The sequence below is a fragment of the Actinoplanes sp. NPDC089786 genome (assembly GCF_040684855.1).
GTDB lineage: Bacteria > Actinomycetota > Actinomycetes > Mycobacteriales > Micromonosporaceae > Actinoplanes.
The window spans coordinates 98087-154240 of sequence record NZ_JBFBGU010000018.1; the positions used below are offsets into that span (position 1 = coordinate 98087).

Here is a 56154-nt window from a genome sequence, read left to right on the forward strand (position 1 = left end):
CGGCGGGTCGGCCCGAACGAGCCGAACGTGCTGGCCGGGCTGAGCGCCGCCCGCCGGGTCGCGCGCCTGGAGGCGACGGCGGTGATGGCGTACAACGACCAGCTGGCGATCGGCATCGTCAAGGGGCTGCGCAAGCTCGCGGTACGGGTGCCCGAGGAGGTGAGCGTGGTCGGGTTCGACGACATCACGTACGCCGAACTGGTCGAACCGCAGCTCACCACCGTCGCCTCACCGCTGTACCGGATGGGCCTGACCGGCGTGCAGAACTGCATCGCGGTCGCGCTGGGCGCCGTGCCCAAGGGGCCGCCGCTGGTGCTGCCGATGCGCCTGGTCGTGCGGCAGTCGACGAGTCACCGCGGGCGGGCCGCCGGCGCACCGGCCCGCGGCGTCCCCAGGCCGTCGAAGCCGGCCGTGCTCAGGTGACGCGCCCGGCCAGGAACGATCGCGCCCATTCGTACGAGATCCGGTGCGATTCCGCCTTCGACTCGACGCTGGGCTCGTCCACCTCGATCATGAAGTCGCCGTCGTAGCCGGCCGGGATCGCGTCCAGGACGGCCGTGAAGTCGACGGTGCCCAGGCCGGGCTCGGCCCACAGCCGTTTGGTCGCCGCCAGCTCCGGATAGCTGAGGTCGGGCAGGCCGGCCGGCGGGAAGACGTCCTTGATGTGGATGCCGCCGAGCCGGTCGGCGTAGCGCCGGATGAACGCCGCCGGGTCGACGCCGGCCCAGGCCAGGTGGCCGGTGTCGGGGCCGGCGCCGATCAGGTCGGGCCCGAGGTCGTCGAGCAGCTTGGTGATCTCGTCACCGGTCTCGAAGACCCCGCCCACGTGCGAATGATGCAACGGCCAGATGCCTTCGGTACGCAGCACGCGGCAGACCGCCCCCACGTTCTCGATCGCTCGGTCCAGCCGGCCCGCGTCGAAGCCCGTCCCCACGGCCGGGCGGGCGATGCGCTCGGGCCGGGCCATCGACGACACCATCGTGCGGTCCAGCCCGAGCGCGGCCTGCTGCGCCCCGAAGCGCTTGGCCTTCTCGAGCTCCACGGCCATGTCCACGGTCTCGTCGAACGGGGAGTTGAACAGGCTCAGCGCGGGGGAGAGGCCGTAACCGGCGATCCACTCCCGGTATTCGCCGACGGTCATGCCGTCCGGCACGTCGGCCTTGGTCGCGGTGAAGCCGATGGCCTGGAAGTCCCGGAACGCCTCCTCGAAGACCTCCCGGGTCTTGCCCGCCTTCGACCAGTACGGGATGGGGTTGGCGGCGATGCGGCTCACTGTCGTCCTCCGTCCAGGGCCACCGGTTTCCCTGTGCGCGCGGATTCGTACACCCCGGTGATCACGCCGATCGAGCGGCGGTTGGTGACCAGGTCGACCCGGAGTTCCTCGGTGCCGTCCAGGGCGGCGAGGAAGTTCTCGTACTGCGACCTGTGCGCATCGGACAGCATTCCCGGGTCGCTGCCGGCGGTGGGGACTTCGCGTGCTGTGTTCGTACCCATCAGACGTTCTTGGGGGTTTTCGCCCTCGGCCGTGACCTGGAAGAACACCAGCTGGTCGTTGTCGATGACGGCCGAGCCGCGGTCGCCGTGCACCTGGAGCCGCGCGCTCAGGCCCGGGTAGGCCGCGGTGGTGGCGTGGAGCATCCCGAGCGCGCCGCTCTCGAAGCGCACCACCGCCGCGGCCACGTCTTCCACCTCGATCCGCTGATGGGCCAGGGTGCCGGTGTACGCGAACACCTCGACCGGGTTGCCCAGCGCCGCGACCAGCAGATCCACCGTGTGCACACCCTGGTTCATCAGCGCGCCGCCGCCGTCCAGCGCCCACGTGCCACGCCAGTCCCCGGAGTCGTAGTAGCTCTGCCCGCGCCACCAGTCGATCGACGCGATGCCCGACGTGATCCGGCCGAGCTCGCCGCGCGCGATGGCGCCGAGGACCTGCTCGGTGGACGGGTCGAAGCGGTGCTGCGAGATGACCGTGACCAGCTTGCCGGCCTTCTGCTGGGCCGCGATGATCTCGTCGGTCCGGGCCACGGTGACCTCGGCCGGCTTCTCCACGATCACGTGCTTGCCGGCCTCGAGCGCCTCGATCGCCAGCTCACCGTGCTTGCCGGTCGGGGTGCAGACCACCACGACGTCGATGTCTTCGGTGTCGATCGCCTGGCCGAGCTCTTGAAAAGCACGCCCGCCGTGCTTCGCGGCGAGTTCCGCCGCCTTCTCCGGGATGACGTCGACCACGGCCACCAGCTCGATCCGGTCGGCGAGCTGGGAGATCACCTTGCCGTGGTGCTTGCCGATGACGCCGGCGCCGACCACCGCGACCTTACGCATACTCGATCCCCTCAGCGGTGAGCAGGCCGGTGAAGGCCAGCCAGGCCCTACGGAAGTTGTCCGGTCCGGAGAAGCCGCCGGTGGCGTGCCCCTCGGCCAGGTGCGGTTCGAGCGAGAAGAACCCGTCGAACCCGTCGTGGCGCAGCGCCTGCATGGTCCGCGCCACCTCGCCGTCGCCCTCGCCGGCCGGCACCACCGTGCCGTCGGCGGCCAGGGCGTCCTTGATCTGCACGTACTCCAGGTGGGGCCGCAGCACCGCGTAGCCCTCGGTGTACGGCTTCACGCCGACCTGCACGAAGTTCGCCGGATCCCAGGCCAGGCGCAGGTGCGGCGAACCGACCGAGCGGACGATGTCGAGGCACCGGCGCGGGATGTCGCCGTAGATCTCCTTCTCGTTCTCGTGCAGCAGGATCAGGTCGGCCTCCTCGGCCACCCGGGCCAGCGCCCGCATCCGCTCGATCACCTCGGCCCGCTTCTGGTCGGGGTCGGTGCCGGGCGTCTGGAAGAACGAGAAGATCCTGATGTACGGCGCGCCGAGGAAGTGGGCGACCTCGGCGGCGTGGCGCATCCGCTCCAGGTGGGGCGGGAAGTCGTCGTCGATGTGGATCTTCCCGATCGGCGAGCCGATGCTGGAGACCCCGAGGTCGTGCCGGGCCAGAATCGTCTTCATCAGCTGAAGCTGCTCGTCGTCCAGGTCGAGGATGTTGACGCCCCAGGCGCTGCGCACCTCGATGTATCTCAGGCCCAACTCCTTCGCCACCTCGCACTGCTCGTCGAGGTCGGGTGAGATCTCGTCGGCGAAGCCGGACAAAGTCCACATCGGACGTTACCTCCTGTAGAGCTGATCAATGAGCCGGAGGCTCTTCGTGCCCTCGGCCGGATCGATCCAGAACGGGCCTGGGTCGTGCAACGTGCGGTAGAAGTCGGCGATCAGCAGCTCGTGCGACGCGCCCCAGTAACTCTTCGAGCCCGGGCCGGCGCGCCGTTCCGCGACGTGCTCCACGCGGCCGTCGCGATGGGTGATCGTCAGGCCGTCCCGGATCAGCAGCGTCGCGTCGCCGGTGACGATCTCGATGGTGACCGGGGAGTCGACGGCGTTGGTGGTGGTCGCGAAGAGCACGCTCGTCCCGCCGCCGGCGTGGGTCAGCCGCGCGTTCGCGGTGTCCTCGACGTCGATGGCGTCGACCTCGCCGTAGTGGCCGACGTGACCGCTGACCCCGGTGACGTCGCCGAGCAGCCACTCCAGCAGGTCCAGCGTGTGGATGGCCTGGTTGATCAGGACGCCGCCGCCGGCCCGTTTCTTCTGGCCGCGCCACGGCGCGCTCGCGTAGTAACCGCTGTCGCGATGCCATAGCAAAGTTGCTGTAGCACTGAGGTTCGGCGCTTTTGCTGTAGCATCCGGCGTTCTTTTTGCAGCGCCCGGCGTGATCACCTTGCGGGCCGCCTGGACGGCGGCGTTGTAACGGTTCTGGAGGCAGACACCGACCTTGAGGCCCGGCGCCCGCGCGGCCGCGGCGATCACCCGCTCGGCCGCCTCGACCGTGTCGGCCACCGGCTTCTCCAGCAGCACGTTGACGCCGCGGTCGAGGCAGTCGGCGACGATGTCGGCATGGGTGTCGTGCGGGGTGCAGACGTGCGCGACGTCCGGGCGTACCTCATCGAGAAGTTTGTGGTAGTCATGGGTCGCGGCGCCCACCAGCTCGACCTCGGGCAGGGCGTCGATCGCCGCGAGATGCACCTTCGAGATCGTGCCGAGACCGATCACCACCGCCCGTGGCACTACTTGACCCCGCCCGCGGTCAGCCCGCCGACCAGATAACGCTGGAACAGCAGGTAGAGGATCACGACCGGAGCCGCACAGATCAGCGCCGCCGCCATCATCTGCGAGTAGACCGGCAGCGCCCCGCCCTCCTGGGCCGAGCCGAAGATCTGCAGCGCGACCGCCGCCGTGTGCGTCTCGGGGCGGGTGAGCACCGAGGCGAACAGCACGTCGTTCCAGCCGAGCAGGAACGCGAAGATGCCGGAGACGACGATCGCGGGCAGGCTCAGCGGGATCACGATCCGCCAGAGCACCACCAGGGTGGACGCGCCGTCGGTCCGCGCCGCCTCCTCCAGTTCGCGGGGCAGGCCGCGCAGGTAGGTGACCATCACCCAGGTGGAGAACGGCAGGGCGAAGGTCAGGTACGCCACGAACAGGCCCCAGCGGGTGCCGATCACGGTCAGGCCCAGGTAGTTGCCGGCCGACGAGAACAGCACGAACACCGGGAGCAGCATCAGCGTGCCCGGGATCGACTGGAGCCCGACCAGGCCCCGCAGGATCGTCAGCCGGCCGAGGAACGAGTACCGGACCAGCACGTACGCGGTGCTCGTGCCCAGCAGCGCGGACGCGACCGCGGTGGCCGCGCAGACGATCAGGCTGTTGACGATGCCGGTGGACAGGTCGGCCGTGGTCCAGATCTTGGAGTAGCTCTCGCCGGTGAACGAGCTCGGCCAGAACTCGCCGCTCGCCACCCCGACGTCCGAGTTGAGCGAGGCCAGCACGATGTACGCCAGCGGCACGAGCACCATCGCGCAGAGCAGCACGGTGATCGTGACCAGCAGCGGGCGGGGGAGCAGACGCTGCGCCTCGGCCTGGGCGGTCATTTGTCCACATCCAATCTCACTGCCCGCAGGTAGGCGTAGAGCGGGATCGCGATCAGGATCAACGAGATCACGGCCATCGCGGCGCTGAGGCCGAACCGCAGACCCTGGAAGCTGGTCACGTAGACGAGCATCGGCATCACGTTGACGTCGTCCGGGGCGGGCGCCCCGAACAGCACGAACGGCAGCGTGAAGTTGTTGATGTGGTTCAGGGTGGCCAGCAGGCAGGCGAGCAGGACCGGGCCCCGCAGGTAGGGCAGGATCACCCGGGTCAGCTTGGCCCACCAGTTCGCCCCGTCCACCGCCGAGGCCTCGTGCACCTCGTTGTCGACCGACTGGAGGGCGGCCAGCGCCATCAGGTAGATGAACGGCCACGCGGCCCAGATCTCCACCAGCACCAGCGTCCAGTACGAGTTCGGGCCGCTCAGCCACAGCGTGCTGCCGAGGCCCAGCGTCTCGTTGACGATGCCGTCCGGTTGCAGCATGGTCCGCCAGACCGAGGCCACCACGAACGACGGCAGCACGTACGGGATCAGGAAGACCGCCCGGACCAGGGCCCGGCCCCGGTACGCGTTCTGCGTGACCAGGGCGGCCGCGATCCCGATGGGCACCGTCACCGCCGTCGACAGTACCGCGAAGGACACGCTGAGCCAGATCGACTTCGGCAGGCCGGCCTCGAACGACTCGACGTAGTTGCCGATCCCGATGAACGGGGCCTCCACCCACCGGCGCAGCGTGTACTGGTCGAGGTCGATGAGGGAGATCCACAGGGCCAGCAGCAGCGGGATCAGGATGATCAGCGTCATCAGGAGCCCGCCGGGGGTGAGGAGCCACAGCGGACGCTGCCGCTCGCTCACCTTCTTCCCCGGCTTCGCGTCCTTGCTCCCCGGCTTGTTCCCCGGCGGCGCGGCGGTCACGGCGCTCATGGCTACTTGGCCCGGTCCAGGGACGACTGGGCCTTCTTCTGCGCGTCAGCGATGCGGCCGTCCAGGGTCGCCGCGGACACCGGGCCCTTGGCCAGGTCGGGCAGGGTCTGCACGGCCACGTTGGTCAGCGCGAGCTGGATGTCGGCCCAGGCGCCGGTGAACGGGGTCGCCACCGACTTCTGCGCCGCGTCGGTCAGCGGGGCCAGCTTCTGGTCCGACTTCAGGGTGTCCAGCGCCGCCGCGTTCGCGGGCAGGTTGCCGAACTTCTTGTAGTAGTCGAGCTGCTGCTCCTGATCGGTGACCAGCTTGACGTACTCGAAGGCCAGGTCCTTGTTCTTCGAGTAGTCGGCCACCAGCAGGTTGTCGCCGGAGAGGATGCTCGCCGCCTCGACGCCGTTGGCCGGTCGGCTGGTGGCGCCCGGCGGGACGGTCGGCAGCAGCGTGAACGCCCACTTGCCCTTGACCGCGCCCTGGTCCAGCGAGTTGATCGCGGTCGCCGTGGTCAGCGCGAAGTAGCCGGTCTTGCCCTTGGAGAACGCGGCGACGGCCTGCGGGTTGGTCCAGCCGATGGCGGCCGGGTCGACGACCTTGTCGGTGGTCAGCCAGCCGAAGTACGTCTCGTACGCCTTCTTCACCGTCGGGTCCTGCAGCTTGGCCGTCTTGCCGTCGACCAGCGGGTTGCCGGCCTGGGTGGACATGCCCCAGACGAACTTCCACGGGTCGAAGTTGTCCTTGTACGCGATCGCCAGGCCGTACTGGTCGCCCTTGGTGAGCTGCTTGGCCTGGGCGGTGAGCTCGTCCCACGTGGTCGCCGGCTTGTCGATGCCGGCCGCCTTGAGAAGCTCGGTGTTGTACGCCATCACGAACGGCCGGCTCACCCACGGGATGCCGACCTGGTTCTGGTCGTCCGGGCCGGAGATGCCGAGCGTCGCCGGCACGAACTTCTCCTTGCCGCCGATCTTCTTCCACTCCTCGTCGCCCAGCTTCACGAACGCGCCGGTCGAGTAGGCGGTCGGGGTGAACGTGGTGCCGACCGCGTACACGTCGGGCCCGGAGCCGGCGACCACCGAGGTCTGGATCTTGGTCAGCTCGTCGTTCGCGGAGGCGAACGTCTCGAACTTCACCTCGGCGCCGGTCTGCGCCTTGAACTTGTCGCTGATCGACTTCTGCCAGGCCGCGAACTCCTCCGGGTACTGGGTGTTGGCGCCGATCAGCACGTTCAGCGTCTTGCCCGCGCCGTCCCCGCCGCCGCCCTCGTCGCCGCCGCCGCAGGCCGTCATCGCGGCGACCAGCACGGTGGCGCCGGCCAGCGCTATCGCTCTTCCGTAACGCATCGCTATGTTCTCCGTTTCGCTTCTTCGCCGCGGTCCGCCTGCCGGTCCAACAACCCCGCAGTGACCGACATCACTGTTACGAGCTGGTTTCCGGAATGGCAATTGGTTGCCATCAGTTGCCATCGCGCCCGTGGCAACAACTGGCAACCGCTTGCTGTGCGTTTACGGACGGCCCGAGGCTCGGGCCATGCCCGCTCTCGCACCGCATCCCGACCGGCTGCTGCCGTCCGACCCGGCCGTCCGGCAGATCGCCCGCCGGCTCTACGAGGCGGTGGCGGCGCTGCCGATCGTGTCGCCGCACGGGCACGTCGACCCGCGGATGCTGCGCGACGACACGCCGTTCCCCGACCCGGCGACGCTGTTCATCAAGCCCGACCACTACGTGACGCGGCTGCTGCACGCCGGCGGGGTGCCGCTCGACTCGCTGCTCGGGGACGCCGACCCGCGCTCGGTGTGGCGGCTGTTCTGCGCCCACTGGCACCTGCTGCGGGGCACGCCGGTGCGCTACTGGTTCGAGAGCGAGCTGCACTCGATCTTCGGGATCACCTCACGGCCGTCGGCCGACAACGCCGATGAGTTGTACGACCAGATCGACGCGTTGCTGCGCACGCCCAGCCACCGGCCGCAGGCGTTGCTGTCCCGCTTCCAGATCGACTTCATGGCCACCACCGACGACCCGGCCGACGACCTGGCCGCGCACGCCGCGTTAAGAGATCTGCCGACGCGCGTGGCGCCGACCTTCCGCCCCGACCGCTACCTGGAGGTCGGGCGCCCCGGGTGGCCGTCGATCGTCAAGGAACTCGGCGGAGACGTCGGTTCCTACGCCGGCTACATCGCCGCGCTGGAGGAGCGCCGCCGCTACTTCGTGTCGGCGGGCGCGGTGTCGGCCGACCACGGCCACGTCGACGCCGGCGCGGCGCCGCTGTCACTCGACGACGCGAACCGGATCTATCGGTCGGCCCTGAAATCCGACGTGTCACCCGCCGAGGCGACCGCCTTCCGCCGCCACATGATCGTCGAGATGGCCCGGATGTCCTGCGACGACGGCCTGGGGATGACCCTGCACCCCGGCGTCTTCCGCAACCACCACACGGCCACCTTCGACCGGCACGGCCCCGACACCGGCCACGACATTCCGGTGGCGGTGGAGTTCACCGAGTCGTTGCGGCCGCTGCTCGACCGGTTCGGCACCCACCCCGGCTTCCACCTGGTGCTGTTCACCGTCGACCCGGACGTCTTCACCCGCGAGATCGCCCCGCTGGCCGGTTTCTATCCGGCCGTGTTCGCCGGCGCCCCGTGGTGGTATCTCGACAACCCGACCGAGATCCGCCGATACCAGCGCGCGGTCACCGAGACGGCCGGTTTCAGCAAGCTCTCCGGTTTCATCGACGACACCCGGGCCTTCTGCTCCATTCCCGCCCGGCACGACATGTCGCGCCGCCTCGACGCCGGCTTCCTGGCCGAACTGGTCGCCACCCACCGCCTCGACCCCGAGGAGGCCGAGGAAACCATCGTCGACCTGGTCGTCCACCAGCCCCGCCGCGTCTTCAAGATCAAGCCTTAGCTTCAGGATCGAGCCTTGGCTTCCGGATCGAGCCTTGGCTTCAGGATCAAGCCTTGGCGAAGTCGACCTCGTCGACATCAACCACACCGGCCGACTTGCCCGGCGCGGTCTGGTGCTTCCAGTAGAGGTTGGTGTGCCGGATGACCGCCTCGGGCTCCGGCGCGCCCCACGACGACCGATCGCCGGACGTGTGCGCGTCGCCGACCAGGTAGGTGTCGTAGCCCCGGGCGAACGCACCGTGCAGAGTGGACCGCACGCACGCATCGGTCTCGGCCCCCGACAGGTAGAGCGCGCCCACGCCCAGCCCCGCGAGCACCTCTTCGAGATTCGTCCCCTCGAACGAATCCCCGTGGTGCTTCTCCACCACCGTCTCACCCTCGCCGGGCGCCAGTTCCGGGACGATCAGCCAGTCGTCGCTGCCGCGCACCAGCCCGTCATCCGAGTGTTGCACCCAGACAACCGGAACCCCCGCGCCGCGCGCCCGCTCAACCAGCCTGGCCACCGCGCCCACGACCCGGTCCCGCTCGAACGCCTCGGCCACCACACCGTTCTGAACATCGATCACCAGGAGCGCCGCGCGCTCACGCCCCACCAAAGTCGTCATGGCTCCAAGCTAATCCGCGGGTACGACAGTTCGGGCGCCCTTGAAGCCTCATCAACCTCCAGCGTTGCCTGCCGCTGCCGCCTGCCGCCTGCCGCCGCCGCCCGCCGCCTGCCGCTGGTCCGCGAACCTCGTCGGCCTCCAGTGCTGCCTGCCGCCTGCCGCCGACTTGGTGCCTGCCGCCCGCCGCGCGTCCCGGCAACGTCGTCATGGCGGCGCCCTGAACGTCAGCCGGCTGCCCGCTTCACCAGCTCGCCGATCCGGGCCTCAACCTCCGGCGTCAGCGTCGTCACGGCGAACGCCGTGGGCCACATGTCGCCGTCGTCCAGCTCGGCCGGGTCGTTGAAGCCGAGGGTCGCGTACCGGGTGTCGAACTTCTTGGCCGGCTGAAGGAAGCACACGACCTTGCCGCCCTTGGCGTAGGCGGGCATGCCGTAGTAGGTCTTCGGCGCCAGCCCCGGCGCGCTCTCCTGGACGATCCGATGGATCCCCTCGGCAAGGACCCGGTCGGCGTCGGGCAGCTCCGCGATCTTCGCCAGCAGGTCCGCTTCCGGGTCAGCCTTCTTGCCCCGGGGCAGCCGCTCGGTCTTCAGCTCTTGAGCACGCTCCTTCATCGCCTTGCGTTCGTCCTCGCTGAACCCGTCGTAGCTCTTCTCGTTCGTCTGCCTGGCGGTCATCGTCCGCTCCTTCTCGCTGGTCTCACCCCATGCTAGGAACGGCCCGGCCTGCGAACTTCTCGAATCGTGACCACTACGCCGCCGCCCTGCGCCGCCGCCCTGCCCCGCACCGCATGCCCGCATCACCCAACTCGCGTCCACGCGCCTGCGGCGGCCCGGCGTCGGTCAGGCGTCTGCCGTCCAGTCGTCGGTGTGCCTGTGGCGGAGCAGGTCGGGGCGTCGAACTCGTCGTAGTGGCCGCCCCGCTCCACGCCGAGGGCGGCCAGCACCCGGGAGATCGGGCTTCCGTCCGCCGGGAAGCGTTCGTCCTCGGCGACGCTGAGCGGCCCGATCACCATCGAGCCGCCCGACCACAGGGCGGCCCACTGGGTGCCCGTACCGCCGAAGAACTCGGCCTCGAGGTAGCCGATCGGCCCGTCCGCCGAACGCCGGGCCAGCTCGGCCTTCACCGCGTCGGGCAGCCGGTCGAGGTCGGGTCGCCGGCTCGGTAGCCCGCCGGCGTAGGCCTCGGCCAGGCTCGCCGCGACCTCCCGGGTGATCGGGATCAGGGCCAGGTCGAACGCCAGCGGCACCACGACGGCGGGTGAATGGCCGGCGGCGAGGGAACGCAGCGCCGGTTCGCGGCCGACCACGGCCTCCAGGACGTAGCTCATGAGTGCGGGGACTCCACGATCACGTAGGGCTCGGGCGCGTCCTGGGGCGGGTCACCGCGGAACCGCTCGACCAGGGGCAGGTAGGGGACTGGGCCGGTGACCGCCGGGATCGGCTCGTCGCACGGGCGGAGAGGCTCGGCCGGAACCACCCCGCCGTCCTCGCCGATCGCGCCGAACCGGTAGCCACGCTCGCGGACGCCCCGGATGATCTCGGGCAGCGCGGTCACCACCGACCGGCCCGACGGCGTGTCGACGTTGCCGTCGTGCAGCAGCAGGATCACGCCGGGCGCCACCCCGGCGAGAAGCGCGTCACGCACCTGCTCGGGTGTGGTGGCCGCATCGGGATCGGCGGCGTTCACGTCGACCCGGACGATCGTGCGATAGCCGAGGCCCGCCAGCACGTTCCGCCCCGCATCGTCGATGTTCAGGAACGGCGGCCGCATACCCGGGAACGGCATCGGCGCCCCGGCCGCCCGCATCGCCGCCTCGGTCTGCCGCATCTCCTCGCGCACCGCGTCGGGCGTCAGCCTGGTGAGGTCGGAATGGTAGTAGGTGTGGTTGAAGACCTGGTGGCCCTCGCGCACCTGGAAGCCGACGAGGTGAGGGTTGGCCGCGACCCGCATCCCGACGTCGAAGAACGCGGCCGGCACGGCCAGCCGCCGCAGGATCGCCAGCGTCTCGGGCCGATAGATCGACGGCCCGTCGTCGAAGGTCAGGGCCACCCACCCGGCGTGCGTCCCGGCATGGCCCGGCTCGCCCGCCCATCCAGCGTGCGTTCCGGCATGGCCGGGCTCGCCCACCCACCCCGCGTGCGTCCCGGCGTCGCCGAGGTCGCCCGGCCGGCCGGAGGCGGGACCGGTCACGGCTGCGGCTCGAGGAGGCCGAGGCGCCGGGCGACGGCGGCGGCCTCGACGCGGTTGGCCACGTTGAGCTTGGCGATGATGCGGGAGACGTGGACGCTCGCGGTCTTGGGGGAGATGTAGAGCTGCTCGGCGATGCGGCCGTTGCTGTGTCCCTCGGCCACCAGCGTCAGCACCTCGCGCTCGCGGGCGGTCAGGATCTCGGTGGCCGGTTGCGCGGCCGCCGACGGTCGCAGGCCGAGCCGGTGGGCCAGCGTCTCGGCCCGGGACAGCAGCGGCGCCGCACCCAGGGGGCCGCCGATCTCGGCCACCTCTTCGATGGCGATTCCCGCCTCGGCGCGCTCACCGGCGCCGGCCAGCGCCTCGGCGTAGCCCAGCAGCGCCGCTGCCAGGGGGTAACGCTGACCGTCTTCCCGCCACGCCGCGACCGCCTCACGCCACGCCGCCGGGTCGTGGTTCAGCGTGGCGGTCACCTGGGCCGCATACGCCCGGTCGACCGCATATCTGACCTGTGGCCAGCGTGCCTGCGCCCGAACCAGCTCGGTGAGCTGCGGGTCGCCGAGCCGGTCGGCGGCGGCCGCGGCCGCGGCGATGGCCGGCCAGCCGTACCGCGCGTCGTCGGTGATCGTGGGCTCGGCCAGGGCGGCCTTGGCGGCCATGCGGATCATGGCGTTGTCGCCGAACTCCAGGGCGCACAGGATGCGTAGTTCCAGGAGGTAGAGCCGCGTCTCCACGTGAAGGTAGGGCTTGCTCAGGAAGCCGAACGCCCGGGACAGCAGCGCCTCGGCGCCCTCGTTGCCGCGGGCCAGCCGCAGCCAGGCGCGCAGCCGCACCACCGGCAGCACGAGCGTGCCGGGTGGGTCGAGCCGGGTGGCCTCGGCGAGCCGGCGCTCGGCCTCGTCCCACTCGCCCAGCGCGATCTCCGCCTCGGCGTAGTTCGCCAGCAGGTAGACGCCCGTCGTCCGGCTGATGCCGACCTTGTCGGCGTTGGGCACGCCCTCCCACGCCGCGTCGGCGGACTCCGCGTAGCGCCCGACCTCGAACAGCGCGTCCGAGATGTTGACCAGCGCGTAGGCCAGGTTCTGTCGATCGCCGGTGCGGCGGGCGGTCTCGGCGGCCGTCCGGATCACCGGCAGCGCCTCCTCGAGCGGCACCGAGCCCGCGCACAACCGCCCGAACGTGACCGTCGCCGCGACCTCGGCGGCCACGTCGCCCAGCTCGACCGCCTCGGCCATCGCCTCCTTGGCGATGTCGGCCGCCAGCTCGGCGTCGGCCCGGTTGAGCGTGTGGGCGACGTCGGCCAGCAGCTTCACGCTCTCGGCGGTTCGGGGCTGCTTCCGCACGATCTCGTAGGCCTCTTGCGACTCGGCCGCGCCGTCGCTCTTGCCCGCGTTCTGCAGCAGCTTGGAGCGCCGCACCAGCAGCCGCGCGGCCCGCAGCGGCTCGGCCTGGTAGTCGATGCCGTGCAGCGCGTGCTTGGTCAGGCTCAGCGCCCGCATCGACTCGCCGGCGTCGATGGCGACCAGGGCCGCCTCTTCCAGCAGGTCGACGTGGCAGGTGTTGAGCAGCGTCTCGGCGTCGGGCACCTGTTCCCACAGCTCGAGCACCCGGTCGAGCAGACGGGCCTGCTCGCCGTAGGCATAACGCCGCCCCGCCTCGATCGCGGCCGCCCGCGCCGCCACCAGGGCCCGTGGGTGGTCGTGGGCGGCGTGCCAGTGATGGGCGATCTCGGCGGGCGCCCGGCCGATCGACACCAGCCCCGGCTCGCCCTCGATCACCTCGGCGTAGCGCGCGTGGAGCCGCGCGTGTTCGCCGGGCAGCAGGTCGTCGTGCACCGCCTCGCGCACCAGGGCGTGGCGGAACTCGTACTCACCGCTGGCGTCGACGACGATCAGCTGGGCGGCGACCACCGTCCGCAGCGCCGACTCCAGCTCGGGCTCGGGCACGCCGGCCACCCGGGTCAGCAGGCCGTGGCCGAACCTGGTGCCGCCGACCGCGGCCACCCGCAGCACCCGCTGGGCCGGCTCGGAGAGCTGGTCGACCCGGGACAGCAGCAGGTCGCGCAGGTTGTCGGAGATGTCGCAGCACTCGTCGCCGGACGCGGCGATCTGCTCGATGAAGAACGGGTTGCCCTGGGCGCGCTCATGGAGGGTGTCGACCACGCCCGGTGCGGGCTCGGCGCCGAGCAGGTGGGCCAGCATCTCGGCGGTGCCCTCGCGGTCGAGCCGGTCGAGCTCGAGCCGCTGCACGCCACGCACCCGGTCGAGCTCGGCCAGGAACGGCCGCAGCGGATGCCCCCGATGCATCTCATCCGTGCGGAACGTGCCGACCAGCAGGACGCCCGGCAGGCGCGCGGCGCGCAGCAGGAAACCGATCAGGTCGCGGGTGGACCGGTCGGCCCAATGCAGGTCTTCCAGCACCAGCACCAGCGGCTGCCGTTCGGCCAACCGGCCGAAGAGCCCCGCCACCGCCTCGAACCCGTGCCCGCGGCGGGCGTCGCCACCCGACTCGGGCGGGCCGAGCTCGGGCAGCAGGCGCACGAAATCACCCTCGCGCCCCTCGAACACCCCGGCGCCGTCACGCTGGACCAGCTCGCGCAGCGCCCCCACGAACGGCGCGTAGGGCAGGCCCTCTTCGCCCAGCTCGAGGCAGTGACCCGTCAGCACCTGGGCGCCGTCGGCGGTCGCGGCCCGGGTGAACTCTTCGATGAGCCGGGTCTTGCCCACCCCGGCCTCGCCGCCGACCAGAACGGCCGACGGCTCGGCGCTGCGGGTTCGTTTGAGGGCGTCTCGGACCAGCGCCAGATCGGCCTCACGGCCGACCAGGACGTCGGTGCTCCGCACGCTCGCCGTCATGAGGTCGAGCATGCCATGGGGGTACGACCGAATTTCGGCGCCGACGATGCCCATCGGAGGACCAGCCCAGCTCATTACTGCGCCGGCGCCCGCACCGCGGTGGCCCATCGGGAGGCACGGCCGAAGCGGCGATGCCGTCCGGCCGGCGACACCCCACGCGCCATACGGTGGGCGTCGGCCTCGCGGCGTAGTTCGTCGGCACGCTGGTGGTGCAGGTCGAGGATCGTCTGCGCGTCGGTGTAGGGAAACATCCGCTTGCTCCTTGCGTACTCGTCGGCATCTCTTGGTCTTGATGACGACTTTCCGCGTGAAGGCAGGCGTGGCGCATGGGGAACGACCCCTATGTTGGGGCGGGCAGGTACCTTACGTTTGGCTGCTGAGGTGCCTGGGCGGCGTAAGGCCCTTACTGCGCACCATTACACTTCCGGGTATGGCAACTCCCGAGGAGAAGGTGTCGTTCGGCACCCGGCTCAAGCAGATCGGCCAGGTCTTCGCCTTCACCGCGAAACAGGACAAGTGGTTCGTGCCGCTCCTGATCGCGGCGGTCCTGATCCCGATCGCGCTGACCGTGCTGTTCTTCCTGCTCGGGTTCGGCTGGGTGGTCATCCCGCTCGGCGTCATGATCACGCTGCTCGCCGCCCTGATCGTGCTCAACCTGCGCTCGAACGCGGCCATGATGAACGTCGCCGAGGGCCAGCCGGGCTCGGCCGCGCAGATCGTGGAGAACATGCGCGGCGACTGGCGGGTGCGCGCCGCGGCCAGCTCGACCACCCAGTTCGACATGGTGCACGTGGTCATCGGCCGGCCGGGCGTGATCCTGCTCGGCGAGGGCCAGCCGCAGCGCGTACGCACCCTGCTCGGCCAGGAGAAGCGCCGCCTCTCCAAGGTCATCGGCAAGGCGCCGATGTACGACTACATCGTCGGCTCGGGCGAGGGCGAGGTCTCCGTACGCAAGCTCCGCACGACCTTCCTCCGCCTGCCCCGCAACCTCACCGGCAAGGACGTGAACGCCCTGGACAAGCGTCTCGCCGCGCTGATGTCCCGGCCGCAGATGCCCAAGGGCGCGATCCCCAAGAACATGCGCCCGTCGAAGGGCCAGTTCCGCCAGCAGCGCCCGCGCTGACCTAGGTTCGGGGACGAAGGATCACGACGGAGCCCGCCAGCCGGTCATGCCAGCCGCGGCGGGACTGATCCATGATCACGGCCGGGACGAGCAGGGCCAGGAGTACGGCCCGGAGCAGCCCCTTGGCCAGGCCGATCGCGCCGCCGTCCTCGATCGAGACACACCGGATGCCGGCCAGCGCCATGCCCGGGGTCTGTCCGAAGAGGCCGATGAAGAACGTGTTGAGCAGCACCAGCGCGACGACCGGCGGCCAGGCGACCCCGCGCGGATCGCCGACCAGGCTGCCGACCAGAAGGCACAGCGCCCAGTCGATCATCAGCGCGGCGAACCGCCGGCCGAAGCCCGCGAGCAGGGTGGACCCGGGGTCGAAGGCGGGCGGACTGGAATTCGTTCGAGCGGCCACGGGAGACCACGCTACCGGGGTAACCTCCGGTAGGTCGCGGCAGATCACCGGCTCCGTAACACGGCGGAAACAATAGGGATACGCCTGGGCAACGGCGTACCCATAGCGTCGCGACCAGCCTAGCGACGTGGCGGTCATCCCGCCCGGTTCGATTTTCCTGCCAGGAGGACGTGTGTTCGCCAATCCCGAGGAACTCCTGCGATACCTCAAGGACGAGGACGTCAAGTTCGTCGACGTACGCTTCTGTGACCTGCCGGGTGTCATGCAGCACTTCAACATCCCGGTGGAGTCGTTCGACGAGAGCGTCGTCACCGATGGCCTCGCCTTCGACGGATCCTCGATCCGCGGGTTCCAGGCCATCCACGAGTCCGACATGATGCTCCTGCCGGACGTCGCCACCGCGTTCATCGACCCGTTCCGCATCCAGAAGACGCTGGCGCTGAACTTCTTCATCCACGACCCGTTCACCCGCGAGGCCTACTCGCGTGACCCGCGGAACGTGGCGAAGAAGGCCGAGACCTACCTGGCCTCCAGCGGCATCGCCGACCAGGCCTACTTCGGCGCCGAGGCGGAGTTCTACATCTTCGACTCGATCCGCCACTCGACCAGCGCCAACGAGTCGTTCTACTACATCGACTCGGTCGAGGGCGCCTGGAACTCCGGCAAGGAGGAGGAGGGCGGCAACCGCGGCTACAAGACCGCGTACAAGGGCGGCTACTTCCCGGTCGCGCCGCTCGACCACTACTCCGACCTGCGCGACGCCATGGTCCGCCGGCTCATCGACGCCGGCTTCACCGTCGAGCGGTCGCACCACGAGGTCGGCACCGCGGGCCAGGCCGAGATCAACTACAAGTTCTCGACCCTGCTGCACGCCGGCGACCAGATGCAGATGTTCAAGTACATCATCAAGAACACCGCCTGGGAGCACGGCAAGACCGCGACGTTCATGCCCAAGCCGCTGTTCGGTGACAACGGTTCCGGCATGCACACCCACCAGAGCCTGTGGCTGAACGGCGAGCCGCTGTTCTACGACGAGACCGGGTACGCCGGCCTGTCCGACACGGCCCGCTGGTACATCGGCGGCCTGCTCCACCACGCGCCCAGCCTGCTGGCCTTCACCAACCCGACGGTCAACTCGTACCGCCGCTTGGTGCCCGGCTACGAGGCCCCGGTCAACCTGGTCTACTCGCAGCGCAACCGCTCGGCCTGCACCCGCATCCCGGTGACCGGGAGCAACCCCAAGGCCAAGCGCGTCGAGTTCCGTGTGCCCGACCCGTCGAGCAACCCGTACCTGTCCTTCGCGGCCCAGATGATGGCCGGCCTGGACGGCATCAAGAACAAGATCGAGCCGCCGGCGCCGATCGACAAGGACCTGTACGACCTGCCGCCGGAGGAGTGGGGCAACGTCAAGCAGGTGCCGGGTTCGCTCGACGCGGTGCTCAACTCGCTCGAGGGCGACCACGAGTTCCTCACAGCGGGCGGCGTCTTCACCGACGACCTGATCGAGACCTGGATCGACTGGAAGCGGGCCAACGAGATCGACCCGGTCCGCCTCCGCCCGACCCCGCACGAGTTCGAGATGTACTACAACGTCTGACCCAGTACGGTCATCGAACGGCGGTCGCGCTCCGGCGCGGCCGCCGTTCCCGTCTGTGGAGGACCCCGTGGCGTACATCGAGGATCTGACCCCGTACACCTATGGCGACGATGACATCGTCCGGGTCGGCGACGAGTACGTGATCTACCGCCCACGCGTACGCACCGCCCGAGCCCTTCATCACCGCCGTCGAGTCCTACGACCCTGCCTGGGCAACCGACCCGAACCACGGATGGATCCCGGCCGACGCCGAGCGCGACTAGTCACCGGGCTAGGGTGACCTGATTCGTGTCTCCGTTGTCATTCCGACCACCGGCCGCATCTCGCTGCGCGCCACCCTCGACGCGCTCGGCCGGCAGGAGCAGGCCCCGCCCTTCGAGGTGATCGTGGCGGTCGACGGTGGTCCCGTTCCCGACGTGGCCGGGATCGAGGTGGTTCGGCTGCCTGAGCGGCGTGGTGTCAGCGCCGCCCGGAACGCGGCCGTCGAGCGGGCTCAGGGCGATCTGATCGGCTTCCTCGACGACGACGTCCTGCCCGGCCCTCGGTGGCTGGCCGTCCTCACGGAGCGGCTGGGCGCCGTCGACGCGGTCGCCGGGCGGATCCTGGAAGACGTCGAGCCCGGGGCCCTGTCGCGGCTCCGGCGGCTGGCGTTCGACAACCGGGACCGGGTCAACGGCGCGACGGTCGACTACCTCAACGGCGGGAACTTCGGGGTCAGGGCGCGGCTGCTGCGGCAGGTCGGCGGGTTCGACGTGCGCTTCGTCAAGTCTCAGGACCGGGAGCTGGCGCGGCGGCTGATCGGGGCCGGCGGGACCATCGGGTACGCGGCCGGCATGGTCGTCCGGCACCGCGGGGCGTACGACCTGGCCGGCCTCCTGCGTGGGCGCTACCGGGCGGGGAAGGCGGCGGCCACCATGGCGGCCGCGGGTGACCTGACCTCGGTCGGGCCGCGGTCCGCTCGGGAGACGTACGGCGCGAATCTGGCCGTTCTGGCGCTGCGCCACGGGCCGCTGATCGGGGCGTACGCCGCGCTCTCCATGGCCGCCCACCGGATGGGCCGCCGCGCCGGCTACGGATCGTAGCGGTTGTAGACGCCGCTCATCGCGCCGTTCGGGTCGAGGCGGTGCAGGATCGCGTCGGTGATCTCCGTGAGCTGGGCGATCTGCTGCGGGGTCAGAGCGTCAATGACATGGGTACGTACGGTCGCCGCATGCCCCGGCGCCGTGGCCTCCACCTTGGCCCAGCCGGCGTCGGTCAGCCGCGCGTTGGTGGCCCGCTTGTCCTGCGGGCACGGGAAGCGCTCGACCAGGCCGCGCTCCTCGAGCCGCTGCACCACATGGGACAGCCGGGGGAGCGTGGCGTTGGTCTGCCGGGCCAGTTCGGTCATGCGCAGCGTCCGGCCGGGGGCCTCGGACAGCATCGCCACCACGAAGTAGTCGAAGTGGGTCAGCTCGGCGTCACGGCGCAGCTGCCGCTCCAGCACACCGGGCAGCAGCTCCATGACGGCGGCCAGGCGTACCCAGGCGGCCTGCTGTTTGTCGTCCAGCCAAGGCGAGTCCATGGTCACATTCTCCTACGCAAAGATTGTCGCGACAACTTTTTGGGTCTAGAGTCTTGGTTGTAGCGACAACCAAGACCTCAGGGAGCGCATCATGAGCCACGTCAGCATCCTCGGCACCGGCAACATGGGCCCGGCCATCGCCTCGCTCGTGACCAAGGGCGGCAACACCGTCGAGCTCTTCAACTCCTCCGACACGGACAAGCAGATCACCGGTGACATCGTGATCCTCGCGGTGCCCTACCCGTCAGTCGCCAAGGTCGCGGCCGAGCGGGGCGACCAGCTCGCCGGCAAGGTGGTCGTCGACATCACCAACCCGCTGAACTTCGAGACCTTCGACTCGCTGACCGTACCCGCGGACAGCTCCGCCACCGCCGAGATCGCCGCGAAGCTCCCGCAGTCCCGCGTGCTGAAGGCGTTCAACACGAACTTCGCCGCCACCCTGAACAGCGGCACGGTCGGCACCGAGCCCACCACGGTCCTGATCGCCGGCGACGACGCCGAGGCCAAGGCGCTGCTGGCCGGCATCGTGTCCGCGGGCGGCCTCAAGGCGGCCGACGCGGGGTCGCTCAAGCGCGCCCGCGAGCTCGAGGCGCTCGCCTTCCTGCAGATGACCCTGGCCGCCGGCGAGAAGATCAGCTGGACCGGCGGCTTCGCCGTCATCGCCTGACGAGCCGCGCGGATTTGAGAAAGGCGCGAGCCGCGCCGGCCTGAGGAAGGCGCGAGCCGCGCAGGCCTGGGGAAGACGCGAGCCGCGCAGGCCTGGGGAAGACGCGAGCCGCGCAGGCCTGGGGAAGACGCAGGCCCCGCCCGGGCCTGTGGACAGAGACTCGAAACTGTCACACCCGACCGCTACTTTGACGCCCACCCAGTGCAGGGGTGGGGGAGGTGGCGGTGGCCGCGCGCCAAATCAAGATCAAGAGGCGAGAGCGCGTTGAAAGGCCGCGACCCCGAACGCGGGGTCGCGGCCTTTCGCGTGGGGCGCGAAGAAAGAGAACGCCTGCGGCGTGAGGACAAGAAACGCGTGCGGCGCGAGGGAAAGAGAATGTGTGGGGCGCGAGCGACAAGAAACGCCGGGGAGCGCGAAGAAAGTGAACGTGCGACGCGGGAAAGAACGAGAAACTCAGCCGCGAGCGGCCAGAGCCTGCTGATAAAGCCGCCCAGCCCGATAAGACGACCGAACCAGCGGCCCACTCATCACCCCGGCGAACCCGATCGCCTCAGCCTCGGCCTGAAGCTCGACGAACTCTTCCGGCTTCACCCACCGCTCGACCGGGTGATGCCGTGGCGTGGGCCGCAGGTATTGGGTGATGGTGATGATCTCGCAGCCCGCGTCGTACAGCTCGCGCAGCGCCTGCGACACCTCGGAACGCTCCTCGCCCATGCCGAGGATCAGGTTGCTCTTGGTGACCAGGCCGGCGGCGCGGGCCTTGGTCAGCACCGACAGCGAGCGCTCGTAACGGAAACCGGGCCGGATGCGCTTGAAGATGCGCGGGACGGTCTCGACGTTGTGGGCCAGCACCTCGGGCGCCGCGCCGAAGACCTCGGCGAGCTGGGTCTCGTCGGCGTTGAAGTCGGGGATCAGCAGCTCGACGCCGCAGCCCTGCTGGAGCTTGTGGATCTGGCGGACGGTTTCGGCGTAGAGCCAGGCGCCGCCGTCGGGCAGGTCGTCGCGGGCGACGCCGGTGACCGTGGCGTAGCGCAGGCCCATGGTGGCGACGGACTCGCCGACCCGGCGCGGCTCGTCGGCGTCGAACTCGGCCGGCTTTCCGGTGTCGATCTGGCAGAAGTCGCAGCGCCGCGTGCACTGGTCGCCGCCGATGAGGAAGGTGGCCTCGCGGTCTTCCCAGCACTCGTAGATATTGGGGCAGCCGGCTTCCTGACAAACCGTGTGCAACCCTTCACGCTGCACCAATCCGCGCAACTGCGTGTACTCCGGGCCCATCTTCGCCTTGACCTTGATCCACGGAGGCTTCCGTTCGATCGGAGTCTCGGCGTTGCGCGCCTCGATGCGCAGCATGCGGCGGCCCTCGGGAGCAATAGTCACAATGCCGAGGTTACGCCGGATCAAGCGGACGTTGGCCTCTGGGCGACGTGGCTCACGTGGCTGGCGGTGTGAGTGCCCTCACGTGACACGTGTAAACCCGCTTTGCCACGGAGTCGCCCCCTGTTAACGTCCGGTCCATCGGCTGTGACGGAGCCAAGTAGCGCCCGACCACGCCGGCCGAGAGAGCCACCGTGAGCTGTGAAGGTGGCCCGGCGCCGGGCGCGAAGACACTCCTGAGCCGCGGTACGACAAGAGGCGCCGCGAGGCGCGAAGGTGTGGTGGCACCGCGAGGTTTCCCGCTCGCCCACACCTCCCTGGGGCCGCGTTGCAGCAACCAAGGAGGTCACCACGCCATGCAACGCATCATCTCCACCGAACTGGCCCGGCACCCCGGTGAGATCGTCATGATCGCCGGCTGGGTGCATCGTCGCCGCCTGCTCAAGCAGGTCGCTTTCCTGATCGTCCGGGACGCCGCCGGCTTCAGCCAGGTGGTGGTCACCGACCCGGCCACGCGCGCTCAGATCGAGACGATCTCCGAGGAGAGCGTGGTCGAGGTGACGGCTCGGGTCAGCGTCAACGCGGCGGCGCCGGCGGGGGTCGAGCTCACTTCTCCTTCGGTACGGGTACGGAGCGCTGTGTCCGTACCCCTGCCTCTGGAACTGCATCGACCCGCGCTCACCGCGACCCTGCCGACGCAGCTCGACCACGCGGCTCTCGCCCTGCGGCACCCGACCCGGGCGACGGCTCTGCGCATGGCCGCCGCCGCGACCGAGGGGTTCCGGTCGGCGCTGGCCGCGCAGCGGTTCGTCGAGATCCACACGCCGAAGATCGTGGCGTCGGCGACCGAGTCGGGCGCGAACGTGTTCGCCCTCGACTACTTCGGGCGGCCCGGCTATCTGGCCCAGTCGCCGCAGTTCTACAAGCAGATGATGGTCGGGGTGTTCGAGCGGGTCTTCGAGGTGGGGCCGGTGTTCCGGGCCGAGCCGCACGACACCGGCCGGCATCTGGCCCAGTACACGTCGCTCGACGCCGAGCTGGGGTTCATCACCGACCACCGGGACGTGATGACCGTGCTGACCTCGGCGTTGGCCGGGATGGCGGCGGCCGTCGAGCCGTGGGCCGCCCTGACGGTCGAGAGCGAGCTGCCGGCCGTGCACTTCACCGAGGCGCTGCGGATCGCCGGCGCCCCGGACGACGAGCCCGACCTGGCGCCGGCCCGCGAGCGGGCGCTCGGCGCGTGGGCGAAGCGGGAGCACGGCTCGGACTTCGTGTTCGTGACCGGCTACCCGATGGCGAAGCGGCCGTTCTACACCCATCCCGACCCGGCCGACGCCCGCTGGTCGAACGGTTTCGACCTGCTGTTCCGCGGGATGGAGCTGGTCACCGGCGGGCAGCGGCTCCATCGCTACGACGACTACGTGACCGCGCTGAAGGGCGACCTGGAACCGTACGCCGGCTATCTGGACGCCTTCCGCTACGGCATGCCGCCGCACGGCGGGTTCGCGATCGGCCTGGAGCGCTTCGTCGCGCGGCTGCTGGAGGTCCGCAACGTGCGCGAGGTGACCGCGTTTCCCCGCGACCTGCACCGGCTGACCCCGTAGGAACGGCTGGAGCTGACGCCGTAGGAACGACTAGAGGATGAGCAGGAGGGTGGTCGCGATGACCACGACCAGCGGGACCACCGTCATGCTCAGGAAGATCGCCCACGCGATGCCGTGGGCGAAGTTCAGGTAGACGCCGCCGCCCGGCCGCGGCAGGAAGACCCGTGGGTCGTCCGGTTGCTTCTCGAAGGCCATGCCCTAGGAAAGCAGAGTCGGCAGGTGACGCTCGACCACGGGCCGCACCTCGGCCACGGTGACATCGCGGCCCAGCTCCCAGCTGAGCGAGGTCACGCCGGCGTCGCGGATGCCGCAAGGAACGAAACGGTCGTAGTTCGACAGGTCGCAGTCGCAGTTGATCGCGAAGCCGTGTTGGGTGACGCCGCGGGCGACGCGGATGCCGATCGCGGCGATCTTGCGGTCGGGGCCGCGGTCGTCGGCGAGCACCCAGACGCCGCTGCGCCCTTTGATGTCGACCCGGGTGGCGGCCACCCCGAACTCGGCGCACACGTCAATGAGCATCTGTTCGGTGCGGCGGACGTAGGCCACCACGTCGATCGGGTCGGGCAGCTTGAGGATCGGGTAGCCGACCAACTGGCCCGGGCCGTGCCAGGTGATCTTGCCGCCGCGGTCGACCTCGACCACGGGAGTGCCGTCGATCGGCCGGTCGGCGGGCTCGGTGCGTTTGCCGGCGGTGAGGACGCTGGGGTGCTCCAGCAGCAGGATCGTGTCGGGCTGGTTGCCCTCGGCGACCTCGGCGTGGATGCGGCGTTGCTCGTCCCACGCCTCGCGGTAGTCGACGAGGCCGGGCCGCAGGATGCTGAGCGTCGGGCTGGTCACGGAAGAAAGCCTAGCCCCAGTCGTCAGCCCGGTGGTGTGACCGGGTCCACGCCCGGCCGGATCCGCCAGAACAGGACGTCGTCCACCCGCTGCGGCTCGCCGAACAGGTCACGCGCGGTGAGTTCGACCGCCGCCCGGAACTCGGGACCGTCCGCGCCGGTCACCCGGTCGGCCAGGAACACGCCCTGGATGTTCCAGTAGGCCAGGTCCTCCCGGGCCCGGATCCGGTCGGCCTCGGTGATCTGCGGAACCTCGCCGTACCGGCCGGCCCGCGCGAGCAGCCAGTCCGTCCAGTGCCAGCGCGCGCCGATCTGCCCGGTGCCGTCGTGCCCGCCGGGGCCGAGGAAGTAGCCGTCCGGGATGCGGAACTGCTTTCCACCCCGAGCCATCGTGTACGCCTGCCAGCGCTGCGCGTCGGCCGACAGGTTGCTCGCGAACGGCAGCGAGCTGAGCGACGCGCCGTCGTCCACGTAGCGCTTCCAGGTGCCGTCGGCGATGAACTGCGGCTCGGGCGCCCGGTCCATGGTCAGCAGGGGAATCGGCATGATCGGGACCAGGGCCACCGCGTACGCCGCCCCGAAGGCCGTCTGCGCCGTCGACGAGAGCGTCTTGTCCTTCAGCAGCAGGTCGCCGAGCAACGCCAGCACCATGCCGAACACCCCGACCAGCACCAGCGCGAACCGGGCGGGCAGGGCCGAGTCGAAGAGCGGCAGGTGGGCCAGGGCCGCGTACGGCAGCGGGATCGGCGTCTCGATCTCGAAGATCTGCAGCCGCGGCCCCCACGACAGCAGCACGAACGTGATCGCGACGATGATCAGCGCCCGCAGCGTGGCTCGACGCCCCGGGTCGGCCCGCTTCCACAGCGTGACCAGTCCCGAGATGATCAGGACGATCAGCGGCAGCCCGAAGAACGACGTCTCCTCGGTCGAGTTCGGCGCGAGCCAGGCGCTGTCCAGCCCGGCCCACCCGGCGAAACTGCGTTCGGCGTAGCTCAGGTAGGACGCCACGTCCTCGACGTAGTGCCGCTGGTTGAACCCGGTGCCCGAGAAGCTCTGCGGACCCGCGAAATGCATGTAGAGGGGGTACGCGAGGAGCACTCCGGCCACGCCCGCGGTGACGCCGAGCCCCTTGAGGACCGTCGGCAGCGCCGCGCGCGCCTCCCCCCGGGTGGCCGGCGCCAGCGCCCACGCCGCCAGGAAGACCCCGCTGGCCAGCGCCGTGAAGAACAGCCCCTCGGCCGCGATCGAGAACCCGCAGGCGACCAGCAGGCCGAGCACCAGCCCGTTGCGCAGCCATCGATCGGGCTGGCGCAGCTTGAGCACCCACCACAGGACGAGCGGCGCGACCCAGCCGGCCGACCAGTTCAGGTGGCCGTTGGCATGCGACACGAAGCCGGGCGCGAACCCGCAGAACAGGCCGGCCACCGCGGCCACACCCCGGCGGGTGGTCGCGTAGCGGTTGAAGAACAGGTACCAGGCGAACGCCGCCCCGGCCAGGTTGCCGGTCAGGATGGCCGCGAAGCTGACCTGCGGGCCGAGGAAGTGGCTGATCGGCGCCATGGCCACGATGAAGACCGTGATCGAGGTGTTCGCGGCCAGGTTCACGCCGTCCGGCACGTTCATCATGTCGGTGAAGAACGGGTCGGCGCCGTGGCTCAGCAGGTACCAGCCGTACCCCAGCAGCCATTCGAAGAACGCCTGGTCGCCGGCATTGCGCAGGAGCACCTTGCCGTACGGGTCGGCCCACAGGCCCTGCGTCACGTAGGCGGCGAGGGTGATCGACACCACGGCCATGAGCAGATGGCCGGGCCAGCGGCGGCGCACGGTGGTCGCGGCGGCGGGCTCGGCGGGCGGGTCGGAGGACTCGGCGGGCGCGGTGGCGGTCACGGACATCGGCTACAAGCTAACAGTCCCGGACCTCCGCTTATGTCGCCGCGCTCGGCGCCTGCCCGACGGCCACCCGCAGGGCCGACTCGATGGTCGGGTGAACCCACTGGAAGCCGGCCTTGCCGAGCACCCCGGGCATCACCCGTTTGCTGCCCAGCGCCTCCTCGGCGAAGCCGCCCAGCGCGACCTGGAGCGCGAGCCCGGGCACCCACAGCGCCGCCGGCCGATGTAGCACGCGGCCCATCACCTCGGTGAACTCGGCGTTGGTGACCGGCTCGGGCCCGACGATGTTGACCGGCCCGGTGACGTCGTCGCGTTCCAGCAGGAACTCGACGGCACGCAGCCAGTCGTCCAGCGCGATCCAGGGCATGTACTGCTTGCCGCTGCCCAGCCGGCCGCCCAGCCCGGCCCGGAAGATCGGCATCATCGGCTTGAGCAGCCCACCGTCCTGATGCAGCGGGAGCCCGCTGCGGAGCAGGGTGACGCGGGTGCCGGCGTCCTCGGCGGGCCGGGCGGCCGCTTCCCACACCCGGACGACGTCGGCGAGGAAACCGCGACCGGCCGGCGACTCCTCGGTCACGCGACGGTCACCGGTCTCGCCGTACCAGCCCTCGGCCGAGCCCTGGAGCAGCGTGCGCGGCCGGTCGGCCTCGGGGAGCCGGCTGATCGCCCGCGCGATGGTCCCGGTGGTCTCGACCCGGCTGGACCGGATGGTGCTCTTGTACGCCGCCGTCCAGCGCTTGTCGCCGACACCGGCGCCGGCCAGGTTGATCACCGCGTCGGCCCCGGCCACCAGGGTGGGGTCGAGCTGGCCCTGGGACGGCTGCCAGGTCGCCTCGTCGGCGGCCTCGGCGGGCCGCCGGACCAGCCGGGTCACGTCGTGGCCGGCCTCGCGCAGCCGCCGCGCGAGCGGGACGCCGAGAAAGCCGGACGCGCCGGCCATGAGGATCCGCATGTCCCCATCATGCCCGGATTCGAACAGGTTCAAAACTGAAAGGGCCCCGCGCGATCGCGGGGCCCATCTCAGCGGAGACGATCTAGGACAGTTCAGCTTCGAACTGGCCGCCTTCCAAGCGCTGCTTCATGGTGGTCAGGAAGCGGGCGGCGTCGGCGCCGTCCACGATCCGGTGGTCGTAGCTCAGGGCCAGGAAGATCATCGACCGCGGCACGATCAGCTCGCCCAGGTTCGGGTCGTCGACGACAACGGCCCGCTTCACCACCGCGCCGGTGCCGAGGATGCCGACCTGCGGCTGGTTGATGATCGGGGTGTCGAACAGCGCGCCCCGGCTGCCGGTGTTGGTCAGCGTGAACGTGCCGCCGGACAGCTCGTCCGGGCTGATCTTGTTGTTGCGGGTGCGGTCGGCCACGTCGGCGATCCGCTTCGACAGCCCGGCCAGGTTGAGGTCGCCGGCGTCCCGGATGACCGGGACGATCAGGCCCTTGGGGGTGTCGACCGCGATGCCCAGGTGTTCGCCGTCGTGATAGGTGACCGTGCCGGCCTCCTGGTCGATCGACGAGTTGACCACCGGGTGCTCCTGGAGCGCCTCGACCGCGGCCAGCGCCAGGAACGGCATGAAGGTCAGCTTCACGCCGTGCTTGGCCTGGAAGTCGGCCTTGGCCTTCTGACGGAGCTGGGCGACCTTGGTGATGTCGACCTCGACGACCGTGGTGAGCTGCGCCGAGATCTGCAGCGACTCGACCATGCGCCGGGCGATCGTGGCGCGGGTGCGGGTCAGCTTCTCGGTGCGGCCTCGCAGCGGGCTCGGCGCCGCCTTGGGCGCGGCGGCCGCGGCCGACGACGTCGCGGCGGGCGCGGCGGCCGGAGCCGGCTTGGCCGCGGCGGCGGCCGCCTTCTCGGCCGCCTCGATCACGTCCTGCTTGCGGATCCGGCCACCCACGCCGGTGCCGCTCAGCTTGGCCAGGTCGACGCCCTTCTCGGCGGCGAGCTTGCGGACCAGCGGCGTGACGTACCCGGCGTCGCCGGACCCGCCGTTGGCCGACGCCTGTGCGGGGGCCGGGGCCGACGGCTGCTGCACCGGCTTGCCCTGCTCGACCTTGCCTTGCTCGACCTCGGGAGACGGGTCGGCGTAGGACTCGCCGGAGGACGCCACCTGCGGCGCCGGCTTCGACTCGACCTTGGGCGCCTCGGCCTGCTGCGGAGCCGGCGCCTGCTTGGGCTCCTCGCGCTGCTTGGGCTCCTCGCGCTTCGGCTCTTCCTTCGCCGGCTCGGGCTGCGACGGCGCCGGAGCGGAGTCGCCGCCGCCCGACGACTCGGAGCCGATGATCACCAGGTCGGCGCCGACGTCGGCGGTCTCGTCCTCCTGGACCTTGATCTCCATGACGGTGCCGGCCACCGGCGACGGGATCTCGGTGTCGACCTTGTCGGTGGAGACCTCGAGCAGCGGCTCGTCGACCTCGACGCTGTCGCCGACCTGCTTCAGCCAGCGGGTGACGGTGCCCTCGGTGACGCTCTCACCGAGCGCCGGCATCTTCACCGCGGTGCCCTCGCCACCACCGGCCGGTGCGGCGGTCTGCGGTGCGGGCGCCTCGGCCTCGACCGGCTTCTCGGTCGACGGCTCGTTCGGCGCGGCCGGCTCGGGCTCGGCGTCGGCCTGCTCGTCGGCCTGCTCCTGGGCGGGCGCGGGCTCGGACGAGCCGGACTCCTCGCCGTCGCCGGAGATCACGGCCAGCTCGCTGCCGACGTCGGCGGTCTCGTCCTCGCCGACCACGATGCGGGTGAGCACGCCGGCGGCGGGGGAGGGGATCTCGGTGTCGACCTTGTCGGTGGAGACCTCGAGCAGCGGCTCGTCGGCCTCGACCCGCTCGCCCTCCTGCTTCAGCCAGCGCGTGACGGTGCCCTCGGTGACACTTTCACCCAGCCGCGGCATGGTGACCGATACCGGCATGTTCTCGAACTCCTAACCAGGTGCGTGCGGATGGATGAAATCAGGCGTGTGCGTGCAGGGGCTTGCCGGCGAGCGCGAGGTGGGCCTCGCCGAGCGCCTCGTTCTGCGTCGGGTGAGCGTGGACGAGCTGGGCGACCTCTTCCGGGAATGCCTCCCAGTTGTAGATCAGCTGGGCCTCGCCGACCTGCTCGCCCATCCGCGCGCCGATCATGTGTACGCCGACGACCGGCCCGTCCTCGACCCGGACGAGCTTGACGAAGCCCGCGGTCTTGAGGATCTGGCTCTTGCCGTTGCCACCCAGGTTGTAGTTGTACGTCTTCACCTTGTCGGCGCCGTACTTCTCCTTGGCCTGGGTCTCGGTGATGCCGACGGAGGCGATCTCGGGGTCGCAGTAGGTGACCCGCGGGATGCCCTTCTCGTCGATGGCCGGCGGGTTGAGGCCGGCGATCTCCTCGGCCACGAAGATGCCCTGTGCGAAGCCGCGGTGGGCGAGCTGGAGGCCGGGGACGATGTCGCCGACCGCGTAGATGTTGCCGACGCCGGTGTGCAGGCGCTCGTTGGTGATCACGAAGCCGCGGTCGAGGGTGACGCCCTGTTCCTCGTACCCCAGGTCCTTGGTCGTCGGGCCGCGGCCGACCGCGACCAGCAGCACCTCGGCCTCGACCGTCTCGCCGCCCTGGATCGTCGCGCGGACGCCGTTCTCGGTGTGCTCGACCTTCTCGAACGGCTTGCCGACCTTGAAGTTGATCTTCCGCTTGCGGAACGCGCGCTCGAGCGTCTTGGAGATCTCCTCGTCCTCCGCGGCCACCAGCCGGGGAAGCGCCTCGAGGATGGTCACGTCGGCGCCGAAGGACTTCCACACGCTGGCGAACTCGACGCCGATCACGCCGCCGCCCAGCACGATCGCGGAGCTCGGCACCCGGTCGAGCTTGAGCGCGTGCTCGCTGGCGATGACCCGCTTGCCGTCGACCTCGAGGCCGGGCAGCGAGCGCGAGTAGGAGCCGCTGGCCAGGATCACGTTGCGGCCGGTGTAGCGCTTGCCGTCGACCTCGACGGTGTCCTTGGCGACCAGCTTGCCGGCGCCCTGCACCACGGTGATCTTCTTGTTGGCCGTGAGCAGCCCGGTGAGGCCCTTGAAGAGCCGGGCGACCACGCCGTCCTTGTACGAGTTGACGCCGGCCATGTCGATGCCGACCAGGTCGGCCTTGACGCCGAACTGCTCGCTCTCGCGGGTCTGGTCGGCGATCTCGGCGGCGTGCAGCAGCGCCTTGGTCGGGATGCAGCCGCGGTGCAGGCACGTGCCGCCCAGCTCGGCCTTGTCGATCAGCGCCACCGACAGATCAAGCTCGGCGGCGCGGAGCGCGGCGGCGTATCCACCGCTGCCCGCCCCGAGGATCACGATGTCGAATGTTCCGCCGTTCGGCTGGCTCACGGTCAACTCCCTTTGCATCGTTCCGCCGCGGGTCACACAAGCGAAACGGTCACAGTCGTCCTGGCCATCTTGTCACTTGTGGAACCGGTCGATGCACTCAGGGACCCGACGACATGCCCCGGCCAAGTACGCTTGCGCGAAATAAACGTGAGGAGGGCTCGGTGGCCTGGTTCCGCCGGCGCAGGGAGTCGGGTCGTACGGCCGATCGTGGTGCTGATCGTGCCGGTCTGGAGCACCTTGCGGAGTTTGTCCGTTCCCGCCGGGGTGTCGAGGGCTTCATCGAGCCGCGCACCACGGTGACCGAGACCACGTTGTTGCTCGTGGCACACGACGGCGAGTGGACCCGTCGCCGCGTCGAGTCGCCCGAGTCGGCCCGTCGCTTCGCCCACCAGCTCGCCATGCCGATCTACGACGTGAAGCTGATGGGCTACCCCCAGCGCATGCGCGACTACAACGCGCGCAAGAAGACCCGACCGGAGGGCTGATCAGCCGTTGGCGGCGACATCTTCCACCAGGGCGAGCAGCGTGCGTACGGGTACGCCGGTCCCGCCCTTGGTCAGGTAACCGGTCGGCTCGCCCGAGTGGAAGGCCGGTCCCGCCACGTCGATGTGCGCCCAGTCGACCCCGTCGGCCACGAACTCGCGCAGGAACACGCCGCCCTGGAGCATGTGCCCGGCCCGGTCCATCGCGTTGTTCGTCTGGCTGATGTCGGCGATCTCCGACTCCATGCCCTTGCGCACCTCGTCCGGCAGCGGCATCGGCCAGGCCGGCTCGCCCACCGACTCGCCCGCCGCCTTGACCCGCTCGCAGGTCGCCGGGTCGCCCATCACGCCGGCGATCCGCTTGCCCAGCGAGATCACCTGCCCGCCGGTGAGCGTGGACGTCTCGAACAGGTAGTCGGCGCCGTCCTGGCAGGCCCGGGCGATCGCGTCGGCCAGCACCATGCGGCCCTCGGCGTCGGTGTTCAGCACCTCGACCCGCTTGCCGTTGAACATGGTGATGACGTCACCGGGCCGGTACGCCGTACCCGACGGCATGTTCTCGGCCATGGCCAGGTAACCGCTCACCGCGACATCCGGCTTGAGCGCGGCCACCGCCAGCATCGCCGCGCCGACCGCGGCCGCCCCGGCCATGTCCGACTTCATCTCCCACATCCCGGCCGCGGGCTTGATGCTGATGCCGCCGGTGTCGAAGGTGATGCCCTTGCCGACCAGCGCCACCCGCTTCGGGTCGGTCACCCCGGCCGGGGTGTAGCTGAGCTTGACCAGGCGGGGACCGGCCGACGAGCCCTGGCCGACCGCGACGATCCCGCCGTACCCACCGGCCTGGAGCTGCTCGAGGTCGAGCACCTCGACCTCGAGCCCGGTGCCCTCGGCCGCGGCCACCACCGCGTCGGCGAACGCCGGCGGGCGCAGGTTGTTGGGCGAGGTGTTCACCCAGTCACGGGTCAGGCGGACCGCACCGGCCACCGTCCCGGCCCGCGTCACCTCGGCCCGGGCCGCCTCGTCGGCGGCGTCGGGCACGTGCACCTGGAGCGCGGCGATCGGCTCCCGGCGGCCCGGCTGCGGCTTGGTCTTGTAGCCGGCGAACCGGTACGACCCGAGCAGCGCGCCTTCCAGGATCGCCCGCAGCACACCGGGCGCGTCCGCGTCGTCGGGCAGCGGCAGGGCCAGCGCGACCGTCTCGCTGCCGGCCAGCGCGCGCACGGCGGCGCCCGTACCCCGGCGAAGGGTCTCGGTGGCCGGCGCTGAACCGGTCGGCTCGTCGCCCAGGCCGACCGCCACCACCAGCGGCGCCGTGACCGTGCCCAGGGTGGCCAGCTTGGTCACCTCGCCCGGCGAGCCGGTCGCGCCGAGCAGGGCCAGCGTCGCGGTCAGCTTGCCGTCGAACGCGGCCGCGATGCTCTCGGCACCGGCCGCGGGCAGCAGCGCGCCGCCCTCGTCGGGCTGGCTGTGCAGGCCGATCACGATGGCGTCGACGGCGAGTTCAGCGGGATCGGTGTCGACCAGGCTGAGGCGGGGCAGGGTCACGCGGGCTCTCCGGAAAGTCGGGAGCCGGTGTCGCCTGTGGGCGGCGCCGGCGCTGGCGACGCCCGGCACGGTGCGGCCGGGCGCAAGGGGGTACCAGGCGACAATAACGGGCACTCTGATCACGGGTAAGTTGACTCCATGCTCCAGCGCTCACCACTACACGATCGACACCTCCAGCTCGGCGCGAAACTCGCGGAATTCGGTGGCTGGGAGATGCCGCTGGAGTACGCCGGTGGCGGCGTCATCAAGGAGCACACGGCCGTCCGTACCCAGGCCGGGGTCTTCGATGTGTCCCACCTGGGCAAGGCGCGGGTGGCCGGGCCGGGCGCCGCGGCGTTCGTCAACCGCTGCCTGACCAACGACCTGGGCCGCGTCAAGCCCGGCCAGGCGCAGTACACGATGTGCTGCGACTCCTCCGGCGGCGTGGTCGACGATCTGATCGCCTACCTGTTCGGCGACGACGACGTCTTCCTGATCCCGAACGCGGCGAACACGGCCGAGGTGGTCGCCCGGCTCGCGGCGGCCGCCCCCGAGGGCGTCACGGTCACCGACGAGCACACCGGTTACGCGATCCTGGCCGTGCAGGGGCCCTCGTCCGAGGCCGCGGTGCGCGCGCTCGGCCTGCCCACCGGCCACGAGTACATGTCGTTCAGCGCCGAGAACGAGATCGTGGTGTGCCGCACTGGCTACACCGGCGAGCTGGGCTACGAGCTGGTGGTGCCGTGGGACGACGCCGGCGGGCTGTGGGACCGGCTGGTCGAGGCGGGGGTCCGGCCGTCCGGTCTGGGCGCGCGCGACACCTTGCGTACGGAGATGGGCTATCCGCTGCACGGCCAGGAGCTGACCCTGGACATCAGCCCGGTGCAGGCCCGGGCCGGCTGGGCCGTCGGCTGGAAGAAGCCCGAGTTCTGGGGCCGCGAGGCGCTGATCCGGGAGAAGACCGAGGGTCCGCGGCGGGTCCTGCGCGGACTTCAGCTGACCGGCCGGGGCATCCCGCGGGGCCACATGACCGTGTACGCCGGTGACGGCGCGGTCGGCGAGACCACCAGCGGCACGTTCTCGCCGACGAAGAAGGTGGGCATCGCGCTGGCCCTGATCGACACGTCCGCCGGGCTGGCCGAGGGCGACCTGGTCGAGGTCGACATTCGCGGCCGCCGCGCCGAGGCCACGCTGGTCAAGCCGCCGTTCGTCGACCCTTCGGTGCGATAGCGGCGGCGGGCCGCGTTCTATGCTGGCCGGGTGAGCAGCGAGGCGGCCCGATGAGAACCGGCGCCGCGACCGGCCACGAGGGCTACTTCCACGAGTCCCTGTGCTACGCCTCGGACGAGGAACTGGTGGCCGTGACCGTGCCGTTCCTGATGGAGGGCCGCGCCGCCGGTGAGCCGTCCATGGTGACGCTGAACGAGCGGAGGACCGGCCTGATCCGCTCGGCCCTGCCCGCCGGCTCCGGCGTCGAGTTCCTGGCCGGCGGTGCCGTCTACGCCCGGCCCGCCACGGCCATCCACTCCTACCGGCGGCTGCTGGCCGACCGGGTGCGGGCGGGGGCGCGACAGATCCGGATCGTCGGCGAGGTGCCGATGGCCGCGGCCGGTGCCGGCTGGGACTGGTGGGCCCGCTACGAGTCGGCGATCAACCACGCGTACAACGACTTCCCGTTGTGGAGCATCTGCACCTACGACCGGCGCACCACCCCCGAGCACATGCTGGTGGAGGTCGCCCGCACCCACCCCCGGACCGCCCGGCCGGACGGCACCCACCCGCCGAGCCCGGCCTACCTCGACCCGGTCACCTACCTGAGCGAGCCGCGCCCGGTGACGCCCGACCCGCTCCAGGCGGGCCGGCCGATCGTCGACCTCGCCGCGCCCACCCCGGCGGCGGCCCGGGCCGCGATCCGCGCCGCCAATGCCGGCGTGCTCGACGACAACGACCTGGACGACCTGGTCGTGGCCGTGAGCGAGGCGGTGACCAACGCGATGGTGCACGGCGTCCAGCCGGTCCGGACGCGGGTCTGGACGGGCCAGGGCCGCATGGTGGTCGCCATCAGCGACGCCGGCGCCGGCCCGGCCGACCCGTTCGCCGGGATGATGCCGGCGACCGACCGGGCCACCGGCGGGCGCGGGCTGTGGATCGTCCACCAGTCGTGCAACCACGTCACGGCGGAGTCCTCGCCGGACGGTTACACCCTCCGCCTCACCGCCGGCAAGCTCGGTTAATGTGATCGCCCCGAACTGATCGGTCTCGGTACGATCCCGCGCAGGGTGGGACCTGTAGCGCAGAGGTAGTCGCGCCGCAGTCGCAGTGCGGAGGATTCCGGTTCGAGTCCGGTCTGGTCCCACCCGCTCGTCGTGTGGCCGGTAGCGCAGAGGTTGACGCGCCGCACTGCTCATGCGGAGGACGCCGGTTCGAGTCCGGCCCGGCCACCCTTCCACGGCCCTGCTCAGCTCGGGAGAAGGCGATGAACGGCGACGAGGTCGAGGCGGCGCTGCGGGTGCTCGGTGAGGTCCGGGCGCTCCCGGCCGACGACCCGGTCCGGCTCCGGGTGCAGCGCGCGGTCGACGGATTGGTCAAGGACGCCCAGAAGCGGCGCCGGGCCGACCGCCGGCGGCGGACCGCGGCCGGCGACCGGGCCGTGGTCTCGACCGCGGCCACGGGCGCGCCGGACCGCGCTGAGGGCGTGCCGGTCGTACCCGTCGACGGCGTGGGGACCGACGCCGCCGGCCGGACCCGCCGCGAGCGCCGCTGCTACATCTGCCGCGGGCGGTTCCGGGAGGTCGACGCGTTCTATCACGCGCTCTGCCCGGCCTGCGCCGGCGCGCACCGCGAGCATCGCGACGCCCGCACCGACCTGACCGGCCGCCGCGCCGTGGTGACCGGCGGCCGGGTCAAGATCGGCTACCAGGTGGCCCTGAAGCTGCTGCGCGACGGCGCCGAGGTGACGGTGGTGACCCGGTTCCCGGCCGACGCCACCCGGCGGTTCGAGCGGGAGCCGGACGCCACCGGCTGGTCCTCGTCGCCGCGGATCATCGGCGCCGACCTGCGCGACCCGCGCCAGGTGCTGGATCTGGCCCAGCGGCTGTCCGACGGCGGCCGGACCCTGGACATCCTGGTCAACAACGCGGCGCAGACCGTACGGCGGCCGGACTGGGCCTATCAGCCGCTGGTCGCGGCGGAACTGCTGGCCGGGAAGGCGGTCGAGACGGTGGCCGGCTACCGGCCGGGGGCCGCACCGCCGGAGTGGAGCGCCGCGCTGGAGACGGCCGGCTCCGAGCTCGCGGCGGTCACCGACGCCATCGGCGCGCTGGCCGTCGGCGGCGCCCACAACTCCTGGAGCGCCCGGCTCGGCGAGATCGACCCGGTCGAGCTGCTGGAGGTGCAACTGGTCAACGTGGTGGCGCCGTTCCTGCTCGTCGACCGGCTCCGCCCGGTGCTGACCGCGCCCGGCACCACCCGGCGGTACGTGGTGAACGTGACCGGCCGCGAGGGCTGGCTGGGCGCCGGCGACCCCGGCCCGTACCGGCACCCGCACACCTCGGTCAGCAAGGCCGGCCTGAACATGCTGACCCGGGCCGGCGCGGCCGACCTGGCCCGCGACCTGGTCTACATGTGCGGCGTCGACACCGGCTGGATCACCGACGAGAACCCGGCCGAGCGGAAGGCCCGCCGCGAGGCCACCGGCTGGCGCCCGCCGCTGGACGTCGTCGACGCGGCCGCCCGCATCTACCACCCGATCGTCAGCGGCGAGGCCGGCGCCCCGATGCACGGTGTGCTGCTCAAGAACTACGCCGTCGTCCCCTGGTAGGGAGCTTCACAGGGCCAGCCCGACCAGCGTGACCGTGGTGGCCAGCTCGACGCAGGCGCCGAGGACGTCACCGGTGATGCCGCCGAAGCGGCGTACCGCATGCCTGAGAAGAAGGACCACGACGAGCAGGGCGGCGGCGACGGCGGCCGGGCCCTGCCACGGCCGGCCCGGCACCGCCCACCAGGCCGCGCCGGCGACGGCGATCGCGATGCCCACGGCCAGCGGCGCCGGGACCGTGCCCGCGACCATCGCACCCAGGCCGTCCGGACGGGCCGGTGGGACGCCGCGGCGGCAGGCCAGCGGCAGGGCGGCGCGGCCGGCGGTCCAGGCCACCACGGCGGCCACCGGGGTCAGGGCGGCGGCCTGAACGAGCAGGGTCAGCGCGACCGCGGCCACCCCGAACGGCCCGATGTCCGGCTTTTTCATGATGTCCAGGGCGTCGGCGCCACGGCGGTAGGAGCCGAGCGCGTCCACCGTGTCGGCCAGCCCGTCCAGGTGCAGGCCGCGGGTCAGCAGCACCGCCACGGCCACGGTCACGCCGCCGGCCACCAGCGGGGGAGCGCTGTCCAGCAGCCACAACAGGCCGGCCAGGACCGCGCCCAGCAGCAGGCCGACCAGCGGCGCCACGCTCATCGCCGTCCGCGCCGCCCGGCGATCGACCCGGCCCGCCCGCAGCGGCAGCACGGTCAGCGTGGTCAGTGCCAGGCGGAGGCCGTTCAATCGTCCGGAGCGTCTTCGCCCAGCGCGGGGTGGGCCGGCAACGAGGAGGCCAGGCCGATCGCGGTACGCAGCACCGGCAGCGCGGTCAGCGCGTTCAGCCCCTCGCCAAGGTCGAGCCCGAGCTGGGTCACCGGCGTCAGCCCGAGCACGTCGGCGCCCTGCTTGACCAGCTCGGACGTGCCCGCGTCGGGCAGCAGGCACCAGTGCCGCACCTGACTGCCCAGGTCGCGGGCGACCAGGCCGGCCGCGATGCCCACCGGGCCGTCCAGCAGCACCGGCAGCCGCTGGGCCGCCGCACCGAGCAGCGCGCCGGTCGCCACGGCCACGTCCGCGCCACCGACCTGGGCGAGGATGTCCAGCGCGCCGCGGGACTCCTGCCGGATCCGGTGCAGCGCGTCCCGCACCGCGGCACAGCGCACCATCCAGGCGTTGTCGTCGTAGGTTCCGCCCGGCGCCAGCACCCGCGGCAGCACGGCCACCGGCTCGGCGCCCGTGGTGGCCGACAGCACCGCGGTCGCGGCCGCCTCGGCGCCCGTGCCGTACGCGGCGATGACCAGGGCGTCCCGGCCGTCCGCGCGGGCCGCCCCGGCGAGCTGCCAGCCGTGCCGCAGGGCCGCCTCGACCGCCTCGGCGTCCAGCACCGGGCCGTCCTCCATGGCCCCGGAATCGGCCGCGCGGACCACCGCCACGTCGGCGCCGACCTGCCCGGCCAGCCGGATCAGCGGACCGGCGCCCGCCTCGGCGTCGGCGATCCGGCGCGCGGCGTCGGCCGGGTCGGAGCCCGCGCCCGCGCCGCCGGCATGCGTGCCCGTGAGCAGCAGGACGCGGACCGCGGACCAGGGCTGCGGGGTCACGGTCGACTGGGTGGCGGCGGCGAACTCGATCGCCTCGCCGAGCGAGCCGAGCCCGGCGCCGGTGAGGTCGAGGGTGGCCAGGCGGTCGTGCGCGTCGGGACCGGTGTCCTGGTCGGGCATCGGGAGGTCCATGCCCGGCTCGAAGACGACGTCGTCCGATTCTTCCGGCGAGTCGGACGAAACGAGCAGCGCGGGCTGGGTTTCGGCCGGCACTGGAGCGGGCGCCACGACCTTCTGCGCCGGGCGCGGGTTTACGGCCGCCGCCTTGATCCAGGTGTGCTGACCGGCCACGACCAGAGCCACCCGGTCGACCACCGAGGCGAGCGCCTGGTTCGTCGTACCCAGCGCGTCAGCGAAAGCGCGACCGACCGGCGTGGCCGGAACCAGCGACAGCCCCACCTCGGGGCTCACCAGCACCACCCGCCCCGCGCACGCGCGCAGCGCGTCGGCGAGCGCGGCCACCATCGCCACGTCGTTCTGCGGCTGATTGGCCGGGTCGAGCAGTGTCGCCACCCAGCCGCCCAGGTCGTCGATCAGCAGCGTGTCGTCCGGCTTGGCCTCGGCGAGCACGGCCGCCAGCCGGGCCGGCTCGCCGCCGGTCTCCTCGGTGGACCAGGTCTGCGGGCGGCGCCGCTGATGGGCCTCGATGCGGCCCATCCACTCCGGGTCGTCCTCAGCGCCCACCGCGGTCGCGACGTAGTGCACCGACGCCGCGTCGGCCACCAGCTCCTCGGCGAACGCGGACTTGCCGGAACGGATGCCCCCGAGCACCAGCGCGGTGTTCCACCGATCAACGGACATGACCCGTACCTTAGGCCTTGTCTCAAATTCGATCGCGAGGCGGTGCTTCGCGAGGCGAATTTGAGACTTGGCCCAGCGCTGGCGCACAGAGCGACGCCGTAGGGTGGAGGCGCCGTGCAAGGAATAGAACAAAGGGGGCGGCGCATGCCGTGGAGTTGGCGGTACGAGGGCGTCGACGGGCGACCGGTGGCCGGTCCGGCCGAGACGTTCAGCAGCCAGGCCGACGCCGAGTCCTGGATCGGCCAGGCCTGGCGTGAGCTGGCCGCCGCCGGGGTCACCAAGGTCGTGCTGGTCGAGGACGACCGGGTCGACTACGACATGAGCCTGCTGCCGAGCGAATGACCGGTTTTCAGGCGGCCCGGCAGACGCCGCGGAACGCGTTCGTACCCAGCCCGGTCTTCGTCGGCATCCTCGCCCTGACCGTGGTCAGCGGCTGGATGACCTGGACCGGCTTCGGAAACGTCAAGGTCGACGTCTTCCTGATGGTGATCTGCGGCTGGCTGCTGTCGCTGTGCCTGCACGAGTACGCACACGCGATCGTCGCCTTCTTCTCCGGCGACCACGAGGTGGCCGAGCGCGGATACCTGCGCCTCAACCCGCTGAAGTACACCCACCCGCTGCTGTCCATCGTGCTGCCGATCGTGGCCGTGGTCCTCGGCGGCATCGGCCTGCCCGGCGGCGCGGTCTGGGTGAACCACGACCACATCGGCAGCAAGACCAAGCTGTCCCTGATCAGCGCGGCCGGCCCGCTCACCAACGTGCTGTTCGCGCTGGTGCTGGCGGTGCCGTTCCTGGCCGGGCTGGGCCCGGACATGGAGGGCAACGTGCTGTACGGGGAGAACCCGCACCTGGCCTTCTGGGAAGCTCTGGCACTGCTGGCGGTGCTGCAGATCACCGCCAGCGTGCTCAACTTGATCCCCGTACCGGGCCTGGACGGCGGGAACATCCTGCAGCCGTGGCTGAGCCCGCCCTATCAGCGGGCCTACAACCTCTTCGCCCCGTACGGCTTCATGCTGCTCTTCGTGCTGCTCTGGCAGTCCCGGATCAACGTGTGGTTCTTCACCTTCGTCTACTGGGTCGCCGAAGCCATCGGGATCTCACCGGCGCTGGCCGGCGAGGGGTTCAATCTGATGCGCTTCTGGTCGGACTGGTTCTAGGGACGCTTCGGCGGGCTGACCGTCTTGGCCGGGTCGAACTCGGCGATCGGCTGGATCACCTGGTCGATCGCCTTGAGCAGGTCGTCGTCGAGCTTCACGCCGGACGCCTTGACGTTGTCCTCGAGCTGTTCCGGCCGGGTCGCGCCGACGATCGCCGCCGAGACGTTGGGGTTCTGCAACACCCACGCCACGGCCAGCTGGGCCATCGTCAGGCCGGCCTGCTCGGCGAGCGGCTTGAGGCCCTGCACGGTGGTCAGCACCTCGTCGGACATCAGGCGCGAGATCATGGTCGCGCCGGACTTGTCGTCGGTGGCCCGGGACCCGGCCGGCGGCTGCTTGCCCGGCTCGTACTTGCCGGTGAGCACGCCCTGCGCGATCGGCGAGAAGACCAGCTGGCCGATGCCCAGCTCGATCGACGTCGGCACCACCTCGGCCTCGATCACCCGCCACAGCATCGAGTACTGCGGCTGGTTCGACACCAGCTGGATCTTCAGGTCCTGGGCGAGCTCCCAGCCGGCCCGGATCTCCGACGCCGTCCACTCGGAGACGCCCAGGTACAGGGCCTTGCCCGAGTGCACGATGTCGGCGAACGTCTGCATCGTCTCCTCGAGCGGCGTCGCGTAGTCGTACCGGTGGGCCTGGTAGACGTCGACGTAGTCGGTCTGCAGCCGGCGCAGCGAGCCGTGGATGGACTCGTAGATGTGCTTGCGGGACAGGCCGCGGTCGTTGGGACCCGGGCCGGTCGGCCAGAACACCTTGGTGAGGATCTCCAGGCCCTCGCGGCGCTCACCCTTCAGCGCCCGGCCGAGCACCTCTTCGGCGCGGGTGCCGGCGTAGGTGTCGGCCGTGTCGAACGTCGTGATGCCGAGGTCGAGGGCGGCCCGCACGCACGCGGCGGCGGCCTCCTCCTCGACCTGTGAGCCGTGGGTGATCCAGTTGCCGTAGGCGATCTCGCTGATCAGGAGGCCGGAGCGGCCGAGATGACGATGTTCCATGCCTGCATTTCTAGAGCACCGGCTTGGTGTCCGCCAACAGAAGGTCGATCGCGTCCACCACATCCGCCTCGCTGCGGTGCACGGTTTCGATCAGCGGCTCGCCCTCCCGGTCGAGCGCGCCCCAGCGCCCGTCGCGGTCGGCGATCAGGAACGCCACCGGGTGGATCACCAGCGCCGGATGCACCGGCGCCACCACCAGCTGCCCGCGCCGGTCGATCACGCCCAGCCGGTTGCCGGCGTCGACGATGGCCAGCCCTTCCCGGGTGAACCCGTCCACCTGGCGCCCGCCGGTCAGCACGGTCGCGAACCGCTGGTACCGAGGCTGCACCACCGGCCGTGCGTACCGGTCGACCGCACCCCACCGGCCGGCCTTCACCGCCGCGACCCCGTTCCGGAACCGCAGCGCCTCCTCGAATCCGCCCGGCACGACCAGCCGGTTCTGCGCGTCGATGGCGAACCAGCCGCCCCGCTCCTCCCGGGACACCCAGGCCAGCCCCTCATGGAACGGCTGCACCCGGACATATCCCCCGAGAACCGTCCGCCCGTCGGCGTCGACCAGCTCCCAGGCCCACGAATCCGGCCGCCGCGCCCAGGCCAGCCCCTCCGAGTAGGCCTGCACCTCGGCCCAGGTCTCGCCGGCCCGCAACGGCTCCGGCGTCACCTTGCCCAGAATCTCGTCCGGCGTCCGCTGGAACGGCCCCCACCCGTGCTGCCGGATCTGGTCGGTCACCAGGTCGAGCGCCAGCGCGGTCCGGTCCGGATCGTCACCCCGGCGCCACCGCAGAGCCTCGTCGAACCGGCTCATCGCCTCCAGGTACCGGTCCTGCTCGAACGCCGACCGCCCCGCCAGGTCCGAGATCTCGGCCCGCAGCCGATCCGGCAGCTCCGGGTCGATGGCATCCTCGAACAGCCGGTCCGCCTCGGTGAAGTCGCCCCGCCACCGCAGCACGTTGGCCAGCCGCGCCTGCACGATCGCCTTCCGCCGCAACTCACCGGTCCGCTCGGCGTGCTCCAGCGCCGCCCGCCCGTCGGCCAGCGCGAAGTCGAGATCCCCGAGCACCCGCGACACCACGGCGCGCAGACTCAGCAGCCGGGCCCGGATCGCGTCGCGCTCGGCGTACTCGAGCTTGTCGGTGAGCCGATCACGAACGGCCCGGAGCTGGTCCGGGTGGTCGGCCATCTCGCGCAGGGTGCCGGGCTTGAACCTGAAGGGGTACGCGGACAACACCTGCTCGGGGTCGACCAGCCGGCTCCGTGGGTCAACCGCTGATTGCCCCACGTTCCGGGCGGAGTCAGTGGTCCCGCCGGCCGCACCCGCCCCGATGACAGCCGCCGCCAACCGCTCCGAAGCATCAGCCACCGCCCCCTCAGCCGCCCCCGCCCCACTCTCTTCCCCGGCGTCGCCGTCCTCCGCCTCACCATCCGCGCCGCCGTGACCGTCGGCGCCGCTGTGACCGTCCGCGCCGCCGTCGCCTTCCGTCCCAGTCTCGCCTTCATCGGCAGCACGGCCCTGGGCGACCGCGGCTACCTCCGCCGAATCCTCGCCCTGGCTGGTCCCGCCGGTCTCAGCCGGCGCGGCTGTGCGTTCCTCACTCGGCCTTGCGTCGTCGCCGGCAGTGCTTGCGCGCATCCCTGCCACCGTGGCGTCGCGGCTGGCCGCGGATTCGTCTGCCCGCTCACCACCCGTGCTCGTCTCCACGGCCGCGCCGGAGTCACCGATGGCGCGCGTCTCCGTGTCCGTGCGTGCCTCTGCCGACGCTCCACCCTCGCCGGCGGGCTTCGTCTTCGTGGATGCGCCCGCGTCGCCTGTCGCGCCGGCCTCAACAGGCGCACCGACCGCGCGCGTATCTCCTGGCCTGCGGGTCTCGTCGGCTGTGCGTGACTCGCTGGCCGCTCGTGCCTCGGTCACCGTTCCGGCGTCGCTGTTCGAGCGTGCCACTCCGGAGCCGTAGCTCGTTTCTTCCGTCTCCGCGGATGCGCCGGCGTCGCTCCCCGCGCCCGCCGAGCCCCCCGAATCCGTCACAACGTCAGCCGCGACCTCGTCGGCCGCACCCGAACTCCCCTGATCAGCCTTCCGCCCCGCCGCCCCCGCATCCGGAGCACCCGAATCCAGCAAGTCTCCTGTGGAACCAACGCTGCCATCAGAACCGCGAGCACCGCCGGGCGACCGCCCCGCATCGTCCAGCCCAGAGCCACCGCCCCGCGCGGCCTCATCGCTGGCGACGCGGCTACCCGACCCGCCCCCACCCAGCGCCGCAAGCTTGCCGAGCCCTTGCCCGCGACCAGCGCCTCCCAGCCCAACCGCTTCAGACTTCTTCCAGCCCTCGGCCTTCTTCCAGCCCTCGGCATCGTCAGCAGGCGCAACCCGTCCCGCCCCGCCCCGCCGACCTTCCCCAGCATCTCCGCCGGCACCGGTCGAGACTCCCGCGCCCGAACCCCCACGTCCCGAACCAGCGCCGTCCCCACCCACTGTCGCCGCAGAGACAATGCCGTCCGCGCTGCCTACTCCGGCCGCCCCGCCGAACTCGACCGCATCGTCACGCTGGACCGCACCTTCCCGCCCCGCCGCACCTTCCCGGCCGACCGCACGGTCCTGCCCAGCGCCGGCGTCTGGCCCAGCGCTCGTGTCTCGCTCAGCCGTGGCACCTCTCTCGGCCGTCGCATCCCGCGTGGCCGGTGTGCCCTGCTCAGCAATGGCATCCCGCGTGGCTGGGCTACTTTGCTCGGCTGTGGCGTCCTGCGTGAGCGTGGTGTCCCGCCCAGCCGCGGTGCTTTGCGCGAATCCAGTGCCGTCGGTATTCCGTGGCTCGACGCTCTTCAGGTCGTTCCGCCAAGTCGCCGAGCCGCCGTCAATTCCCTCGCCAGGCTCCGTGTCACTCGAGCCCACTTGATCGAGAGACCCGCCGTCGTGCGCGGAGATCGTGTCGTCTCCGCCCTCCTGCGCGGCGGAGTCCGGCTTCTCTTCAGCCGCCGTGGCTGCCACGTCGTCCCGTTCAGGCGGGAAGGTCTTGTCCGCCAGCGACGCGGGACGCTGCATCCGAGCGTCCGTATTCGGCTCGAACCAAGTAGGCCGCTCCTCATCCTCCGCCGGCTCTTCCTCAACAGGCGCGACAGGAGCAGGCGAAACCGGCTCCGCCTCAGCCGGAGCCTCCGTGGTCTCGGCCCCCAGCCCGCTCATCTTCAGCAGCCAGCCGAGCCCACGCTGCTCGCCATCCTCGTCTCCCGCAGCCTCCCCAGAGGCCGAGCCCCCCGAGACAGGTGCTCCGGAAGCCGGCATCCCCGAGACAGGTGCTCCGGAAGCCGGCGTCCCTGAGGCGGGCACCCCGGATACGGGCGTCCCTGAGGCGGGCACCCCGGACACGGGCTTCCTCGGCGCTGGGACGACCGGGTTCGGTGTGGACCCGGGCGCGGCCGACCCGGCGCCGCTGGTCCTGAGCGCGCCCGAAGTGGGTTGCGCGGGACCGCTGGGCGGCGCGGCGGACGCGTCCGAGGCGGGTCGGGCGGAACTGCCGGGCCACGCGGCGGACGCGCCGGAGGTGCGTTGAGCAGGACCAGCCCAGGTGGCGGGTGCGCCCGAGGTGGGTTGGGCGGGGCTTCCGGGCCACGCCGTAGATCCGCCTGAGGTGGGTTGAAAGGGGCTTCCGGGCCATGCCGTGGGTGCACCTGAGGTGGGGTCGGCTTGGTTGCCTGGTCCGGAGGCGGGTGCGGTCGAACTCGGTTGGGTGGGAGCGCCGGGCCACGCGGTCGGAGGGGCTGATGCGGGCGACGGCGCGGCCGGAGAAGTTGGCCCGGGCGGAGTCGGAGGCTGGAAAGCCAACGGCTCGGAGAGTGGGACTCGGGCCGCTGGGGGAGTCCAGGTGGGTTCGGAGTGGGTGTCGAAGTCGTCGGATACGACCTCGCCCTCGATGACCGGCAGGCCTGTCGCCGGGTCGATCACCTCGCCGGAAACCGCGCCCGCCAGCGTGTCGGACGGGTCTGCGTTCGGCGCGTTCCAACCAGATCGCGGTGCCGGGCCGGCGTAGGCGCTGGCGGTGTCGGCGGTCCTGTCCCATGTGGCGGGTGGGCCCGTGAAGGTGCCGGCGGTGTCGTCCCGCGCGGTGGGTGGTCCCGCGAAGGTGCTGGCGGGGTCCGCGGGTGCTCCCCAGGGGGCGGGCGGGCCCGCGAAGGTGCCGGCTGGGTCGGAGGTCTCGCTCCATGTGGCGGGTGGGCTGGTGAAAGTGCTCGCCGGGTCGGCGGTCCTGTCCCGCGCGGAGGGCGGTCCGGAATACGTGCCCGCCGGTTCCCACCCCGGCGGGGTGGGACGCTGCGCGTTTGGCGGCGCGCTGCGTCCCGGTGTCGCAGGAGACGTTGCGCCGGTGGCGCCGGGCGAGCTTGGGCGGGCGGTGCCGGGCGAGGTCGGGTGGGTGGTGCTGGGCGAGGTCGGGTGGGTGGAGCTGGGCGAGGTCGGGCGGGTGGTGCTGGGCGAGGTCGGGTGGCTGGTGCCAGGCGAGGTTGGTCGGGCAGAGCTGGGCGAGGTCGGGTGGGCGGTGCCAGGCGAGCTTGGGTGGGCGGAGCTGGGCGAGGTTGGTCGGGTGGTGCTGGGCGAGGCCGGGCGGGTAGCACCGGGAGAGGCTGGGCGGGCCGGGCCGGCGAGGGTGCTGGCCGGGTCGGCGGATGACGAGTCCCACGCCGTCCGCGGCACGGGTGCGTTGTGCCGTGAGTCCAGGCTGGACGGCCGCCGGTCGACATCACTCGGTGGCCGGGGTGCGGGCGGCTCCCAACCGGTCGGCTCGCCGGCCGGGGAGACCCGGGGGGCGCGGTCGCCAGGACCATGCGCTGTGGGGGTCGGCCGCGAACCCGGGCCGGCCCACGTGTCGGCGGGGTCGGGTGGACCGGCCCAGGTGTCGGCTGGGCTGGGTGGTCCGGCCCAGGTATCGGCTGGGTTGGGCGGGCCGGCCCACGTGTCGGCCGGGCTGGGTGGTCCGGCCCACATGTCGGCCGGGCTGGGCGGGCCGGCCCAGGTGTCGGCGGGGTCGGTTCCGGACAGGGAAGGGTCGGCAATCCCCGCCCACGCCGGCGGCGCTCCGTGCGCCGGACCGAACCCCGAGTCGGGTTGAGACCGTTGCCGGCCAGGCATCGCCTCGCTCGCCGGGTTCGGCCGTCCGGAACCCCCGCCGCGCGGTGCTTCCGAGCGGCTGGGGGTGGTCGGCTGTCCCAGGCCGGCGTCGCGTGGTGCCTCGGGCCGTCCGTGGGTGGTGTCGCGCAGTGCTTCCGGCCGGCCGGCGGCGGGGTCGCGGCCGGGGATGGGACGTCCTGGGCCGGTGTCGTGCAGTGCTTCCGGACGGCCGGGGGCGGTGTCGCGGCCGGGGACGGGACGTCCTGGGCCGGCGTCGGTCAGTGCTTCCGGGCGGCCGGGCATGGGGTTGCGGGCTGGAGCCTGGCGGCCGGGAACGGGGTTGGCGGGCGGCGCGGGTCGGGTTGGTGGTGCTTCGGGGGGTGCGCCGGCCCAGGTGGTCTCGGGGGTGGTGTCGGCTCGGTTCCAGGCGCCGGCGGGGGACTCCAGGGGGTTCCAGGCGGGTTCGGGGCCCTGCTGCTTCCAGGCGGATCTTGGCGCGTCCCAGGACGGGCGGGTGGGTGCGGGGCGGCGGTCGGGGCCGGCCAGGGTGGAGGCGGGGTCGGCGGAAGGGTCCGTCCATCCGGGTGGGCGGGTTTCGGCAGCGGGTCGTGCGGGGCCGGAGACGTAGGGGCGCGGGCCGTCGTATGACCGCGGCGGCTCGGGGTGGGTCGGCGGCGCGGGCTGGTCGGGGCGCCTCGGGCCGGGTCGGGTGTCGCGCGACTGACCGTGGAACGGCGCCGGCATGTCCTGCACGGGAGGCGGCGCGTCCCGGAAGGCCGGGCGCACGTCCTGTGGCACCGGGCGGGAGTTGTCGGCCGCCCGCGGGGCCGGCCGACCGGCCGGCGGGGCTGAGGAGGGCGCAGGGCCGTGGCCGCCGGGCGGGGCGGAGAAAGGCACGGCGCCATAGCCGGAGGGCGGTGGCGAGGACGGCGTCGGGCCGTAGCCGGGCGCCGGAGCGTGGCCCGGGGGCGGCCCGTAACCGGACGCCGGTGACGGACCGTAGCCGGCGGGAGCCCCGGACGACGGCCGCGCCTGGCCGTAGCCCGTACCCGGACCGTGCCCGCCCGGCGCCCCGGGAGACGACGGCCGGCCCTGGCCGTACCCGTTGGGCGGCCGTTCAGTGCCATACCCCGCGGGCTGCGGTCGCCCGGACCCATAGGGGTCGGCGGGACGAACCCCGGGGCCACCGTCATACGGCTGGCGCTGCGGCGGCACCGGCCCGCCGCGTCGAGGCAGCGGATCGCCGGATCCGTATTCGTTCCACTGAGGACCCGCGGACCCAGGATGTTCCGGGTACGCCGGCTCCTCCGACCCGGCCTCGTAGATCGGCGTGTGCACGGCCCGGCGGCGGCGCCCGGGGTCGCCGGGATAGCGCTGACCCGGCAGCGGCTCCCATTCCCAGGTGATCTCGTAGAGCCAGGCCGGCTCGTCGTCCCAGCCGCCCGCGCCCACGTGGGAGCTCCAGCCGTTCATCGGGCACCTCGGCCCGATGGTTGGCGACGCTCTGTCACGGCGGGCTCCACCTCAAAGGAAAAGCGCGGTGGCGAGCCGTGCCACCGGGGTACAGTCGCCCGGCTCCACTGCGGGGGTTTGGGAAGGAGCGTATCGACGTGGACCGGCTCGACGCCAGGGAGGGCGTGGTCACGTTCGGTGCACTAGCTCGGTCGGGGTTCCGGCGCTGGTCGACCTATCGGCAGGCCACCATAGCCGGTGCGTTCACGAATGTCGTCTTCGGCTTCCTCCGTTGTTACGTCATTCTGGCCGTTGCGGGCGCGACGGTCAGCGGCACCGCGGCCGGATATGACGTCGCGCAGCTGGCCACGTACGTCTGGCTGGGTCAAGGGTTGATCAGTGTGGTGGGGATCTGGGGCTGGACGGAGCTGGCCGACCGGATCCGCACCGGCGAGGTGGCGGCCGACCTGTTGCGCCCGATTCCGCCGGTGGTCAGCTACCTGGCCGCTGATATGGGGCGTTTCGGGCACGCGGTGCTGACTCGGTTCGTGCCGCCGATCGTGGTCGGCGCGATCTTCTTCCCGCTGTACGTCCCGCAGCGCCCGGGCACGATCCCGCTGTTCGTCCTGTCGATGCTGCTGGCCTCGGTGGTCAGCTTCGGGGGCCGGTTCCTGGTGAACGCGACGGCGTACTGGCTGGCCGACGCCCGCGGCCCGATCGCCCTGTGGACGCTGTCGACGGGCGTGCTGGCGGGGCTGTACTTCCCGCTGCGGCTGCTGCCGGACTGGGCGGCGATCCTGCTGTACGTGGCCACCCCGTTCCCGAGCGTGCTCCAGTCGCCGGCCGACGTGCTGGTCGAGCGGGACGGGCCGCTGCTCCAGTCGGGGCTGGTGGCGGTTCAGGCGATGTGGGCCGTGGGCCTGCTGGTCGCCTGCTTCAAGGTCCAGAAGCGGGCCGAGCGCAAGCTGGTGGTCCAGGGTGGGTGACCAGGCCCGGGCGTACGCCCATCTGATCGGCGGCCAGTTCCGGTCGATGGTGTCGTACCGGCTGTCGTTCCTGGTCGAGATGATCTCCCACTCGCTGACCGTGGTGCTGGACATCAGCACGGTCCTGGTGCTGTTCGGCGCCGGCCGGCGGGTGGGCGGTTTCACGCTGGAGGAGGCGCTGCTCGTCGCGGGGCTGTCGTCGGTCGGGTTCGCGCTGGCCGACCTGCTCGTCGGCAACGTCGATCACCTCAAGACGTACGTCCGCAGCGGCCTGATGGACGTGATCCTGGTGCGTCCGCTGGGTTCCCTGTGGCAGCTGTTGTGCATGGATCTGCCGTTCCGCAAGGTGCTGCGGGTGGTCCTGGCGGGCGTGGTGCTGGCCATCGCGGTCCGGCTCAACGACCTCGACTGGACACCGGCCCGGGTGGTTCTGCTGGTGGTCACCCCGCTGGCGGGGCTGGTCTTCTTCGGCGCGATCTTCGTACTGAGCGCCAGCCTGGCGTTCTGGTGGGTGGACTCGGGCGAGATCGGCAGCGCGTTCACCTACGGCGGGCGCGACTTCACGACGTACCCGGTGCCGGTCTATGCGGCCTGGTTCCGGGCCGTCTTCGCGTACGCGCTGGGTTTCGGTTTTGTGGCCTACCAGCCGGCGCTGACCCTCCTGGGCCGCACCGATCCGCTCGGCCTGCCCGCCTGGGCCGGTTACCTCTCACCGCTGGTCGCGCTGGTCGCGGCCGCCGTCGCCGCGCTGGCCTGGCGTGCCGGCATCCGCCACTACCGGAGCACCGGATCATGACTGTCATCGAGATGCGAGACCTTCGAAAAGACTTCGCGGTACGCGTACGGGTGGGCCGGTTCCGCCGTCGAAAACGCACGGTGCCGGCCGTGGACGGCATCGACCTGACCGTCGACCGGGGCGAGATGGTCGGCTACATCGGCCCGAACGGCGCCGGGAAGTCGACCACGCTGAAGATGCTGACCGGCATCCTGACCCCGTCCGCGGGCGCCGTGACGGTGTGTGGGCTGACCCCGGTCCCGCAGCGTACGAGGCTGGCCCGCCGCATCGGCGTGGTCTTCGGCCAGCGCTCCCAGCTGTGGTGGGACCTGCCGCTGCACGAGTCGTTCACGCTGCTCCGGCACATCTACCGGGTGCCGCCGGCCGACCACGCGGCCCGGCTCGCGCGGTGCCGGTCGCTGCTCGACCTGGACCCGTTCCTCGACACCCCGGTGCGCCAGTTGTCGCTCGGCCAGCGGATGCGCGGCGAGATCACCGCGGCCCTGCTGCACGGCCCCGAGGTGCTGTTCCTGGACGAGCCGACGATCGGCCTGGACGTGGTCAGCAAGCAGGCGGTCCGCGGTTTCCTGGCCGAGCTGGGCGCGACCGGCGACGTCACGCTGATGCTGACCACCCACGATCTGGCCGACATCGAACGGTTGTGCCGCCGCCTGGTCGTGATCGACCACGGTCACGGGGTGCACGACGGCACGATCGAGGACCTGCACGCCCGCTACGGCTCCCGCCGCCGCCTGGTGGCCGACCTGGACGCGCCCCTGCCGGCGTCGTTCGCGCTGGCCGGGGCCACCCTGGCGGCCACCGAGGCGGACGGCCACCGGGTGTCGTTCACGCTCGAGTCGGCAACCGCCGCCGAGGCCGTGGCAGCCCTGATGACCGCCGCCCCGGTGCGCGACCTGTCCCTGGTCGAGCCGGACATCGAGGACGTGGTGGCCCGCCTCTACACCGCCCGCTGACCCCGGTTGTCGATCCGCCTTCCCCGCCGGACGTCGTGAGGGTAGATGTACCTCGACGAAAGGCGTGACATGGCCAAGTACATGCTCCTCATCCAGGGCGACCCGCGGCAGTGGGACGCGATGACCCCGGACCAGTGGACGGCGCACGGCGCGGCGCACGGCGCCTTCAGCGCGGAGGCCGGCGCCCGGATCCTCGGCGGCGAGCAGCTCGAGACGGCGACGACGGCGACGACGCTGCGGGCGGATGGCGCGGGCGGCGTGGTGACCACCGACGGTCCGTTCCTGGAGACCAAGGAGGTGCTCGGCGGCTTCTACCTGCTGGAGGCGGCCGATCTGGACGAGGCGATCAAGCTGGCGTCGCTGCTGCCCGAGGTGCGGGCCGGGCACAGCGGCGTGGAGATCCGCCCGGTCGTGGAGCACGGATGACCGAGGACGTGGTCGCGGCGGTCGCCGAGGCGCACCGCCGCGACTGGAGCCGGGTGCTGGCCTGTGCGGCCCAGGTGACCCGCGACCTCGACCTGGCCGAGGAATGCACCCAGGACGCGTACGAGCAGGCCCTGCACACCTGGGCCCGGGACGGCGTGCCGGACCGGCCGGGCGCCTGGCTGACCAGCGTCGCCCGGAACCGGGCGCTCGACCTGCGCCGCCGCGAGGAGCGGTTCCGCCGCCGGATGCCGCTGCTGGTGGCCGAGGACCCGGCGCCCGGCCCGGAGGACGGCCTGGACGACGACCGGCTCCGGCTGATCTTCACCTGCTGCCATCCGGCGCTGTCCGGCGAGGCCAGGATCGCGCTGACCCTGCGCCTCGTGTGTGGCCTGTCGACGGCCGAGGTGGCCCGCGCCTTCCTGGTGTCCGAGCCGACCATGGCCGCCCGGATCACCCGGGCCAAGAAGAAGATCGCCACCGCGCGCATCCCGTACCGGGTGCCCGCCGCGGACGATCTCGCCGAGCGGGTCGGCGCCGTCCTCGACGTGGTGCACCTGATCTTCACGACCGGGCACACCGCGCCGGCCGGACCGCGCCTGATCCGCCGCGACCTCGTGGACAGCGCGATCGACCTGGCCCGCACGCTGCACCTGCTGATGCCGACCGACGCCGCGGTCAGCGGGCTGCTCGCGTTGCTGCTGCTCATCGACGCGCGTTCGGGCAGCCGGGTGTCGGCCGACGGCCGGATGCTGCTGCTGCCGGAACAGGACCGCACCCGGTGGGACGGCGGCCTGATCGCCGAGGGCGTCGCCCTGCTGACCGACGCGCTACGCCGAAGGCCACCTACGCGGTACGCGGTGGAGGCCGCGATCGCCGCCGTGCACGCCGAGGCGGCGACCTGGGCCGACACCGACTGGGCGGAGATCGCCGCCCTGTACGACGTGCTGCGCGGGCTCTGGCCGTCGCCGGTGGTCGAGCTCAACCGCGCCGTGGCGATCGGCCTGCGGGACGGGCCGGCGGCGGGCCTGGACGCGCTCGCGCCGCTGCTCGACGACCCCGCGCTGGCCACGTACGGCTACCTCAGCGCCGCCCGCGCGGATTTTCTGCGCCGCCTCGGGCGCTGGGACGAGGCGATCGACGCGTACGAGGAGGCGCTGGCTCTCACGGACAGCGAGAAAGAGCGTTCGTTCTTGCTCGGCCGACTGGCAGACACGCGAGAGTCGCGTTCACGGCCCTGACCAGCGGCTCGCTCGCGGTGTGCCACGGCGAGCTCACGTCGCGCGTACTCAAGAATGTTTCTAACGATGTTCCATGACGAGCATGGCCCAGGTGCCGGGGGCGACCGCCTCGTAGCGGTGGGGGACGTCGCCGGGGAACGCCACGTAGTCGCCCGGCGCGAGCTCGACCGTGTCGTCGGAGGGGCCGGCGACGAGTTGCCCCGCGCCGACCACGACGTGCTCGACGCCGCCCGGGATGTGCGCCTCGGCCTCGCGCGGGCTGCCCGGTTCGAGCTGGAGCACGTAGATGTCCCGCCGGGTGTGCGGCGATCCGGCCGACAGCAGCGTCGCCATGAAGTCGGCGCGATCGGCGGCCAGCAGCGGCCCCTCGCCCCGTAGCGCGGATCCGGCCGGGGGTGGGTGGGTCAGGCCGGGGTGGGTTCCCGGCGGAGAGCGCCGTGCAGAAAGAGGTCGATCATCAGACGGCGGTCCGTGCTCTCCATCACGGGCGGCCGCCCGAACTGCGACTGCAGGAACACACCCGCGGCCTGGGCAGGGGAGACCCGCAGCTCGGCGCTGTCCGGCTCCAGTAGGTAGGTGATGGCTTCGGCGACGGCGATGCGCGATGCCTCCCGGGCCGAGGAGCGGGCTTCCGGCAGCGGAGCCTCCCGCCCGGATGATCGGCCCGCTTCGAGGACGGCCGCCGGCCCCAGCGGAGAAGCAGCCGGCGCGCTGTCGCGGGGCGGGCGGCGGTGTGGCATGCCCGAGGCGTGGATCGCGCCCATCACCGCGCCCATCCGGCCGAGGTGGGCGTCGAGCGCTTCGGCGGCCTCGAGGAGCCGGTCTTCCAGCGCGGTGTCCAGCGGGATGGAGTGGAGTTCGCGGAGCATGTCCGCCGGGTTGAGCGCCTCGGCGATGCAGGCCCTGATCAGGGCGTCCTTGTCGTCGAAGGCCCGGAAGACGGTGGCCTCGCCGATGCCGGCCGCGCGGGCGACCTGGGCGGTGGTGACGGCGCCGCCGAACTCGGCGACCAGGGGCAGGGCGGCGCGCACGATCATGGCGCGCCGTTCTTCGGGTGTCATTCCCGGGGCACGGCGCCGGGCGGTCTCGTCGGTCATGCCCTGACGATACGGAGTGAGTACTCACTCCGTCCACGGAGTTGACGTGCCAACCCGAACGACGGGGGAGGAACGAATCAGACCTTCTCGCCGAGTTGAACGGCCGGCTTCGGCACGCGCATGCGGCGGAACGTCAGCCCCCGCATGATCCCGTACAGCGACAACGACCCGAGCCGCTGCGTCGTCTTCGGGAACCGCTCGCGCACCAGCGCCCGCACCTTGCGCGCGATCAGGAAGCTGTCGATGATCACCGCGACCGCCAGGATCGCCCACAGCAGGTTGGCCGCGAGCTGCACGGGCTGCGGCATCCGGGTGGACGAGCCGATCAGCACGATGATCGCGCCGGCGAAGAAGTAGGTGCCGACGGTGCGGCGGCTGTCGACGATGTTGCGGACCAGCAGCCGCTCGGGGCCCCGGTCACGGGCCAGCAGGTAACGCTCGTCGCCGGCCCGCATGCCCGCGGAGGCCTCGGCGCGCTCCTCGCGCTGGCGCTCGCGCATCTTCTTGTACGCCTCGCGCCGGTTCTGGGGCGCCGGCTCGGTCACCCGCCGCTGGCTGCTCACCCGCTTGGGCGTGACCTGGCCCAGTTCCTTCTTGGAAGGGGTGTAGTTCTTGGGCCGGGCAGGCTCGACGACCTCCTCGGCCACGTCGGAGGTGGCGGGGGCGTCTGAGGTCTTGCGACGAAACAGCGAGGGCACGTCATGAAGGGTAACGAAGGGCGGCTCACATGCGGAGAGCCGCCCTACGCCAATAAATCTAGATCCGCTCGACGTGCGCGCCGAGGGCCGACAGTTTGTCCTCGAAGTGCTCGTAGCCGCGGTTGATCAGGTCGACCCCGTACACCTTCGACGTGCCCTCGGCGGCCAGCGCCGCGATCAGGTGGGCGAACCCGGCCCGCAGGTCGGGGATGACCAGGTCGGCGGCGTGCAGCTTGGACGGCCCGGCGATGACCGCCGAGTGCTTGAAGTTGCGCCGGCCGAAGCGGCACGGGGTGCCGCCCAGGCAGTCACGGTAGACCTGGACCGTGGCGCCCATCGCGTTCAGCGCGTCGGTGTAGCCGAGCCGCTGCTCGTACACGGTCTCGTGCACGATCGACAGCCCGCGGGCCTGGGTCAGGGCGACCACCAGGGGCTGCTGCCAGTCGGTCATGAAGCCGGGGTGCACGTCGGTCTCCAGGGCGACTGCCTGGAGCTCGCCGCCCGGGTGCCAGAAGCGGATGCCGCCCTCGTGCGGGGTGACGCCGGGCCGGCCGACCCGCTCGTCGGTGATCTCGAACTCGCCGCCGATGGACCGGAAGACGTTCAGGAACGTCATCATGTCGGCCTGGCGGGCGCCGAGCACCTCGACGTCGCCGTGCGTCGCCAGGGCGGCCGAGGCCCAGCTGGCGGCCTCGATCCGGTCGGGGATCGGACGGTGGCTGTAACCGTGCAGCCTCGGCACGCCCTGGATCTCGATGACCCGGTCGGTGTGCACGGTGATGATCGCGCCCATCTTCTGGAGCACGCAGATCAAATCGAGGATCTCGGGCTCGATGGCCGCGTTGCGCAGCTCGGTGACGCCCTCGGCGCGGACGGCGGTGAGCAGCACCTGCTCGGTGGCGCCGACGCTCGGGAACGGCAGCTCCAGCTTGGCGCCGTGCAGCCCGTTGGGCGCGCTGAGGTGCATGCCCTCGGGCGCCTTGTCGACGACCGCGCCGAACTCGCGCAGCGCCTGGATGTGGAAGTCGATGGGGCGCGGCCCGATGTGGCAGCCGCCCAGGTCGGGGATGAACGCGTGGCCGAGCCGGTGCAGCAGCGGGCCGCAGAACAGGATCGGGATGCGGCTGGAGCCGGCGTGCACGTTGATCTCGTCGGTGCTGGCGGTCTCGACGTGCGTCGGGTCCATCACCAGCTCACCGTCGTCGACGCCGTCGCTGACCTTGACACCGTGCAGCTCGAGCAGGCCGCGGACGACCTCCACGTCACGGATGCCCGGTACGTCGAACAGGCGGCTGGGCGACTCGCCCAGCAGGGCGGCCACCATGGCCTTGGAGATCAGGTTCTTGGCACCACGGACCCGGATCTGCCCGTGCAGCGGCGCACCGCCGTGCACAGCCAGGACGTCGTCGGTCACGGAACCTCCAGAGGGGGCGGGGGAAGCCGCCCGGCGGGTATGAGGGGCCCGGAGAGCATAGCCCTGAGTGATGCGGGCGGCAGTCACCACAAGCCGCGAGATGGCACGAATCCCTGATGATTAAGGCAACACAAAGACACACCCGTGCGTACGGACAACAGGGCGTAACCGTGCGTAATGGTCAGGGAAGGGCCAGCATCTGGTCGAGCGCCACCCGCGCGTGATGGGCCGTGTCGGGGTCGACGGCGATCTGGTTGGGGACCCGGCCGGCGACCAGCTCTTCCAGCGCCCACACCAGATGGGGCAGGTCGATGCGGTTCATCGTGGAGCAGTAGCAGACCGCCCGGTCCAGGAACATGATCTGCTTGTCGGGGTGGGCGTTCGCCATCCGGCGGACCAGATTGAGCTCCGTACCCACCGCCCAGGCCGAACCCGCGGGCGCGGCCTCCAGCGCCTTGATGATGTATTCGGTCGAGCCGACCTGATCGGCGGCCCGGACGACCTCGTGCCGGCATTCCGGGTGGACCAGGACATTGACGCCGGGTACGCGCTCGCGCACCTCACGCACGCTGTCGATGGTGAAGCGCCCGTGCACCGAGCAGTGCCCGCGCCACAGGATCATCTTGGCGTCGCGCACCTGATCGGCGGTGAGCCCGCCGTTCGGCTTGTGCGGGTCGTAGAGCACGCAGTCGTCGAGCGTGAGACCCATCTCGAGGACCGCCGTGTTGCGCCCGAGGTGCTGGTCGGGCAGGAAGAAGACCTTGCTGCCCTGCTCGTACGCCCAGGTCAGCGCGCGCTGGGCGTTGGACGACGTGCACACCACGCCCTTGTTGCGGCCGACGAAGCCCTTGATGTCGGCCGAGGAGTTCATGTACGTCACCGGGATGATCTGGTCGGTGAGGCCGAGGTCTTCGAACTGTTCCCAGGCGGTCTCGACCTGCCCGAGCACGGCCATGTCGGCCATCGAGCAGCCGGCCGCCAGGTCGGGCAGCACGACGCGCTGGGCCGGCGAGGTCAGGATGTCGGCGCTCTCGGCCATGAAGTGCACGCCGCAGAACACGATGAACTCGGCGTCGGGCCGGGCGGCGGCCTCGCGGGCCAGCTTGAACGAGTCGCCGGTGACGTCAGCGAACTGGATGACCTCATCGCGCTGGTAGTGGTGGCCGAGCACGAAGACGCGGTCGCCCAGCGCCGCCTTGGCGGCGCGGGCCCGCTCGACCAGACCGGGGTCGCTGGGCGCGGGCAGATCGCCCGGGCAGTCGACCCCGCGCTCGCTGGCGGGGTCGGTGCCGCGGCCGAGCAGGAGCAGGGCGGTGGCCGTGTTGGAAGGCTCAGTCCAGGTAGACGTCACAAGAATCATGGTGGCACAGCGTTGCCGCCGCATAACGGTGGCGTTCACCACCCCGCGGCACTAGCGGCGGCGGCCCTGGAGGCGGGCCAGCAGTCGCCGGGCGCGCGCCTGGTTCTCGGGCTTGGCCGCCTGGCGCCGGCCCTGCTCGACGATCCGCTGCCCCTGCGGGCTGCGGAGGAACTTCTGCAGTCGCTGCATGAGAGTGGCCATGACACCCACAGTGACATGAATTGCTGAGCGTCGCCTGTACGGTCACCCCGTGCGCGTACTCATCTGCCCCGACAAGTTCGCCGGCACGCTCTCCGCCCCCGCCGCGGCGGAGGCCTTGGCCGAGGGCTGGCGGGCGGCCCGGCCCGACGACGAGACGGTGCTGCGGCCGCTGGCCGACGGCGGCCCGGGGTTCGTGGAGGTGCTCGCCGCCGCGATCGACGGCTCCACCCGGCTGCCGGTGCGGACCGTCGATCCGCTGG

The 56154-nt window shown here is 71.6% G+C and carries 53 protein-coding genes and 2 tRNA genes (2 of these 55 only partly in view); 22 read left to right on the plus strand and 33 right to left on the minus strand.

Annotated elements, in window-relative coordinates; translation table 11 throughout:
- Positions 1–423 carry the end of a LacI family DNA-binding transcriptional regulator gene (locus tag AB0O15_RS35515; protein WP_364328108.1) on the plus strand. It extends 627 nt beyond the left edge of the window, so the window shows 423 of its 1050 coding nt (coding positions 628–1050); its start codon lies off the left edge, out of view; the stop codon is at positions 421–423.
- Here the strand turns inward: AB0O15_RS35515 and AB0O15_RS35520 are convergent.
- Genes AB0O15_RS35520 through AB0O15_RS35550 form a run of 7 tightly spaced genes read right to left on the minus strand, consistent with a single transcriptional unit; the run spans position 416 to position 7222 of the window.
- Positions 416–1273, minus strand: a complete 858-nt coding sequence (locus AB0O15_RS35520) for a sugar phosphate isomerase/epimerase (protein ID WP_364328110.1) — start codon at positions 1271–1273, stop codon at positions 416–418. The genes AB0O15_RS35515 and AB0O15_RS35520 overlap by 8 nt on opposite strands.
- Positions 1270–2322 carry a Gfo/Idh/MocA family oxidoreductase gene (locus AB0O15_RS35525; RefSeq protein ID WP_364328113.1) on the minus strand — a complete coding sequence of 351 codons (1053 nt, stop codon included), beginning with the start codon at positions 2320–2322 and terminating at the stop codon, positions 1270–1272. Before AB0O15_RS35525 ends, AB0O15_RS35520 begins: the two co-directional genes overlap by 4 nt.
- Positions 2315–3142, minus strand: a complete 828-nt coding sequence (locus AB0O15_RS35530) for a sugar phosphate isomerase/epimerase family protein (protein ID WP_364328116.1) — start codon at positions 3140–3142, stop codon at positions 2315–2317. The genes AB0O15_RS35525 and AB0O15_RS35530 overlap by 8 nt, the downstream gene beginning before the upstream one ends.
- A gap of 6 nt (positions 3143–3148) precedes the next feature.
- On the minus strand, positions 3149–4102 hold the full coding sequence (locus AB0O15_RS35535) for a Gfo/Idh/MocA family oxidoreductase (protein WP_364328119.1): 954 nt from the start codon (positions 4100–4102) through the stop codon (positions 3149–3151).
- Entirely contained in the window at positions 4102–4965 is an 864-nt protein-coding gene (locus tag AB0O15_RS35540; RefSeq protein WP_364328122.1) for a carbohydrate ABC transporter permease, read from the minus strand. The genes AB0O15_RS35535 and AB0O15_RS35540 overlap by 1 nt, the downstream gene beginning before the upstream one ends.
- Positions 4962–5888, minus strand: a complete 927-nt coding sequence (locus AB0O15_RS35545; RefSeq protein ID WP_364328125.1) for a sugar ABC transporter permease — start codon at positions 5886–5888, stop codon at positions 4962–4964. The genes AB0O15_RS35540 and AB0O15_RS35545 overlap by 4 nt, the downstream gene beginning before the upstream one ends.
- 2 nt (positions 5889–5890) lie before the next feature.
- Complete coding sequence (locus AB0O15_RS35550; protein ID WP_364328128.1) at positions 5891–7222, minus strand: extracellular solute-binding protein; 1332 nt, start codon at positions 7220–7222, stop codon at positions 5891–5893.
- A gap of 187 nt (positions 7223–7409) precedes the next feature.
- Between AB0O15_RS35550 and uxaC the strand changes: the two genes are divergently transcribed.
- Positions 7410–8786 (plus strand): glucuronate isomerase, encoded by a 1377-nt coding sequence (uxaC, locus tag AB0O15_RS35555; RefSeq protein WP_364328131.1) that lies wholly within the window; start codon positions 7410–7412, stop codon positions 8784–8786.
- A 46-nt stretch (positions 8787–8832) separates the two neighbouring features.
- Here uxaC and AB0O15_RS35560 read toward each other — a convergent pair whose 3' ends face one another.
- The 6 genes from AB0O15_RS35560 to AB0O15_RS35585 all read right to left on the minus strand — a co-directional run bounded on the left by AB0O15_RS35560 (position 8833) and on the right by AB0O15_RS35585 (position 14683).
- A complete protein-coding gene (locus tag AB0O15_RS35560) occupies positions 8833–9390 on the minus strand; it encodes an isochorismatase family protein (RefSeq protein ID WP_364328134.1) in 558 nt (185 codons plus the stop codon).
- 224 nt (positions 9391–9614) lie between these two features.
- Positions 9615–10064 carry a hypothetical protein gene (locus tag AB0O15_RS35565; RefSeq protein ID WP_364328137.1) on the minus strand — a complete coding sequence of 150 codons (450 nt, stop codon included), beginning with the start codon at positions 10062–10064 and terminating at the stop codon, positions 9615–9617.
- A 122-nt stretch (positions 10065–10186) separates the two neighbouring features.
- Complete coding sequence (locus AB0O15_RS35570) at positions 10187–10717, minus strand: hypothetical protein (protein ID WP_364328140.1); 531 nt, start codon at positions 10715–10717, stop codon at positions 10187–10189.
- A complete protein-coding gene (locus AB0O15_RS35575; RefSeq protein WP_364328143.1) occupies positions 10714–11580 on the minus strand; it encodes a polysaccharide deacetylase family protein in 867 nt (288 codons plus the stop codon). The genes AB0O15_RS35570 and AB0O15_RS35575 overlap by 4 nt, the downstream gene beginning before the upstream one ends.
- Complete coding sequence (locus AB0O15_RS35580) at positions 11577–14444, minus strand: AAA family ATPase (protein WP_364328146.1); 2868 nt, start codon at positions 14442–14444, stop codon at positions 11577–11579. The genes AB0O15_RS35575 and AB0O15_RS35580 overlap by 4 nt, the downstream gene beginning before the upstream one ends.
- 62 nt (positions 14445–14506) lie before the next feature.
- Positions 14507–14683 (minus strand): hypothetical protein, encoded by a 177-nt coding sequence (locus AB0O15_RS35585; RefSeq protein ID WP_364328149.1) that lies wholly within the window; start codon positions 14681–14683, stop codon positions 14507–14509.
- Between the two features lie 179 nt (positions 14684–14862).
- Between AB0O15_RS35585 and AB0O15_RS35590 the strand changes: the two genes are divergently transcribed.
- On the plus strand, positions 14863–15555 hold the full coding sequence (locus AB0O15_RS35590) for a DUF4191 domain-containing protein (protein ID WP_364328152.1): 693 nt from the start codon (positions 14863–14865) through the stop codon (positions 15553–15555).
- Position 15556: 1 nt separating this feature from the next.
- On the opposite strand, the gene AB0O15_RS35595 is transcribed toward AB0O15_RS35590, so the two are convergent.
- Positions 15557–15958 (minus strand): RDD family protein, encoded by a 402-nt coding sequence (locus AB0O15_RS35595; RefSeq protein ID WP_364328155.1) that lies wholly within the window; start codon positions 15956–15958, stop codon positions 15557–15559.
- 172 nt (positions 15959–16130) lie between these two features.
- Between AB0O15_RS35595 and glnA the strand changes: the two genes are divergently transcribed.
- Entirely contained in the window at positions 16131–17555 is a 1425-nt protein-coding gene (gene glnA, locus AB0O15_RS35600; RefSeq protein ID WP_364328158.1) for a type I glutamate--ammonia ligase, read from the plus strand.
- A gap of 284 nt (positions 17556–17839) precedes the next feature.
- A complete protein-coding gene (locus AB0O15_RS35605) occupies positions 17840–18637 on the plus strand; it encodes a glycosyltransferase (RefSeq protein ID WP_364328405.1) in 798 nt (265 codons plus the stop codon).
- Here AB0O15_RS35605 and AB0O15_RS35610 read toward each other — a convergent pair.
- Entirely contained in the window at positions 18625–19116 is a 492-nt protein-coding gene (locus tag AB0O15_RS35610; protein WP_364328161.1) for a MarR family transcriptional regulator, read from the minus strand. The two genes, AB0O15_RS35605 and AB0O15_RS35610, sit on opposite strands and share 13 nt — an antisense overlap.
- Before the next feature lie 91 nt (positions 19117–19207).
- Between AB0O15_RS35610 and AB0O15_RS35615 the strand changes: the two genes are divergently transcribed.
- The gene (locus AB0O15_RS35615; protein ID WP_364328164.1) at positions 19208–19783 is read left to right on the plus strand and encodes an NADPH-dependent F420 reductase; all 576 of its coding nucleotides are present in this window, start codon (positions 19208–19210) and stop codon (positions 19781–19783) included.
- Positions 19784–20236: 453 nt separating this feature from the next.
- Here AB0O15_RS35615 and lipA read toward each other — a convergent pair whose 3' ends face one another.
- Positions 20237–21133 carry a lipoyl synthase gene (lipA, locus tag AB0O15_RS35620; RefSeq protein WP_364328408.1) on the minus strand — a complete coding sequence of 299 codons (897 nt, stop codon included), beginning with the start codon at positions 21131–21133 and terminating at the stop codon, positions 20237–20239.
- Positions 21134–21513: 380 nt separating this feature from the next.
- Here lipA and aspS point away from each other — a divergent pair, with 380 nt between their 5' ends.
- Positions 21514–22761 (plus strand): aspartate--tRNA(Asn) ligase, encoded by a 1248-nt coding sequence (gene aspS / locus AB0O15_RS35625; RefSeq protein WP_364328167.1) that lies wholly within the window; start codon positions 21514–21516, stop codon positions 22759–22761.
- 30 nt (positions 22762–22791) lie between these two features.
- On the opposite strand, the gene AB0O15_RS35630 is transcribed toward aspS, so the two are convergent.
- The 6 genes from AB0O15_RS35630 to lpdA all read right to left on the minus strand — a co-directional run bounded on the left by AB0O15_RS35630 (position 22792) and on the right by lpdA (position 29840).
- Positions 22792–22956 carry a peptide ABC transporter substrate-binding protein gene (locus tag AB0O15_RS35630; protein ID WP_364328170.1) on the minus strand — a complete coding sequence of 55 codons (165 nt, stop codon included), beginning with the start codon at positions 22954–22956 and terminating at the stop codon, positions 22792–22794.
- Between the two features lie 3 nt (positions 22957–22959).
- Entirely contained in the window at positions 22960–23598 is a 639-nt protein-coding gene (lipB, locus tag AB0O15_RS35635; RefSeq protein WP_364328173.1) for a lipoyl(octanoyl) transferase LipB, read from the minus strand.
- Between the two features lie 23 nt (positions 23599–23621).
- Positions 23622–25490 (minus strand): DUF2079 domain-containing protein, encoded by a 1869-nt coding sequence (locus tag AB0O15_RS35640; protein ID WP_364328176.1) that lies wholly within the window; start codon positions 25488–25490, stop codon positions 23622–23624.
- A 31-nt stretch (positions 25491–25521) separates the two neighbouring features.
- Complete coding sequence (locus AB0O15_RS35645; protein ID WP_364328178.1) at positions 25522–26439, minus strand: TIGR01777 family oxidoreductase; 918 nt, start codon at positions 26437–26439, stop codon at positions 25522–25524.
- Between the two features lie 82 nt (positions 26440–26521).
- The gene (gene sucB, locus AB0O15_RS35650) at positions 26522–28390 is read right to left on the minus strand and encodes a 2-oxoglutarate dehydrogenase, E2 component, dihydrolipoamide succinyltransferase (RefSeq protein WP_364328181.1); all 1869 of its coding nucleotides are present in this window, start codon (positions 28388–28390) and stop codon (positions 26522–26524) included.
- A 40-nt stretch (positions 28391–28430) separates the two neighbouring features.
- Positions 28431–29840 (minus strand): dihydrolipoyl dehydrogenase, encoded by a 1410-nt coding sequence (gene lpdA / locus AB0O15_RS35655; RefSeq protein ID WP_364328184.1) that lies wholly within the window; start codon positions 29838–29840, stop codon positions 28431–28433.
- 143 nt (positions 29841–29983) lie between these two features.
- Here lpdA and AB0O15_RS35660 point away from each other — a divergent pair, with 143 nt between their 5' ends.
- Entirely contained in the window at positions 29984–30307 is a 324-nt protein-coding gene (locus AB0O15_RS35660; protein ID WP_364328187.1) for a hypothetical protein, read from the plus strand.
- On the opposite strand, the gene AB0O15_RS35665 is transcribed toward AB0O15_RS35660, so the two are convergent.
- Complete coding sequence (locus AB0O15_RS35665) at positions 30308–31852, minus strand: leucyl aminopeptidase (protein ID WP_364328190.1); 1545 nt, start codon at positions 31850–31852, stop codon at positions 30308–30310.
- A gap of 138 nt (positions 31853–31990) precedes the next feature.
- On the opposite strand from AB0O15_RS35665, the gene gcvT reads away from it, so the two are divergent.
- The 5 genes from gcvT to AB0O15_RS35690 all read left to right on the plus strand — a co-directional run bounded on the left by gcvT (position 31991) and on the right by AB0O15_RS35690 (position 35651).
- Positions 31991–33061, plus strand: a complete 1071-nt coding sequence (gene gcvT, locus AB0O15_RS35670; protein ID WP_364328193.1) for a glycine cleavage system aminomethyltransferase GcvT — start codon at positions 31991–31993, stop codon at positions 33059–33061.
- Positions 33062–33111: 50 nt separating this feature from the next.
- Positions 33112–34065 (plus strand): anti-sigma factor RsbA family regulatory protein, encoded by a 954-nt coding sequence (locus AB0O15_RS35675; protein ID WP_364328196.1) that lies wholly within the window; start codon positions 33112–33114, stop codon positions 34063–34065.
- A 47-nt stretch (positions 34066–34112) separates the two neighbouring features.
- Positions 34113–34187, plus strand: a tRNA-Ala gene (locus tag AB0O15_RS35680).
- A 13-nt stretch (positions 34188–34200) separates the two neighbouring features.
- A tRNA-Ser gene (locus AB0O15_RS35685) sits at positions 34201–34273 on the plus strand.
- 34 nt (positions 34274–34307) lie between these two features.
- Positions 34308–35651: an SDR family NAD(P)-dependent oxidoreductase gene (locus tag AB0O15_RS35690; RefSeq protein ID WP_364328199.1), complete on the plus strand. Its 1344-nt coding sequence runs from the start codon at positions 34308–34310 to the stop codon at positions 35649–35651.
- Positions 35652–35657: 6 nt separating this feature from the next.
- Here the strand turns inward: AB0O15_RS35690 and AB0O15_RS35695 are convergent, their stop codons facing one another.
- Positions 35658–36371: an adenosylcobinamide-GDP ribazoletransferase gene (locus tag AB0O15_RS35695; RefSeq protein ID WP_364328202.1), complete on the minus strand. Its 714-nt coding sequence runs from the start codon at positions 36369–36371 to the stop codon at positions 35658–35660.
- Positions 36368–38026 carry a bifunctional adenosylcobinamide kinase/adenosylcobinamide-phosphate guanylyltransferase gene (locus tag AB0O15_RS35700; RefSeq protein WP_364328205.1) on the minus strand — a complete coding sequence of 553 codons (1659 nt, stop codon included), beginning with the start codon at positions 38024–38026 and terminating at the stop codon, positions 36368–36370. The genes AB0O15_RS35695 and AB0O15_RS35700 overlap by 4 nt, the downstream gene beginning before the upstream one ends.
- Before the next feature lie 144 nt (positions 38027–38170).
- On the opposite strand from AB0O15_RS35700, the gene AB0O15_RS35705 reads away from it, so the two are divergent.
- Positions 38171–38368: a hypothetical protein gene (locus AB0O15_RS35705; RefSeq protein ID WP_364328208.1), complete on the plus strand. Its 198-nt coding sequence runs from the start codon at positions 38171–38173 to the stop codon at positions 38366–38368.
- Positions 38365–39183, plus strand: a complete 819-nt coding sequence (locus AB0O15_RS35710) for a site-2 protease family protein (protein WP_364328211.1) — start codon at positions 38365–38367, stop codon at positions 39181–39183. The genes AB0O15_RS35705 and AB0O15_RS35710 overlap by 4 nt, the downstream gene beginning before the upstream one ends.
- Here AB0O15_RS35710 and AB0O15_RS35715 read toward each other — a convergent pair.
- Positions 39180–40178: an aldo/keto reductase family protein gene (locus AB0O15_RS35715; RefSeq protein WP_364328213.1), complete on the minus strand. Its 999-nt coding sequence runs from the start codon at positions 40176–40178 to the stop codon at positions 39180–39182. The genes AB0O15_RS35710 and AB0O15_RS35715 overlap by 4 nt on opposite strands.
- Before the next feature lie 10 nt (positions 40179–40188).
- Complete coding sequence (locus tag AB0O15_RS35720; RefSeq protein ID WP_364328216.1) at positions 40189–41538, minus strand: WG repeat-containing protein; 1350 nt, start codon at positions 41536–41538, stop codon at positions 40189–40191.
- A 2851-nt stretch (positions 41539–44389) separates the two neighbouring features.
- On the opposite strand from AB0O15_RS35720, the gene AB0O15_RS35725 reads away from it, so the two are divergent.
- The 6 genes from AB0O15_RS35725 to AB0O15_RS35750 all read left to right on the plus strand — a co-directional run bounded on the left by AB0O15_RS35725 (position 44390) and on the right by AB0O15_RS35750 (position 51124).
- Entirely contained in the window at positions 44390–45274 is an 885-nt protein-coding gene (locus AB0O15_RS35725; protein WP_364328219.1) for a hypothetical protein, read from the plus strand.
- A 1609-nt stretch (positions 45275–46883) separates the two neighbouring features.
- Positions 46884–47711, plus strand: coding sequence for an ABC-2 family transporter protein (locus AB0O15_RS35730; protein ID WP_364328222.1), 828 nt, complete (start codon positions 46884–46886; stop codon positions 47709–47711).
- A complete protein-coding gene (locus AB0O15_RS35735) occupies positions 47704–48507 on the plus strand; it encodes an ABC-2 family transporter protein (protein WP_364328225.1) in 804 nt (267 codons plus the stop codon). The genes AB0O15_RS35730 and AB0O15_RS35735 overlap by 8 nt, the downstream gene beginning before the upstream one ends.
- Positions 48504–49460 (plus strand): ATP-binding cassette domain-containing protein, encoded by a 957-nt coding sequence (locus tag AB0O15_RS35740; protein ID WP_364328228.1) that lies wholly within the window; start codon positions 48504–48506, stop codon positions 49458–49460. The genes AB0O15_RS35735 and AB0O15_RS35740 overlap by 4 nt, the downstream gene beginning before the upstream one ends.
- Positions 49461–49505: 45 nt before the next feature.
- Entirely contained in the window at positions 49506–49886 is a 381-nt protein-coding gene (locus AB0O15_RS35745; protein WP_364328230.1) for a YciI family protein, read from the plus strand.
- Positions 49883–51124 carry a sigma-70 family RNA polymerase sigma factor gene (locus AB0O15_RS35750; RefSeq protein ID WP_364328233.1) on the plus strand — a complete coding sequence of 414 codons (1242 nt, stop codon included), beginning with the start codon at positions 49883–49885 and terminating at the stop codon, positions 51122–51124. Before AB0O15_RS35745 ends, AB0O15_RS35750 begins: the two co-directional genes overlap by 4 nt.
- A 60-nt stretch (positions 51125–51184) precedes the next feature.
- On the opposite strand, the gene AB0O15_RS35755 is transcribed toward AB0O15_RS35750, so the two are convergent.
- The 6 genes from AB0O15_RS35755 to AB0O15_RS35780 form a co-directional block, all read right to left on the minus strand.
- A complete protein-coding gene (locus tag AB0O15_RS35755) occupies positions 51185–51457 on the minus strand; it encodes a cupin domain-containing protein (protein ID WP_364328236.1) in 273 nt (90 codons plus the stop codon).
- 71 nt (positions 51458–51528) lie between these two features.
- Positions 51529–52221 carry a TetR/AcrR family transcriptional regulator gene (locus AB0O15_RS35760; protein WP_364328239.1) on the minus strand — a complete coding sequence of 231 codons (693 nt, stop codon included), beginning with the start codon at positions 52219–52221 and terminating at the stop codon, positions 51529–51531.
- Positions 52222–52298: 77 nt separating this feature from the next.
- Positions 52299–52919, minus strand: a complete 621-nt coding sequence (locus AB0O15_RS35765) for a DUF3043 domain-containing protein (protein WP_364328242.1) — start codon at positions 52917–52919, stop codon at positions 52299–52301.
- A 58-nt stretch (positions 52920–52977) separates the two neighbouring features.
- A complete protein-coding gene (murA, locus tag AB0O15_RS35770) occupies positions 52978–54333 on the minus strand; it encodes a UDP-N-acetylglucosamine 1-carboxyvinyltransferase (RefSeq protein WP_364328245.1) in 1356 nt (451 codons plus the stop codon).
- Positions 54334–54514: 181 nt separating this feature from the next.
- Positions 54515–55693: a quinolinate synthase NadA gene (nadA, locus tag AB0O15_RS35775; protein ID WP_364328248.1), complete on the minus strand. Its 1179-nt coding sequence runs from the start codon at positions 55691–55693 to the stop codon at positions 54515–54517.
- 51 nt (positions 55694–55744) lie between these two features.
- Positions 55745–55894 carry a hypothetical protein gene (locus AB0O15_RS35780; RefSeq protein WP_364328251.1) on the minus strand — a complete coding sequence of 50 codons (150 nt, stop codon included), beginning with the start codon at positions 55892–55894 and terminating at the stop codon, positions 55745–55747.
- A 49-nt stretch (positions 55895–55943) separates the two neighbouring features.
- Here AB0O15_RS35780 and AB0O15_RS35785 point away from each other — a divergent pair, with 49 nt between their 5' ends.
- Positions 55944–56154, plus strand: partial view of a glycerate kinase gene (locus tag AB0O15_RS35785; protein ID WP_364328253.1) — the 5' end (the start) only. 905 nt of this gene lie beyond the right edge of the window; the window shows 211 of its 1116 coding nt (coding positions 1–211); it begins with the start codon at positions 55944–55946; its stop codon lies beyond the right edge, outside the window.

Excerpts from the sequence above, each read along its gene's own strand:
- AB0O15_RS35525 (WP_364328113.1), bottom strand. The coding sequence starts at position 2,322 with ATGCGTAAGGTCGCGGTGGTCGGCGCCGGCGTCATCGGCAAGCACCAC.
- AB0O15_RS35530 (WP_364328116.1), bottom strand. The coding sequence starts at position 3,142 with ATGTGGACTTTGTCCGGCTTCGCCGACGAGATCTCACCCGACCTCGAC.
- AB0O15_RS35540 (WP_364328122.1), bottom strand. The coding sequence starts at position 4,965 with ATGACCGCCCAGGCCGAGGCGCAGCGTCTGCTCCCCCGCCCGCTGCTG.
- AB0O15_RS35545 (WP_364328125.1), bottom strand. The coding sequence starts at position 5,888 with ATGAGCGCCGTGACCGCCGCGCCGCCGGGGAACAAGCCGGGGAGCAAG.
- AB0O15_RS35550 (WP_364328128.1), bottom strand. The coding sequence starts at position 7,222 with ATGCGTTACGGAAGAGCGATAGCGCTGGCCGGCGCCACCGTGCTGGTC.
- uxaC (WP_364328131.1), top strand. The coding sequence starts at position 7,410 with ATGCCCGCTCTCGCACCGCATCCCGACCGGCTGCTGCCGTCCGACCCG.
- AB0O15_RS35560 (WP_364328134.1), bottom strand. The coding sequence starts at position 9,390 with ATGACGACTTTGGTGGGGCGTGAGCGCGCGGCGCTCCTGGTGATCGAT.
- AB0O15_RS35565 (WP_364328137.1), bottom strand. The coding sequence starts at position 10,064 with ATGACCGCCAGGCAGACGAACGAGAAGAGCTACGACGGGTTCAGCGAG.
- AB0O15_RS35570 (WP_364328140.1), bottom strand. The coding sequence starts at position 10,717 with ATGAGCTACGTCCTGGAGGCCGTGGTCGGCCGCGAACCGGCGCTGCGT.
- AB0O15_RS35580 (WP_364328146.1), bottom strand. The coding sequence starts at position 14,444 with ATGCTCGACCTCATGACGGCGAGCGTGCGGAGCACCGACGTCCTGGTC.
- AB0O15_RS35585 (WP_364328149.1), bottom strand. The coding sequence starts at position 14,683 with ATGTTTCCCTACACCGACGCGCAGACGATCCTCGACCTGCACCACCAG.
- AB0O15_RS35590 (WP_364328152.1), top strand. The coding sequence starts at position 14,863 with ATGGCAACTCCCGAGGAGAAGGTGTCGTTCGGCACCCGGCTCAAGCAG.
- AB0O15_RS35610 (WP_364328161.1), bottom strand. The coding sequence starts at position 19,116 with ATGGACTCGCCTTGGCTGGACGACAAACAGCAGGCCGCCTGGGTACGC.
- AB0O15_RS35615 (WP_364328164.1), top strand. The coding sequence starts at position 19,208 with ATGAGCCACGTCAGCATCCTCGGCACCGGCAACATGGGCCCGGCCATC.
- lipA (WP_364328408.1), bottom strand. The coding sequence starts at position 21,133 with ATGCTGCGCATCGAGGCGCGCAACGCCGAGACTCCGATCGAACGGAAG.
- aspS (WP_364328167.1), top strand. The coding sequence starts at position 21,514 with ATGCAACGCATCATCTCCACCGAACTGGCCCGGCACCCCGGTGAGATC.
- AB0O15_RS35630 (WP_364328170.1), bottom strand. The coding sequence starts at position 22,956 with ATGGCCTTCGAGAAGCAACCGGACGACCCACGGGTCTTCCTGCCGCGG.
- AB0O15_RS35640 (WP_364328176.1), bottom strand. The coding sequence starts at position 25,490 with ATGTCCGTGACCGCCACCGCGCCCGCCGAGTCCTCCGACCCGCCCGCC.
- AB0O15_RS35645 (WP_364328178.1), bottom strand. The coding sequence starts at position 26,439 with ATGCGGATCCTCATGGCCGGCGCGTCCGGCTTTCTCGGCGTCCCGCTC.
- sucB (WP_364328181.1), bottom strand. The coding sequence starts at position 28,390 with ATGCCGGTATCGGTCACCATGCCGCGGCTGGGTGAAAGTGTCACCGAG.
- lpdA (WP_364328184.1), bottom strand. The coding sequence starts at position 29,840 with ATGCAAAGGGAGTTGACCGTGAGCCAGCCGAACGGCGGAACATTCGAC.
- gcvT (WP_364328193.1), top strand. The coding sequence starts at position 31,991 with ATGCTCCAGCGCTCACCACTACACGATCGACACCTCCAGCTCGGCGCG.
- AB0O15_RS35675 (WP_364328196.1), top strand. The coding sequence starts at position 33,112 with ATGAGAACCGGCGCCGCGACCGGCCACGAGGGCTACTTCCACGAGTCC.
- AB0O15_RS35690 (WP_364328199.1), top strand. The coding sequence starts at position 34,308 with ATGAACGGCGACGAGGTCGAGGCGGCGCTGCGGGTGCTCGGTGAGGTC.
- AB0O15_RS35700 (WP_364328205.1), bottom strand. The coding sequence starts at position 38,026 with ATGTCCGTTGATCGGTGGAACACCGCGCTGGTGCTCGGGGGCATCCGT.
- AB0O15_RS35705 (WP_364328208.1), top strand. The coding sequence starts at position 38,171 with ATGCCGTGGAGTTGGCGGTACGAGGGCGTCGACGGGCGACCGGTGGCC.
- AB0O15_RS35710 (WP_364328211.1), top strand. The coding sequence starts at position 38,365 with ATGACCGGTTTTCAGGCGGCCCGGCAGACGCCGCGGAACGCGTTCGTA.
- AB0O15_RS35715 (WP_364328213.1), bottom strand. The coding sequence starts at position 40,178 with ATGGAACATCGTCATCTCGGCCGCTCCGGCCTCCTGATCAGCGAGATC.
- AB0O15_RS35740 (WP_364328228.1), top strand. The coding sequence starts at position 48,504 with ATGACTGTCATCGAGATGCGAGACCTTCGAAAAGACTTCGCGGTACGC.
- AB0O15_RS35745 (WP_364328230.1), top strand. The coding sequence starts at position 49,506 with ATGTACCTCGACGAAAGGCGTGACATGGCCAAGTACATGCTCCTCATC.
- AB0O15_RS35750 (WP_364328233.1), top strand. The coding sequence starts at position 49,883 with ATGACCGAGGACGTGGTCGCGGCGGTCGCCGAGGCGCACCGCCGCGAC.
- AB0O15_RS35755 (WP_364328236.1), bottom strand. The coding sequence starts at position 51,457 with ATGGCGACGCTGCTGTCGGCCGGATCGCCGCACACCCGGCGGGACATC.
- AB0O15_RS35760 (WP_364328239.1), bottom strand. The coding sequence starts at position 52,221 with ATGACCGACGAGACCGCCCGGCGCCGTGCCCCGGGAATGACACCCGAA.
- nadA (WP_364328248.1), bottom strand. The coding sequence starts at position 55,693 with ATGATTCTTGTGACGTCTACCTGGACTGAGCCTTCCAACACGGCCACC.
- AB0O15_RS35780 (WP_364328251.1), bottom strand. The coding sequence starts at position 55,894 with ATGGCCACTCTCATGCAGCGACTGCAGAAGTTCCTCCGCAGCCCGCAG.